Source organism: Nocardioides sp., assembly GCF_031397825.1.
GTDB lineage: Bacteria > Actinomycetota > Actinomycetes > Propionibacteriales > Nocardioidaceae > Nocardioides.
On sequence record NZ_JANNML010000107.1, the window covers coordinates 1 to 54,711 of the forward strand.

Genomic DNA, 54,711 nt, shown 5'->3' on the forward strand with positions numbered 1-54,711 from the left:
ATTACTCACGTGTTACTCACCCGTTCGCCGCTCGTGTACCCCCGAAAGGGCCTTACCGCTCGACTTGCATGTGTTAAGCACGCCGCCAGCGTTCGTCCTGAGCCAGGATCAAACTCTCCGTAGAAAATTCAAACCCGACAAAAAACAAAACTGACAATTGCCAGAATCATTAACTGCCGAAAAAACAAACCCACAAACAATAAAGATGAGGGCATACAAACTAATTCATCGACTATGACACACTGTTGAGTTCTCAAAGATCAGACGCACACCAGAGTTGACGGTTTCCCATCGCCCCTAGGACATTGGTTCCCACACGACTATTCCCCGGCGCTTCGTCTGTGGCTCGAAGGCCGGTGACGATCATCCGGTGAAGGATTCTGGTGGGTGTCTGCCGTGGGGCCGGGAGCCCGACCTCTCGGTCTTGCTCCCCGCCGCTCCCTGGCGACATGGAAAACATTAGAGGACTTCCGCGGAAGTGCCAAATCGAGTGGACGTGACGCGGGCCACAATCGCGTTTGCGCAGGTCAGAGGCGGTTTGGGGCTGATGGGGCGCTCAGGGCGGCCAGATCAGCCGGCGTGCGGCACCCGCTGAGGCGCATCGTCTCGACCACCTGGAGGCCCACTTCCCGATGCATCCGGGCCACTCCTGGTTCACCATCCGTGAGCGCGTAGAGCGGCAGCCGTCCCAGGAACACGGCGTCCGCACCCAGGGACAGGGCAGCGACGACGTCCAGTCCTGACCGCAACCCCCCGTCGACGTAGACCTGCGCCTGCTTCCCCACGGCTGCGATCACGTGACGCAGGACGGTCGCCGTCGCCACGGCACGGTCCAGCTGGCGCCCCCCGTGGTTGGACACCCACACCGCCCTGGCGCCGGCCTGGACGCAGCGCACGGCGTCGTCGGGACGCAGCACGCCCTTCACGACGACCGGCAACCCGGTGTGCTCCGCCAGCCAGTCGAGGTCGTGGGGTCCCAGGTCCAGTGCCTTGTCGGACCCCGGCTGCCCGTCGTGCCCGACATCGAAGTTGACCCGCAGCAGGGCCGGGTCCACCACGTCCCAGACGACGTCACCGGCGGGATACTTCGTGCCGACCACGGGTGTGTCCACCGTGAGGACCATTGCGGAGGCGCCAGCGGCCACCGCCCGGTCGAGCATCGGCACCGCCAACGTCCGGTCCGCCGGGAGGTAGGCCTGGAGCCACCAGTGCACGCCGGTGTCACCGATCAGCGAGAACGGGGTGCCGGCGTTCGAGGAGACCACCATGACTCCGCCGGCCTCCGCGGTCGCGCGGGCCATGGCGAGCTCTCCGTCAGGGTGCACGGCCCGTTGCAGCGTCGTGGGGGCCACTCCCCACGGGACACCCACCCGCGTCCCGAGCAGGTCCGTCCCGAGCTCCACGTCGGTGACGTCGCGCAGGACATGCGGGTGGAGCTCGACGGACGACCAGGTGTCGACCGACCGGGCGGCCGTGCGGCCCTCTCGCGCCCCCTGGGCGAGGTACTCGAAGACGGGCGCGGACAGACGGGCGCGCGCCTGCTCCTCCAGTCCGGAGAGCCAGCGCGCGTCCTCGGTCATGGCTCAGACGACCTCGACGCCGGCGAACTTCTTCTTGCCCCGGCGCAGGACCAACCAGGACCCACCGATCAGGTCGCCCTCCGTGGGCACCGCGTCGGGGTCGTCGACCCGGACGTTGTTGAGGTAGGCACCACCCTCCGCGACCGTACGACGGGCCTCGCCCTTGCTCTTGGCGAGCCCGGTCTCCACCAGCAGGTCCACCACCCCCGGGATCCCGGCTGCCCGGTCGACCTGCGCCGTGCCGGTCTCCTGCAGGGCGGCCGCCAGGGTCGCCGGGGAGAGGCCAGCCAGCTCACCGCCACCGAACAGCGCAGCGGCCGCGGCCTTGGCCTGCTCCATCTCCGGGGCTCCGTGCACGAGGGTCGTCACCTCGTCGGCCAGGGTCCTCTGCCCCTCCCGGAGGAACGGCTTCTCGGCGTGCCGGGCCTCCAGGGCCTCGATCTCCTCGCGCGGCAGGAAGGTGAAGACCCGCAGGAGCTCGCCGATCTTCTCGTCCTCGGCGTTGAGCCAGAACTGGTGGAAGGCGTAGGGCGAGAGCATGCCCGGGTCGAGCCAGAGCGCCCCACCGTCGGTCTTGCCGTACTTGGTGCCATCGGCCTTGGTCATCAGCGGTGTCGCGATCGCGTGGACCTTGTGCCCGTCGGTGCGACGGATCAGCTCGACGCCGGCGGTGAGATTGCCCCACTGGTCGGAGCCGCCGAACTGCAGGGTCACGCCGTGGTCGCGGTGCAGGTTGAGGTAGTCCATGGACTGGAGCAGCACGTAGCTGAACTCGGTGTAGCTGATGCCGGACTCGAGGCGGGTGCGGACGACGTCGCGGGCCAGCATCCGGTTGACGGGGAAGTGCTTGCCGATGTCGCGCAGGAAGTCGATCGTCGACATGGGCGCGGTCCAGTCGAGGTTGTTGACCATGGTGGCGGCGTTGTCGCCCTCGAAGGAGAGGAACGGCTCGATCTGGCTACGCACCCGTCCGACCCACTCCTGGACGGTCTCGGGGGTGTTCATCACCCGCTCGCCCGCCTCCTTGGGGTCGCCGATCATCCCGGTGGCGCCACCCACAAGAGCGAAGGGCGTGTGCCCGGCGGCCTGGAGCCGCTTGGCCGTGAGGATCTGCACCAGGTGGCCCATGTGGAGGCTCGGCGCGGTGGGGTCGAAGCCGACGTAGAACCGCACGCTCCCGCTGCTGAACGCCTCACGGAGGGCGTCCAGATCCGTCGCGTGCGCGATGAGGCCGCGCCACTCGAGGTCGTCCAGGAGGGTGGGATCGAGGGTCACGACAAGCCTTTCGGGTCCGGTGCTTCCAGGCACCAGCCTGCCGTATCGACGTACGGGGCGCCTATCGGGTATTCGACTACTAGGGTTGGGCCGGAGGAGGACGCGGTGATCGCAGGCAGGTACTCGCTCGACCGGGAGATCGGGCGAGGAGGCATGGGCGCGGTCTGGCTCGGGCGCGACGAGGTGCTCGGACGTCAGGTCGCGATCAAGCGCATCGGCATGGCGCCCGGTGGCAGCAGCCCCGACCTCCTGCGCGCCGAGCGGGAGGCGCGCCTGGCCGCGCGACTCAACCATCCGCACGTGGTCGCGGTGTTCGACCTCGTCGACGAGGACGACGCTCAGTGGCTGGTGATGGAGTACGTCGAGGGCAGCACGCTCGCCGAGCTCGTCCGGACCAGCGGCGCGCTCCCCGTGGACCAGGCCGCCGCGATCGTCGCGCAGGCCGCCGAGGCGCTGGCCGCAGCGCACGAGGCCGGGATCGTCCACCGCGACGTCAAGCCCTCCAACATCCTGGTGACGCCCGACGGCCAGGTGAAGCTCTCGGACTTCGGCATCGCCCGTGCCGAGGCCGACGCCTCGCTGACCCAGACCGGCCTCGTCACCGGCTCGCCGGCGTACATATCTCCTGAGGTGGCCTCAGGTCGGCAGGCGACCGACCTCAGCGACGTATGGTCGCTGGGCGCCACGCTCTTCCACGCGCTGGCCGGCGCACCTCCCTACGACATCGGTGACAACGTCATCGGGGGGCTCTACCGGATCGTGCACGAGGAGCCGCCGCGGCTCGACACCGCCGGCTGGCTGACTCCCGTCCTCGACTCGAGCATGACCGTCGACCCCGGGGGCCGGTGGTCGATGCGGCAGGTCGTGGACTTCCTCCGCGCCGGACCCTCGGCGACTCCCCCACGGCCGGTGCCCGACCGCCGTACCCTCGCGACCGACACCGGGTCGTCCTCGACCCAGGTCATGTCCCGGGTCCTGCCCCAGCCGACCGCCGACCCGGGCAGCCGTCGCGCCGGCCGTCCGAGCCGGCTCTTCCCCATCCTGGTCGCGATGGTGGTGATCGCGCTGCTCACCGTGATCGGCGTCCTCGTCGGCATGAACCGCGGCGACGACACGGACCGGACCGTCACCCCCAGCGGCTCGCCGACCAGCGCACCGCCCACCAGCGAGGCTCCGGCCCGGCCGACCCGCGAGGGCATGGTCGCCTTCATCGAGTCCTACCTGCAGACCGCCAGCAGCGACCCCGCCGCGGGCTTCCGGCTGCTGACGCCGACCTTCCAGTCCGAGAGCCCGCGCTACGAGCAGTTCTGGGGGTCGGTCACCAACGTCCGGCTCCTCGACATCTCGGCCGACCCTGACGCGCTCACCGTCTCCTACACCTACCGCTACGACCTCGACGGCAACGGCCCCAAGACCGAGGACATCGACCTGGCGCTGGAGTACGACAACGGGGCGTACCTCATCGCCGGCGAGGCGTGATGGACCTCCCGGAGCTCTACCGCGACATCGTGGAGACGTCCCCCGACGGGATCTGGGTCTTCGACCTCGAGGGCACCACGCTCTACGCCAACACCGAGCTCGCCCGGATGTACGGCGTGCCCCGCGACCGCTTCGCGCACGTCACCGTCTTCGACACTCTCGACGAGCCGGGACGGGCCCAGTTCTCCGAGCACCTCCGGGCAGTGCGGCGCGGCGAGCTCAACGACAGCGAGGTGGAGTGCCAGTTCGTTCGGCACGACGGCTCCACCACCTGGATCCTCGTGCGCGAGAGCGCCCTGCGCTCCCCTGCCGGATCGATCACCGCGATCCTCCACCGGATCACCGAGTTCACCGACCGCCGCGCGACGATCAACGAGCTCGAGGCGAGCCGCGAGCGCTTGGCCGAGGCACAACGGATCGCCCGCGTCGGCAGCTGGGACTGGGACGTGGTCGCCGACGAGATCACCGCGTCGGCGTGGCTCAGCGAGATCTACGGCCTCACGGACGAGACCTTCCCCCACACCTACGATCGTTTCCTCGCGATGGTGCACCCCGACGACCTGGGTCACGTCGAGCACGCGGTGGCGACCGCGGCCGAGGCGGGCGACGACTTCGTCTTCGTCGCCCGCATCAAGGGCAGGGACAGCTGGATCTGGACACGTGGGCGCGGGATCGTGCGACGCAACGAGCAGGGCGAGGTCGTCTCGATGTCCGGCACCCACCAGGACATCACCGAGGTCAAGGAAGCCGAGATCGCGCTGCTCGACCTCGTCCGCCAGAACGTGCTCATGCAGGCGGTGGCGAGTGCCGCCAACGAGGCGCACACGCTCACCGACGTGCTCGGCCAGGCCGGCAGCATGGTGGTGCTGCACGACGACTGGCGACGGGCCCGAGCCTTCACCGTGACCGACGCCGGCGGAATCGTGCCGCTCTACATCGATGAGGCCGGCCGCGAGGCCGACCTGCAGACCCCTGAGGAGTCAGCGCGTGAGCTGGCGCTGGCCACGCTGGCCCACGAGAGCCGCACCTCGGTGTGGAGCGAGGACCGGCTCACGATCGCCTTCAACGTGATGTACGACGACGTGGTGCGCGCCGTGGTCACGATCGCCTCCGACCCACCGCTCTACCGCCACCAGATGATCCAGGACATGGCCGAGTCGATCGCGCTCCAGCTGGGACGCGTCTCCGAGAGGGAGCACAACCAGCGGGTGCTCGCCGACGCCCGCGACGCAGCCATGGAGGCCTCGCGGCAGAAGTCGGAGTTCCTCGCGACGATGAGCCACGAGATCCGCACCCCGCTCAACGGCGTGATCGGCCTCAACGACCTCCTCCTGAGGACCGCCCTCGACACCGAGCAGCAGCGACTCGCAGCCGGGGTCCAGGTCGCCAGCCGGGCCCTGATGAGCGTCATCAACGACGTGCTCGACTTCTCCAAGATCGAGGCAGGAAGGCTCGAGCTGGAGCAGGTCGACTTCGAGCTCCGGCCGCTCCTTGAGCAGGTGGCCAGCGTGATGGCAGAAGCCGCCCGCAGCAAGGGCATCGAGCTCGTCGTCGAGTGTGATGACAGCGTGCCCGAGCGGCTCGGTGGCGATCCGACGCGGCTGGCCCAGGTGCTGTCCAACCTGCTGTCGAACGCGGTGAAGTTCACCGACGTGGGCGAGGTGCGGGCGTGCGCCCGCGCCGTCCCGCGAGCCGAGGGATTCCTGTTGATCGTGGAGGTGAGCGACACCGGGATCGGCATCGCCCCCGAGGAGGTGCCCGGTCTCTTCGCCCCGTTCACGCAGGCCGACTCCTCCACCACCCGCCTCTACGGTGGCACCGGCCTCGGGCTGGCCATCTCCAAGGAGATCGTCGAGGCGCTGGGGGGCACGATCTCCTACAGCCCCCACGTCCCGAGCGGCAGCACCTTCACGTTCACGGCTTCGATGGCGAGCGTGGCCGTCGGAGCTCCGCGGCCCGTGGTCGCGCCCCGGCCCACGGCACCTGCGGTCAAGCACCATCGCGGGCAGCACGTGCTCGTGGTCGAGGACAACGCGGTCAACCAGATGGTCGCGGGTGGACTGCTGGAGTCCATGGGCTACACCGTCGAGCTCGCCGATGACGGTCTCGCCGCCCTCGAGGTGCTCGCCCGGCGCTCCTTCGACGTGGTGCTGATGGACGTGCAGATGCCCCGCATGGACGGCTACGCCGCAACCCGCGCCCTGCGGGAGACCGAGGCTGGCGGGCGTCGTACGCCGGTGATCGCGATGACCGCCGCTGCCGTCGACGGGGAACGCGAGCGATGCCTCGGGGCGGGCATGGACGACTACCTCACCAAGCCGGTCGACCCGGGGGCCCTGGGCGAAGCGCTGACCCGCTGGGCCGGAAAGCCTCACGAGCACTCTCCGGTGGGCGATGATGGTCTCGTGCTCCCGTCCACCACGCCCACCCCGCCCATCGACGGCCTCGACGTCGAGCGGCTCGACATGCTGCGCGACCTCGACCCGGGCAACACCAGCTATCTGGACCGGGCGATCAGCAACTTCCGGGCCAACTCCGTGACCGCGGTCGAGACCATCCGCGAGCACGTGCTGGCCGACGACGCCGACAAGATGCGGCAGGCGGCGCACAAGCTCGCCGGCAGCGCGCTCAACCTCGGCGTCGTGGCGTCGGCTGCAGCGGCGCGCGAGCTCGAGTGGCTCGGCGACTCCGGCTCCACCGAGGGTGCCGTCGACCTCCTCGGCCCGCTCGAGACCGCCCTCGACGAGGGCCGTGCATTGCTGGGCAGCTACCAGGCGACGTACGGCGGCGGCTCCTAGGGCAGGAGCGGACCGAAGCGCACCGCGAGCAGGGCGACGTCGTCCTCGTGGTGCTCGCCACCCAGCTGCGCGAGGAGCTGGTCGAGGAAGGCGTCGAGGTCGCTCGTCGACGTCCGGGAGGCCAGCTCGCGCAGGCGGGCGAGGCCCACGTCGAGGGACTCGCTGCGGCGCTCGAGGAGACCGTCGGTGTAGAGCAGCAGCAGGGATCCCGCAAGGACCGGAGCGTCGTCGTCGTGGCGCACCGTCTCGGGCGCGACCCCGAGGAGCGGCGAGCTGCCGGACGGGCTGTCGAGGAAGCGCGCGTCGCCGTCCGGACCGACCACGAGCGGCGGCAGGTGCCCCGCGTTGCTCCAGCGCAGCCGCCAGGTCGGCTGGCCGTCCACCGCGACCTCCTCGACCCGCGCGAGCACGGCGCTCGCGATCGTCTCCAGGCCGAGGTCGCGCATGGCGAGGTCGAGACGCTGGAGGTCGTGGGACGGCGCCCCGCTCGACATCCAGGACGCCATCCGGAGCATGCTGCGCAGCTGGCCCATGACGGCCGCGGCCTCGATGTCGTGGCCGATGACGTCGCCGATCATCAGGTCGGTCCAGCCGGCACGGGTGACGACGGCGTCGTACCAGTCGCCGCCGACCTGCTCGCGGGCGCCGGCAGGGCGGTAGCGCGCGGCCAGGTCGAGGTGCGGCGGCTCCGGCAGGCTGGTCAGCATCGCGTTCTGGAGCGTCAGCGCGACGTCGGAGCGGTCCTCGAGCAGGATCGCCCGTTGCACGGCCTGGGCGGTGTAGGAGGCGAGCGCCTCGATCGTGATGCGGTCCTGCTCGGAGAAGGTTCGTTCGGTGGGCCAGACCAGCGCGAGAGCGCCGTAGGCGCGCCCGCCGGCCACGAGCGGCACAAAGGCTCGCGCCTCCCCGAGCTGTGCGGGGTTGGCCAGGTGGGGGTAGCGCTCGTTCTGTGCGGCCCGGGTGGCGAAGAAGACCGGGCACTGGTCGGCCAGGGCTGCGCCCAGGGGGTTGTCGTGGCCGAGCGGCAGCTCGGCGAAGCGGGCGGCGGAGCGCCAGCTGGAGGCGGTGTCCTCGATGAAGGTCAGGGTCTCACCGGCGGCCTTCGCCGCCGCGGAGACGCCGTGGGGGCCGCCGGTGCCGGGACCCACGACGAGCTCGGAGGCGCGCAGCCACATGCCGGCGCGCTGGCAGCCCAGCTGCTCGCGGCTGACGGTCGCCACCGACTCCGCGACGTCGGCCAACGTGTCGGTCGCGGCCAGTCCGGTGCTCAGGGCCAGGAGGGCGCGACTGCGCTCGTGCAGCTCCTCGGCAGCCGCAAGGGCCGCCGCCGTCACCTGCTGGCGCTCCCGCTCCCCCAGCTCGGCGGAGCACGCGGCGGCGAGGTCCTCGAGCGTCGCGAGGTCCTCGGGCGTCCACGTGCGGGGGGTCGAGTCGATGGCGCAGAGGGATCCGATGACCTCGCCCCGGACATCGGTGAGGGGCCAGCCGGCGTAGGCGATGACGTCGAGCTCCTCGATGGCCAGGTTGCCCGCCAGTCGCGCATCGAGGCGGGCGTCGCTGATGACCAGCGGGCTCGCGTCCTTGACGACGTACTGGCAGAAGGAGTGGGACAGGGGCGTCTCCCGGACCTCGTCGAGCGGGCCTGGCAGCCCGGCGGCCCCGCGGAAGACCTGGCGGTCCGGCTCGACGAGGGAGACCAGCCCGATCGGCACGTGGAGCAGGCGACGGACCAGGCGCGCGTAGTGGTCGAACGTCGGCGCGTTCTCGTGTGCGTCCTGCTGCATCATGCTTCCCTCCTCCGCCGGTCCCCGGAACGTGACGTGTCATCGTCTCGCGTCCGGCGCGTTTGCGACGAATTTCCCGGGCACCGACGACACCCGGGAGGATCAGTCGCACAGCGCGATGGAGCACGATAGCCAGGAGGTTGACGCCAGGCCAGGTCCGGCCCGGCGCCGCCCGAGAGCGAGACCCGGGTCAGGAGGACCAGCCGGCCCGATCAGCCGGCCCGATCAGCCTGCGCCGGTCACCTCCGCGCCGTGGTCGGTGCCGACCCCGGGAAACAACCCGACCACGGGGAGGGTGGAGCACCCGACCCCCACGGTCGTGACCGTGACCACGGCGGCCACGGCGACCGCCTGGGCGTACCTCGAGCGGGTGCGGTCCGGCGAGCGGGTGCGAAGCAGCCGCAGGGCCAGGACCAGTGCCGTGAGCTCGAGGAGGCACGCCATCGCGTCAGCGGCGCCCACCGCCTCGGGCGTCCAGGCCTCCGGACCGAATGGCAGCCCGGTCACTCGGGAGAGCATCCACGTCAGGAGGGGAACGACCGAGACCACCACAGCAGCGGGAAGGGCAGCGCGTCGCCCTCCGGGGCGTCGGGACAGCGCGAGGACCCCGACGATCACCTCGCTGAGGGACAGGAGCACGAAGAACGTGCCTGCTGGCCGCCACTGCGACAGGTGCTCCGGGGCGACCGCCGCGTGGACCGCCGCGGCTCCGAGCAAGCAGGCCGCCAGCACCACGTGGCGGTCCGAGGTGCGCGCGACAGGCCGAACATGGACGAGACCGTTGCGAAGACCACCGCCCCGCAGGGCCAGCACCAGGAGCACGAGGGCCAGATCGGTGGCGAGCATGAGGACGACGCCCACCGCGACCGCCTTCGCCTCCACGTGCCAGGTCGACCGGAAGAGCTCGGAGAGGCAGGCGTCGTCGCAGGCCGGATGCACGGTCGCCACGTGGTCCATGCGCTCGACCTGTAGGCGGTAGTCGATCATCGAGCTCACCACCAGGACGATCGTCCCCGCTGCCGTCCCGGCTGCGACGACGAGACCGATCGACCCGGTGGCGCCCCCCAGGCCACGTGGTCGGGAACCGAATCGTCGCCGGGCCAGCGCGACCGCCACGACCACGGCCATGACGTACCAGGACACCAGGACCGTGGACTCCCGTAGCCAGCTCTCGAACGGGTCCGACGTGCGTTCGATCGACCCAGCGGCGCCGCGGAGCGACACCATCCAGAATCCGTTGCCGAAAGCCAGCACCACGGCCCACGGCAGCACGGACCACCAAGGCACACGCACCTCGGTGACCAGGGAGGCGTGTGGCACCGCCGAGGTCATGGCCGGGGTGGCGATCACGGTTGGATCGACCATCCGAACATCATCGCGTGGTCCTCGTGCGCCAGGTTGTGGCAGTGGGCGACGTAAGGGCCGGTGAAGTCCCGGAAGCCTCGGTAGACGATCACCGACTCCCCCGGGTCCATGGCGACCAGGTCCTCACGGGACGCATCGTCGGGGTGAGCGGCATCCGGGGTGAGCGTCACGTCGCGACCGTCGCGCATGACAGTGCGGTGCTCCTCCATGTGCAGGTGGAACGGGTGGACCCAACCCCCTCCGCCGTTGCGGAGCTCCCACAGCCCGAACGTGCCCTTGCGCGGCTGCGCCAGCGGGGACCTGCCAGCGGGGTTCCGCAGGCTCCGGATGTCGTTCAGGGGGTCGAACTCCTCACCGTTGATGAGCCACTCGATCTCACCTCCGGCCTGTCCGCGCTTGACCTCGAAGACCATCCGGTCGGACATCAGGGTCTTCCAGTTCTTGGGCAGCGGCGGGAGGGCCCGCATCTGGGTGGTGGGGATCCGACTGTCGTCCGGGGCGACGTTCCCGATCCGGAAGGCGAGGACGGGCACCTGGTAGGCGGGATCGGGCAGGGACCTCGTCGAGTTGTCCCACATCCGCCCGGTGCTCATCTTCATCACGTTGGTGAGGTAGACGATGTCGCCCTGGGTGGTCGGCGAACCGTCGAGGAACTTCGTGAAGTCGACGATGACCTCGCGGCGCTTGGCAGGCCAGAGCTCGAAGCTGTCGCGGACGATCGGGGTCGGCAGCAGCCCCCCGTCGGTGGCGATCTGCGTGAAACGCATGCACTGCTGTCCGTCCGGGATCCGCCACTGCCCCTGGAGCTCGTCGCCCTCCAGGCCGAGCGACACGGCCGACCGGGGGCCCTGGGTCGAGCTCATCAGCTTGAACTCGTAGATCCGGGAGACGGAGGCGTCGAGGAAGCGGAAGCGGTACTTGCGTCGCTTGACGTCGAGCACCGGGTAGGCGGTGCCGTTGACGGTGAAGACGTCACCGACGAACCCGTGGTTGGGGAAGTGCCGGTAGAAGGTCTTGCCCCACCACTCGGGGTGGGTCCGCGGGTTCCCGGCCTCAGGGAACTCGCTGTCGTGCGCGTCGTGGTGCGTGGTGGTGCCGTCGTCGAGACTGACGTCGGAGAAGGCCAGGGGGATGTCGTAGTCGACGTCGAAGCTGCCGTCGACGTTGGTGCGTCGCACCCCGGGCAGCCGCAGGCCCCGGCGCTCATCGCCGACGTCCTTGCCGTTCTTCGGGTCGTAGATCGGGTAGAGGCCGACCAGGCCCTTGTAGACGTTCGACCCGGTGTGGTTCATGCGGTGGTCGTGGAACCAGAAGAAGCTCTGCTTCTCCCTCTCGTCGCCGCCTGCGGGCCAGTTGAGGTAGAGGTTGTCGACCCACAAGGTGGGCTCGTAGCCCGACGTGCTGCGAGGCCCGGCCGTATAGGCGTAGTGCGGGTTCCCGTCGCTCTCCGGCGCCGTGTGGCCGTTGTGCAGGTGGGTGAGGAACGAGCAGTCCGGAGCACCGAAGTCCTGACGGTCGAGTCCGTAGGGATTCTCGTGGAGCCGGTTGATGAAGCGCACGATCACGGGCTTGCCGTACTCGGCGTTGATCATCGGGCCGGGAAACACGCCGTTGAACGCGTACATCGTGCTGGCCGGCAGCATCCGGATCGTCCCCTCCGGCATCGCCGCACCGTTGGCGTCGTACGACACCGCGGGGCTGCCGTCCTTCTTGATCGGCAGCACCTGGGAGGAGGTGAAGTGGTGCGGGGCGACCATCAGCTCGATCTTGTAGACGATGGGGTCCGGGTAGCCCAGCTGGGAGGGCCAGATCTGGTGCCGCTCGTTGCGCAACGAGTTCTGCTGCCCGTACCCCGGACCCGGCGGGTAGTCCCACGAGGCGTAGTCGGTGGTGGGAGTGGGCGCCAGTGCCTTCGGCACGGGCAGAGGGTCGATGAAGGGCGAGAGGATCAGCGGGCTGATCGGGAAGTCCTCGGTGTAGAGGACGAGGTCGCCGATCGCGGTGGACACGGCCGCGAAGGCGCCGTCGGGTGAGAGCAGACCACGCTGGGCGAGAGACGGCACCCAGAGGTTGCGTGCGGTGAGCACGGCCGCCCCCGTGACTCCGAGGGCGCCGAGTCGCAGCACGGCCCTGCGCGCGACGAGGTCGGACGGGTTGTCGACCTCGAGCGGCCCTAGCGCGTCGGGTCGATCATTGTCGGTCTGGTCGGACATCACGGGCCTCCCTGGGGATTGCGGGCGTCCGGGCGACCGCAGTGGTGACGTCCCGAGGAGCTGGGGCCAACCCGAGAGCCGGACTTCGAGCACCGTAGGGCGACCGCCTTGCAACTACCTTGAGGGCTGTTTCCTGTCCATCACCGGTCCTGCCGCCGCCGGCAGGGCGAGCTGCAACCGTGACCCGATCCCCATCTCGCCCTCGACCCGGAGTCGGCCGATGTTGCAGCTGCACGATCGACCGCGCGATGGACAGGCCCGGCCGAGCGTGAGACGTCTTCACCCAGCGGTTGGGGCGTGAGGGGGACGCCGGAACTGCTGGGGGGACCACCTGGGGGACGCATGCCCGATCTCGCCGGGTCAGGCCGGTGGGGCGGGTGGGGCTCGAACCCACGACCCAAGGATTATGAGTCCTCTGCTCTGACCGACTGAGCTACCGCCCCGCGTCCCGGCGCCGTGACACCGCTCGGGACGACGACGACCCTAGCGGTCGGCGTCGTGGGACTCGGACCAGGATCCGGTGTCGAGCGACCGGTGCCGGCCGAGGCGAGGCGGGGCGTGGCCGCCCCAGAGGAGGACGCGCAGCAGGAAGGTCACCGCCCCCGGTGCCCGGTGCGCGGCGGCGGCACCGCCCGGCTGCCCGTGAGTCGGCTCACTCGGTCGCGCTGACGGTCTCCCCGGTCGGCGCGTAGGCGCAGGCGTCGGTGGTCTCCTCGACGTCGGTGGAGGGCCGGGGGGCACCGGGCTCGCGCTTCTTGGGCTGGATCGCCTTCTCGACGACCGAGCGCACGTAGTCGTAGTCGGGGTCGCCGGAGAAGAACTGCTCGGAGGCCTTGAAGACCACCGAGCGCACCTTGGCGCCCTTGACCTCGAGCGCGAGCTCCACGAAGGCGGGCGCCAGGTCGAGCGGGATGTCGGTGGTGACGATGTCCTTGCCGGCCTCGGCCAGGTCGAGGTAGCGCCGCAGCAGGTTGGTGGGGTTGGCGGCCTCGACGAGCGCGTCGACCATGCACCGCTGGCGGTCCATCCGGGCGTAGTCGTCGGAGCCGTAGCGACCGCGCGCGAACCACAGGGCGTGGTAGCCGTCCAGGTGCTGCGAGGGCCCGGGCTCGAGGTAGCCGACCGGCGGGATGCCCGCGTCGGTGTTGCCCTCGATGGCCACCGGCTCGTTGATGTTGACCGTCACCCCGCCCATCGCGTCGACGATCTCGCGGAAGCCGGCGAGGTTGACCAGCAGGTAGTAGTCGACCGGAATGCCGAGGCTGCCCTCCACGGCCTGCTTGATCGCGTCGGCGCCCTCGTTGTCGCTCTTGCCCAGGACGCCCGGGTGTCGCTCGGGGACCTGGCCGTAGATCGCGTTGAGCATGTAGAAGCCCGGGTCCTCGGTGCCGCCGGAGCCGTAGCCCTCGGGGTAGAGGTCGTGCAGCGGGCTCCCCTCGGGGAACTCGGCGTACATCATGTTGCGCGGCAGGCTGAACATGACCGTCTTGCCGGTCGTGGTGTTCATGCTGACCAGGATCACCGTGTCGGTGCGCACCCCGGTGCGGCCCTCTCCCCCGTCCCCGCCGAGCAGCAGGACGTTGACCCGGTCGAGCCCGCCCCACGGGTCCTCCTTGGTCACGCCCTCCGGCGTGGTGGCGCTGACGTTGTCCTGGAAGACGGTCTCGACCAGGTCGGCCTGGGCGACGGCGTAGCGGGAGGCGTAGGTGGCCGGCACGACCGCGGTGAGGCACAGGATCCCGACGACCAGGTTGCCGGCGATGGTGTGCGCTCGTGGCCGGACCCGGGGACGCACGAGCCGGTAGGAGGTGAACACCACGAAGGACCAGATCGCCACACCCACCCCGAAGAGCACGGCGGCGATCTTGAGACGGGTGGGGTCGAGCGCGAAGTCGATGGCGGTGCGCAGGTCGCGACCGAAGTACCACGCGATCCCGCCGAGCAGGGCGATCCAGGCCAGCAGGACGAGCGCTCCCAGGGCCCGACGTCCGGCGTAGAGGTAGCCCGAGCCGGGCGCCACGGCGCCGAGCAGCGTCATGCCGAGCGTGCCGGGCAGGCCGCGCACGCGACGACGGTCGCTGCGCAGTGCCCGCGAGCCGCCGCCGGGGGGCGAGCCGACGGGTCGACGCAGCGTGAACGAACGGGCCGGTCGCTGCGCGCGACGAACCCCGCGGCGCGCTGCGTTGTCAGCCTGGTCAGACATGCGACCCCGTCGAGAAGAGTGATGTGGCGGCCCGGTCCCGAGGCGAGCCGCCCAAAAATACCATCGGGTGCGCGAGATCCGTGTCACGTCACCCCTGGCCCTCCCCCATGTCGGGGGGGCATGCTCGATGGCATGGACACCCCGGCGCCCCTGGAGACCCTCGACGAGACCTGGTCCCGCATGCTGTGCGTCGTCGCCCATCCCGACGACCTCGAGTTCGGCAGCGCCGCCGCGGTGGCCCGCTGGACCGGGCAGGGCAAGACCGTCGGCTACTGCATGCTGACCAGCGGCGAGGCCGGCATCGACGGCCTGACCCCTGACGAGAGCCGCCCCGTCCGCGAGGCCGAGCAGGTCGAGTCGGCCCGCATCGTGGGGGTGCCCGAGGTGACGTTCCTCGGCTTCCCCGACGGGGTCCTCGAGTACGGCGTGGGGTTGCGGCGCGCGATCGCCCTCGAGGTGCGTCGCTTCCGTCCTGACATCGTCGTGACCGGCAACTTCCGCGACACCTTCGGGGGCCGCAACCTCAACCAGGCCGACCACATCGCCGTCGGTCGGGCGGTGCTGGACGCGGTGCGCGACGCCGGCAACCGGTGGATCTTCGCCGAGCAGCTCGTCGACGGTCTCGAGCCGTGGGGCGGGGTGCGCGAGGTGTGGGCGGCCGGCTCCCCCGACGCGACGCACGGGGTCGACACCACCGGCACCTTCGACCTGGGCGTCGCCTCGCTCGAGGCCCACAGGGCCTACATCGATGGGCTCGGCTGGGAGCACTTCGACGGCCGCGAGTTCCTCGAGGGCTTCGCCCGCCAGGCCGGCCAGCGCCTCGGCGTCGCCCTGGCCGCGTCCTTCGAGGTCTTCCCCATGGGCTGGGCCGGCGAGGAGTAGCGCGACGCTTCGGTGCTGCGGAGTCGGATCGAATTTGCCCGGCACCCGGCGCGCGGGCTTCCGGTGATGGTCTAATCACAGGAGATCACTGCCGAGCAGCCCCAGAACGGACACACGATGGACCTCGAGCCCGACGACATCAAGGCGATCATCTTGCGGATGAAGCGCGCCCACGGCCACCTGGCCAGCGTGATCCGCATGATGGAGGAGGGCTCCTCCTGCGAGACCGTGCTCACCCAGCTGGCCGCCGTCAACAAGGCATTGAGCCGCAGCGGCTACGCGATCGTCGCCACCGGCCTGCAGCAGTGCCTGGAGGCCGGCGACGGCCTGGAGGGGGTCGACATCAAGAAGATGGAGAAGCTCTTCCTGGCCCTGGCGTGAGCAGCCGCCCCAGGAGCGCATGACCTTCAGCTGGGCTGCGCGGGACCTTCGACCCTCTGCCTCGTGCTGCGGGGGTGGTCGGGTAGCAGGAGGCGCCCCCCTGCTGGGGAGTCGCCGTGACCCATCCCCCTCTGCTCGGAGATCCCATGCTGTCCACCAGGTCCACCGCCGTCGTCAAGAGCACGCTGCCGCTGATCGGCGCGGCCATCGGCGACATCACGCCGGTGTTCTACCAGCGCATGTTCGCCGCACACCCGGAGCTCGAACGAGACCTGTTCAACCGGGGCAACCAGGCTCAGGGGGACCAGCAGAGTGCGTTGGCGGGCGCGATCGCGGCGTACGCAACCCTGCTGGTGGCGGAGGACGGCCGGGACCCCGTCGAGGTGCTGGCCCGGATCGCCCACAAGCACGCCTCGCTCGGCATCACGGAGGACCAGTACCCGATCGTCCACGAGCACCTGTTCGCGGCGATCGTCGAGGTGCTCGGCGACGCCGTCACCCCCGAGGTCGCCAGTGCCTGGGACGAGGTCTACTGGCACATGGCCGGAGCACTTGTCTCGATCGAGAAGCGGTTGTACGCCGAGGCCGGTGTGGCGGACGGCGACGTGTGGCGCACCCTCGTCCTGAGACGTCGCCTCCAGGAGTCGCCGGACACGGTCTCGTTCGTGCTCGGCACCCCTGACCACAGCACGCTGCCGAACGCGCAGCCAGGTCAGTACGTGTCGGTGCAGGTGCCGCTGCCGGACGGTGCCCGCCAGATCCGTCAGTACAGCATCACGCGCTCTTCCGAGCCCAGTGAGTGGGAGATCTCCGTCAAGGCGATCCCGACCGGTCGGGCGGGCGACGGCACCACCACCCCGGCCGGCGAGGTCTCGAACTTCCTGCACGACAGCCTCTTCGAGGGAGACGAGCTCAGGACCTCGACACCCTTCGGCGAGCTGGTCCTCGACGACTCCGACCGGCCCCTGGTCCTGGTCTCCGCAGGCATCGGTGCCACCCCGATCATCGGCATCCTCCACTACCTCTCGGGCATCGGCTCGGCCCGTCAGGTGCTGGTGCTGCACGCGGACCGGTCGCCGGGCCGTCACGCTCACCGCCAGCAGCTGAAGGAGCTCGTGGCGGCGATGCCGACCGCTTCCCTGCACCGGTGGTACGAGGACCTGGGTGTTCGTCCGACCCGCGACGTCCTGCGGGCGGGACGCATCGACCTCGCATCGGTGGAGATCCCCGCCGACGCACAGGTCTACCTGTGCGGACCCTTGCCCTTCATGGAGCACGTGCGCACGAGCCTCCTCGCGCAGGACGTCCGTGCGGCCGACATCCACTACGAGGTCTTCGGGCCGGACAAGTGGCTGGCGTCCGCCTGAGCGCCCGCCTACAGCGCGCATCGGGAGAGCGCCACGCACCCACGAATGCAGAAGGCCTCTGGTCTGCGTCTCCGCAGACCAGAGGCCCTTGTCGTGCTCCCCCGGTTGGACTCGAACCAACAACCCTCCGATTAACAGTCGAATGCTCTGCCAGTTGAGCTACAGGGGATCGGGCTGACCATCTCTGGACAGCGGTAGAACATTAGCAAGGCCGGTGCCGGTGTCGAAATCGGGCTCCGCCACACCGCTCAGCCGGGCTCGACCTCGCTCTGGGCAGCCGCCAGCGCTGCCTCGGCCGATGCCCTCACGGACGGGTCCTCGGGGTCGATCCCCTCGTCGTACTCGAAGAACCAGGAGAGGTCGGCACGGCCGTGCGGTGCTCGGCGGGCGATGACGCGGACCCCGCGTCGCCCGGACACCGCCACGTGGCGCTGCAGGACGATGCTGGCCGTCACGCGCTCACGGACCAGCTCGAGCAGGCGACCAGGCTCCGCGATCGTGATCTGGTGCTCGGGACGGGTCAGGCCCCACGAGCCCACCTCGCGGACGGTCAGCGTGGACGTGTCGAGGTCCCAGTCGGCGGCCTCGACCTCTTCCCACGGGATGCGGGCGCCGTCGGCGGCCGGGAGGTAGAGCGCGTCGCGGGTGCCGCCCACGACCTCACCGGTGGCATCGGTGGCCCAGGCGAGGACCTGCTCCCCGGGACGCACCTGGAGGTGGGGGCGCTCGCGACGCCAACGCAGGGGCGGCCTCACGGGGACCCCGTCATGCGGTCACGCAGGGTGCGCCGGTGCTGCTCCAAGGCCGCCAGCTCGCCGAACATCTTGTTGTAGTCGGCCGGGTGGTCGACCGGGTTGGTGCGCTGCAGGCGCGACTTCACCTCGGCGATCCGCCGCTGAGCCGTGAGCTCGAGCAGCTTGAAGACGTAGAGGCCGACGTAGGCGGCGTCGGGCTCGCGCATCAGCGGCTCGACGCCGAGCGCGCTGATGGCCGAGGACACCGCCGGGTCGGTGGCCGCGTCGCGGAGCCTGGTCGACCAGCCCGGGTCGGACGAGCCGGCCACCAGCCCGCCCGCCGCCTCGACGAGCTCCCACACGCCGCGGTAGGTCGGGTGGGTGAAGTCGTTGGGCCCGATGTCGGTGGTGGTGCGCCCGATCGCCATCGGGTGCTGGATGACGAGCTTGAGGGTCTCCCGCTCGATCGTGAAGCGCGGGTCGCGCAGGTCGGGTACGACGGGACGCGGGGCAGCAGCCGGTGTCTCGGTCGGCGTCGCTTGCTCGGGGCGCCGCGGTCCGTTGCTCCGGTCGTCCTGGCGCGCCGGCCGGTTGGCCGCACGGCGTACCTCGGCGCGGGCCTCCTCCATGTCGATGCCGATCATCCCGGCGACCTCGCGGGCGAACGCGTCGACCTTCGACTTGTCGCGGATGCTGGAGACGAGCTTGGCGCTCTCGCGCAGCGCGTCGACCCGGCCGTCGGCGCGGTCGAGGTCGTACTTGGAGACCACGTTGGTCAGCACGAACCGGTAGAGCGGCACGCGGCGGGCGACGAGCTCACGCACCGCGGCGTCGCCCTTCTTGATGCGCACGTCGCACGGGTCGAGGCCGTCGGGCTCGACGGCGACGTAGGTCTGGGACACGAAGTTCTGGTCGCCGGCGAAGGTCTTCAACGCGGCGTTCTGACCGGCCTGGTCGCCGTCGAAGGTGAAGATGACCTCGCCGCGGAACTCCTCGTGGTCGTGGAGGAAGCGGCGCAGGACGCGGGTGTGCTCCTCGCCGAACGCCGTGCCGCAGGAGGCCACCGCGGTGCCGACCCCGGCCAGGTGGCAGGCCATGACGTCGGTGTAGCCCTCGACCACGACGGCCTGGGACGACCGGGCGATCTCGCGACGCGCGAGGTCGATGCCGTAGAGGACCTGACTCTTCTTGTAGAGCGGGGTCTCGGGGGTGTTGAGGTACTTGGCGTCGATCTTGTCGTCGTCGAAGATCCGCCGGGCGCCGAAGCCGATGGTGTCGCCGGTCGCGTCGCGGATCGGCCAGAGCAGCCGGCCACGGAAGCGGTCGTAGGCCGAGCGGCCGATCGCGACCAGTCCCACCGAGACCATCTCGTCCTGGCTGAAGCCCTTGCCCCGCAGGTGGGACAGGATCGCCTCGCCGTCGCGCGGCGCGAAGCCCATGCCGAAGCGCTCGGCGGCTGCCTGGTCGAAGCCGCGCTCGTGGAGGAACTGACGCCCGGCCGCGGAGTCGGGAGTCAGCAGCTGCTCGGCGTAGAACGCCTGGGCCACCTTGTTGGCCTCGATCAGGCGGGCCCGCGGCGGCCCCTTGGGCCGCTCCTCGCGGACGTCGCCGTCCTCGCGGCGCAGCTGGACGCCGACCTTGTCCGCCAGCCGCTCGACGGACTCGGAGAAGGTGAGGCCGTCGATCTTCATCAGGAAGGTGATGACGTCGCCGCCTTCCTGGCAGCCGAAACAGTTGCCCGTGAGGATGTTGTCCTCGAGCGTGAAGGCATGTCCGTCCTCGACCTCGGCGCAGAACACCTCCTCGACGCGATCCGTGGTCTCGACCGACTGCACCACCCACCCGAGCCGGGCGAACTTCTTTTGGGCTGCCACGAATCGCTCACGATGGGCGGACAGAAGGAAGAAGTCCTCGGTCAGGTCCTCGTTGACGAGGTGGATGCGGTGCAGCTCCGAGGGCTCGCGCCCCTCGAATCCCACGCGCATCTGCGTCGTGATCCCGTAGGTTGCGATGCCGAGCCTGGTGCAGACGAGGCGGACGAACTCGAGGGCCGTGCGATCTGCAGAGTTGAGGATCACCGTGCCGTCAGCGGCGACGCAACCGTCCGCCGCGAAGTAACCGGCGAGCCAGCCGTAGAGGTAGGAGACCGACTCGTCTACGTCCGGCAGCTCCTTGAAGAAACGGGGCAGGTGGTGCACCAGGAGGTTGCCGTCATCGCGCGCAGTCGTGTGGCTGTTGGGGAACCACTTGAGCATTGCCAGGTCCTTGGGAGGACAGAGCAGCGCCATGCTCCCCGTGCCCGACCGGGTGCCGTCACCGTAGGTGAACCCGTGAGCAATGCCGAACGGCGAGGGCGTGGTCCGTCGGATGCGCGAGCGTGGAAACTTCGGCACCAGCCTGTCGCCGGCCTTGAGGCTCTTGGTGAGGACCTCGCGGCTGCTCCTCTGGTCCTTGCCCGAGCGGATGAACCAACGGTGCTCGTCGGTCGCGAAGAGCTCCTTCACCTGTCGGTTGCGAGACAGCGTCAGCTTGAGCAGCGGCTGCACGCCGTAGGACCGGAATGGCGCCTCGATCCAGTCCCCCCGGACACCCAGGATCGTGTGAGTGCCACCCGCGAGCTCGCGGATCGGTCGCGCACCCTCCCAGGTCAGGACACGGGTCTCCCCCGCCAGGCAGTGGAAGAATCCCCGGCTCGGCGTGACGTGGAACGACGGCGACTTCTCGTCGTGGAAGGGGCACAGGCCCTTCATCGAGCCGCCGCCGGCGTTGCGGAGGGTGACGTAGGAGGACACGATGTCGTCGATGCGAGCCTTCTCGCGCACTTCTGCGATGTCGTCCTCGCGGATCCGGCCTGCCACGCGTCGATCCTACGGCGAGGTCAACGGTCGGCGGACAGGACGTTCCACAGGGGCTCCCCCGCCGCGTAGCGGTGCAGCTGGTCGCGGACCAGTCGATGGGCACGGGGCCACATCGCGCTGCTCGCGCCGCCGACGTGCGGCGACACGAGCAGGCCGGGGGCGTCCCAGAGGGGGCTGTCGGCCGGCAGCGGCTCGGGGTCGACGACGTCGACGGCGGCGGTGATGCGCCCGGAGTGGAGGGCTGCGACGAGGTCGTCGGTGACGACCACCGCGCCGCGGGCCATGTTGACCAGAAGCGCTCCGTCCTTCATCGCGTCGAGGAAGTCGGCGTCGACGAGCCCGCGGGTGCTCTCGGTGAGCGGCACGATCAGGATCACCACGTCGGCGTCCGGCAGCAGCGAGGGCAGGTCCGCTAGGGCGCGCACGTCGTCACGGGCGCTGCGGGCCACCTTGGTGACCGTGACCTCGAAGGGCAGCAGCCGCGCCTCGATGGCTCGGCCGATCGCACCGTGGCCGACCAGCAGCACGTGCCGGTCCGCGAGCGCGGGACGCCACTGAGGTGACCACGCGTGCCGGTCCTGCGCGTGCACGAAGTCGGGCACGCCCCGCAGGGACGACAGGAGCAGCGTGAGGGTGAGCTCGGCGGTGGAGGCATCGTGGATGCCGCGTCCGCTGCACAGCGTGGCCCCCGCGGGCACGTGCGCGAGGACGTTGTCGACGCCGGCGGTGAGCGTCTGCACGACCTCGAGCGAGGTCATCTGCGGCAGCACCGAGGCGACGGAGGTGTCCAGGCGGTAGGGCGGGACGTAGAACGACACCTCCCCCACCGATGCGGGGACCTCGCGGGTCGGGTCGACCACCTCGTAGCGCAGTCCCTCGGGGGGATCGCCCAGGTCGGTGGGGTCGAAGGGCAACCAGACCAGCGGCGTGCTCACGAGCGCCTCCTGCGCAGACGGGTGTGCCAGGCGACGGCGCTGGCGTCGGTCAGGGAGGCGACCTGGTCGATGACGACGCGCAGCCGGGCGGCATCGTCGGCGGCGGCCTCGAAGTCGTCGACGAAGGGACGCTCCAGCTCGAGCGGCGCGCGGTGGACCAGGATCGTGACGAGCTCCATCATCAGCTCGCGCTCCCGGGCCATCGCCGCCAACCGGTCCTCGGCCTGCATGACGTAGTGGGCCGCGACGCCCTTGAGCACGGCCATCTCGAGCAGCGTGCGCTGCGGCACCACCAGCGTGCCGTCGTAACGGACGAACGGGCCCGCACCGGCGGCGAAGGTCGCGTGCTGCGCCGCGCCGCAGAAGCGGCCGATCAGGTCGCTCGTGAGGTTCTTGAGGGCGGCCAGGCTGCGCCTGCTCCCGTCGTAGGGCGTCGTCGGCCAGCTGCCCTGCGTGCGGAGGCCGGCCAGCACGTCGTCGAGCTCGTCGTCGCGGGCGTCGGGGAGGTACCAGTCGCGAACGGTCGCCCACACGGCCGGCAGGTCCATGGCGGTCAGGTCGATGCGTCCCGCGACCGTGCCGTCCTCGACGTCGTGGACGGAGTAGGCGACGTCGTCGGCGAGGTCCATGATCTGCGCCTCGAGGCACTGCCGGACCCCTCCAGCGTCCATGGCCGCGCCGTGGCGCAGCCACGTGAAGACCGCGTCGTCGTCGGCGTAGACACCGAACTTGAGGGGATCGGGGCCGCCACCGCGGCGCCAGGGGTACTTCGTGCAGGCGTCGAGGGTGGCGCGCGTCAGGTTGAGCCCGACCGAGCGACCGTCGGTGTCGAAGGTCTTGGACTCCAGGCGGCTCAGGATGCGCAGCGTCTGGGCGTTGCCCTCGAAGCCGCCGCAGGCGTCGCTGAGGTCGGCCAGCACCCGCTCGCCGTTGTGTCCGAACGGCGGGTGGCCGAGGTCGTGGGCGAGGGCCGCGGTCTCCGCGATGTCGGGCAGGCTGCCGAGCGCGCGCGCGAGGTCGCGCGCGACCTGGGCGACCTCGAGGCTGTGGGTGAGCCGGTTGCGCGTGAAGTCGTCGGTCTGCGGGCCGACCACCTGGGTCTTCGCGGCCAGCCGTCGCGACGCGGCCGCGTGGACCACCCGGGCGCGGTCGCGCTCGAACGGTGTGCGCACCGGGGCGTCCACCCGCTTGGGCGGCTCGTCCACGACGCGCTCGCGCGCCGTCGCGTCGTAGAGCTCGAGGGGATCCATCGGCGCGAGCCTAGACCGACGCGCCCCCGGGCTCAGGCGGTGGTGCCGGGCTCGAGCCGGCTGCCGGCCGCCAGCACGGCGCCCTCGCCGACGGTCGAGCCCCGGCCGACCAGGGTGACGACGTCGGAGTCCCCCGTGCCGTCGACCCCGGGCTCGCCCACGCGGGCGTCGGAGCCGACCTCGCAGTCGCTGTCCACGATGCTCCAGTGCACCTCCGCGCCGGCCCGCACGACGGTGCGCGCGAAGACGACGCTGTCGTGCACCTGGGCCCCGGCCTCCACGACGACGTCCGGCCCCAGCACGCTGCGTCGTACGACGCCCGCGACGCTGGACCCCGCGCTCAGGAGGCTGTCGACGACGTCGGCGCCCTCGAGCAACCGAGCCGGAGCCCGGGCCGGCTGACGGGTGAGGATCGGCCAGTCGGCCCGCCCGAGCACGTCGTGGTCGTCGACCAGGAAGTCCTGGTGGGCCCGCAGGTAGAGGTGGGGCTGCCCGAGGTCGCGCCAGTAGCCGTCGAGCGGGTGGGCGACGGTGCGGCCGCGCTCGACGAGGCGTGGCAGCAGGTGGTCGCCGAAGTCCTCGAGCCCGGTGTCCCCCGCCTCGCTGTCGGCGGAGAGCTCGCGGTGCAGCTCCTCCAGGACCTCGACCAGCACCCGGGGGTCGTAGGCGAACACCTCGGTCGCGATGGTCCCGGTGGCGGGCTCCTCGGGCTTGTAGGCGAAGCCGGTCACCAGGCCGTTGCCGTCAGTCTCGACCACGGCATGGTCCCCCGCCTCGCTGACCGGCACCTCGGTGGTGACGATGGTGCACTCCGCGCCTGCCTCAAGGTGCGCGTCGACCACCTCGGTGTGGTCGAGGTGGTAGACGTGGTCGGCGCTCATCACCAGCAGGACGTCGGGCGCGAAGCTCGCGACCTGGTCACGGATGCGGAACAGCTCGTCGGCGTTGCCGCGGGCGAAGCCCTCCTCGTCGAGGCTGCCCGTGCCCTGCTCGGGCATCAGCAGGCGCAGCCCGCCACGTGTGCGGTCGAGGTCCCACGGTCGCCCGTTGGCCACCTGCTCCTCGAGCGTGGAGCCCTGGAACTGCACGGAGAGCCAGACGTCGCTGATGCCGCTGTGGGTCAGGTTGGACAGCGGGAGGTCGACCAGCTGGAACACCCCCGCGAACGGGAGCGCGGGCTTGGCCCGCTCCCGGGTCAGGACGTCCATCCGACCACCGGCACCGCCGGCCTGGATGATGGCGAGCACGCGAGGCCGAGTCATGCCGCAGTGTGGCACGGGCAGCGCAGTCGCGGCCCGCGCCGGGTCTCAGTAGGTCGTGACGTGCACGTGGTCGTAGTGGTTGGCCGTGGTCGAGCCACGGTCCTCCATGCCACGCCAGCCCTCGCCGGCACGCTCGACGGACCAGATCTGCTGGGAGTAGATGAGGTAGCTGACGCCGAGGGCCTCGTAGTTCTCACGCACGAACTCCGCGACCTCCCAGCCGCGATCTCCCGACACCATGATGTCGACGGCCAGGCCCTGGCTGTGCTCACCGTCGCTGCGGAAGGTGCCGTAGGTGGTGATCTCGGGGAAGTTGGCGCAGACCGCCGCGTGGACGGCCACGATGTTGGGGCTCACGCCGCTGGGCACGGAGGTGCCGTTGGTGCAGGCGCCGCCGAGGGTGGCGGGCTCCTCGGCCGAGAGGTAGCCGGTGGTGACCCAGCGCGACGTGCCGTCGAGGACGATCTCGTCGCGACCGTAGAGCTTGCGACCGGTCACCAGGACCTTCTCGCCGGGCTCGATCTCGCCGACCTGGCGGGCCTTCTCGCCCGGCTCGTCCCACAGGTTGAGGGTCGTGGTGGTCCACAGGCGCTGGTCGGCGTTCTTGATCGCCTTGCGCGTGGACTCCTGCGACATCACCATCTCCGACGCGGACAGGAGGCTGGTGAGCTCACCGCGCGAGGCGCCGCGGCTGACCGTGCGGCTGCGGCGATCCGCGTCGAGAGCCAGGTCGGCCGACTCCGAGGCGCTCGGCGCGCTCGAGGCGCTCGGTGCGCTCGAGGGGACGGCTGCGGCGGCCGGGAGGTCGCTGCTCGCGGGCTCGCTGGTGAGGACTCCCAGGGTCACTGCGGAGGCCGTCGCCAGGAAGGCGAGGGGGCCGGCGATGACGACGGCACGGGGCTTGCGGCGGGCATTGGTGTCCCGCTTGTGGCGATGATCTGCCACAGCGCTGATCCTTTGCTGTTGAGGACAAGACGGGTGCCCGCCGCATGGTCAACGGCAGGCACGAAGATCGAGTGAAGCACAGTCCTGGGGGCCTGTCGCCATCCCCGGCAAGGTTTTACGGGTGTTCCCAGTCACCCGGAGGTCACCCGAGGGTCATCCGCCGGTGGTCTCCGAGGCGTCCTCACGGACGTGCGAGCCGGCTCCGTCGGCGTCGTCGAGCCACCCCTCCGGCAGCACGACACGCTCGCGCGGCGAGCCCTGACGACCGCGGGGCGAACCGAGCTCCGCGACCGGGAACGCCTCGTCCGGGTCGAGCTCGACCAGGAGCGCGTCGAGGCTGGCGAGCGTGTCGACGAGTGCCAGCGAGCGCCGCATGTGACCACCTGCGGCGAAGCCCTTGAGGTACCACGAGACGTGCTTGCGGAACTCCTTGCACCCACGCTGCTCCCCCATGTGCTGGCACAGGAGCTCGGCGTGGCGACGCATCATCGCGGAGACCTCGCCGAGCGTCGGCAGGGTCGCCACCTGCTCGCCGGCGAAGGCCGCGGCCAGGTCGCGGAAGAGCCAGGGCCGCCCCAGGCAACCACGGCCGACGACCACCCCGGCGACACCGGTCTGCTCGACCATGCGCAGCGCGTCGGCGGCCTCCCAGATGTCGCCGTTGCCGAGGACCGGGATGTCGACGTGCTCCACGAGGGCCGCGATGGCCTCCCAGTCGGCCTGGCCGGAGTAGGCCTGGGCGACGGTGCGCCCGTGCAGGGCGATCGCCGCGACCCCGGTCTCCTGGGCGATCCTGCCGGCGTCGAGGTAGGTCAGGTGGTCGTCGTCGATGCCCTTGCGGGTCTTGATGGTGACCGGGACGTCGTAGGGCGTCGCGGCGGCGACCGCGGCCTCGAGGATCTGGCCGAGAAGCCCGCGCTTCCACGGCAGGGCCCCTCCCCCGCCCTTGCGGGTGACCTTGGGGACGGGGCAGCCGAAGTTGAGGTCGATGTGGGCGACCCCGAACTCGCCGCAGAGGATCTCCGCCGCCTTGCCGACGTAGACCGGGTCGGTGCCGTAGAGCTGGACCGAGCGGGTGGTCTCGAGCTCGTCGAAGACCAGCATGTCGAGGGTGTGCTCGTCGCGCTCGACGAGGCCGCGCGAGGTGATCATCTCGCAGACGTAGAGGCCGGCGCCCTGCTCGGCGCAGAGGCGCCGATAGGCGGCGTTGGTGATCCCGGCCATCGGCGCCAGGACCACCGGGGTGTCGACGGTCACGGACCCGAGGGTCAGGGACGAGGGCACGACGGGCGCTGCTGGCATGGGGTCATTCTCGCCGCCGACCCGGCGACCCTCCAAAACTCCTCGGGCCGGGCTCGCCTCAGTCGCCGAAGTAGTGGGGCTGGAACGAGACGGTGATCGGTCGCGACCCGGCCGAGAAGCCGGTGGCGCGCTTGCAGGGGCCGGTGACCTTGCAGCGGACCAGCGCCCGCCCCTGGGCGGTCTTCACGCCGAGCACGACGGAGGTGTCGCTCTCCCACAGCAGGGGGAAGCCCGACCGGTGCTGGATCGTGACGCTGCGCACGAGGAAGCCGTCGACCATGTCGCGCACCTGGATGCTCGTGCCGTTGGGGCTGAGGCCGACCACGTAGGAGCCGTCGGGCGAGACCGCGCGCGGCTGGAACGACGCCACCCACTCCGGGGCGTCGGGCAGGCCGAGCGTCGTGGGACCGACCCCGGTGCCGGCCTCGTCGGGCAGGAACAGGATGTTCTTGCGGATGTCGGCGGCGGGGGCCCGGTCGACCGAGATCGCCGACCTGGGCGAGCCGATCAACCAGTCCCAGGTCTTGTCGCCGACCACGACCGCGCGGTCGCCGGTGAAGGCGAGGAGCGTGGCGTAGCCGGGGAAGGACATCGAGGCCACCCGCCGGCCCGCGAGGTCGAAGACCACGGCCGAGGAGACGGCACTGCGGTCGGTGTAGAGCTGGAGGACGCGCTTGCCGTCGACGCCGAGGCGCCACGAGTAGGCCGACAGGTCACCGGTGCGCCAGAAGGGGGTCTTGGCGCCGTTCTTCACCTTGTAGATGCGGGCGGACCCACCGAAGCGGTCGAGCACCACCCAGCCCTGGACGCTGGGGCCCAGCAGCGAGAGCGACCCCGCGTGGGAGGCCGGGAAGGGCAGCACCTGGTTGCTGCCCGACGGGAGGTGCAGGGTGCGGCCCTCGAGGTAGGCAACGGCCGGTCGCGGCCCGGTCGGGAGGCTCCCCGCGTCGACGCTCTCGCGGGCAGCAGCGGTCGCGGTCGATGCGGCGACCAGCGCGAGCCCGGCGGCGAGGCCGGAGAGCACCGCGAGCGTCCGTCGTACGAGATCCATGCGGTGGTCCTCCTGGGAAGGCGCCGGTCAGCCGGCGCGCGTGCCGCCCTTGCTCGAGCGCTCGCCAGTCTTGCCCTCGCCGCGTCCCTTGTCACCCCTCGGCTTGTCCTGCTGGGGCGCGGTGATCTTGCCGGTCCAGGTGATCGGATTGAACTCCTGCGTCGGGCGGAAGCTGACGGCCTCGAGCGTGGTGCCCTCGGGTGCGAGGTAGACCAGGCAGGTCGACATCGTCTTGCCGGCACCGAAGACCTTCGGGAAGGGCTTGCTCGGGCAGGGCTTGAAGGTGCCCTTGAACGTCGACGACTCGACCAGGGTGTCGGCGGAGTCGACGATGTAGAGCGGCACCGGACGACCGCCGAGGTCGGTCTCGCCGTTGTTGGTGACGGTCGCCTGGACAAAGTAGGGCGTCATCGCCTTGGTCGCGGCGTCGAGCTTCCACCCCGCGAAGGACTTCGCGAACGTCGTCCTGTCGATCCGGTCGACGGTGATCTCGAGCACGCCGAGGATGTCCTGACGCGGCTCGTAGGCCACGACGGCCTCGTCACCGATGCCGAGCTCCGTGCCCTGGGCGGTGAGCTCCACCCCGTCGGGGACCGGGAGGTACGGCGTCTCGGTGGCCGAGGCGGAGCCCGGGGTCGCCGAGGTCTCGCCCGGCGCCGGAGCCGCGTCGGGCTCCGGCTCCGCGTCGTCGGAGCAGCCCGCCAGGGCAATCGTCGACAGGGCAAGGACACTCACGAAGACGCCTGCACGGCGCCGCACCCGGTTCACCCGGCCATTGTGCACCGGGCGTCGCACTAGCAACCGAGGAATCGCTCCGCGAAGAAGGACGTGATGCGATCGAGACCGATGCGCTCCTGCTCCATGGAGTCGCGGTGGCGCACGGTCACCGCCTGGTCGTCGATGGTGTCGAAGTCGACCGTGACGCAGTAGGGCGTCCCGATCTCGTCCTGGCGGCGGTAGCGCTTGCCGATCGCGCCGGCGTCGTCGAAGTCGACGTTCCAGTGCTTGCGCAGCTCGGTGGCCAGGTCGCGCGCCTTGGGCGAGAGGTCGGCGTTGCGGCTCAACGGGAGCACCGCGACCTTGACCGGCGCGAGGCGCGGGTCGAGGCGCAGCACGGTGCGGGTGTCCACGCCCCCCTTGGTGTTGGGCGCCTCGTCGACGTCGAAGGCGTCGATCAGGAAGGCCATCAGGGACCGGGTGAGGCCGGCCGCCGGCTCGATGACGTAGGGCATGTAGCGCTCACCGCTGGCCTGGTCGAAGTAGGACAGGTCCTTGCCGGAGAACGTGCTGTGCTGCTTGAGGTCGTAGTCGGTGCGGTTGGCGATGCCCTCGAGCTCCTCGAAGCCGCGCTGGGAGAAGCCGAAGCGGTACTCGATGTCCACGGTGCGCTTGGCGTAGTGGCTGAGCTTCTCGGCGGGGTGCTCGAAGTGGCGCAGGTTGTCGGGGTCGATGCCGAGGTCGACGTACCACGCGGTGCGCTGGTCGATCCAGTACTGGTGGACCTCCTCGTCCTCACCGGGCTTGACGAAGTACTCCATCTCCATCTGCTCGAACTCGCGGGTGCGGAAGATGAAGTTGCCGGGGGTGATCTCGTTGCGGAACGACTTGCCCATCTGGGCGATGCCGAACGGCGGCTTCTGCCGGCTGGTGGTGACGACGTTGGCGAAGTTGAGGAAGATGCCCTGCGCGGTCTCGGGGCGCAGGTAGTGCAGGCCCGACTCGTCCTCGATGACGCCGAGGTAGGTCTTGAGCATCATGTTGAACGGGCGCGGCTCGGTCCAGGCGCCACGGGTGCCGCAGTTGGGGCACGCGAGCTCCGCGATGTCGACCGTGTCAGGGTCCTCGATGCCCTTCTTGGAGGCGTAGTCCTCCTGCATGTGGTCGGCGCGGTAACGCTTGTGGCACGACTGGCACTCGGTCAGCGGGTCGCTGAAGGTCCCGATGTGGCCGGAGGCCTCCCAGGTGCGGGTCGGCAGGATGACGCTGGAGTCGAGGCCCACGACGTCCTGACGGGCGGTCACCATCGACTTCCACCACTGGCGCTTGATGTTCTCCTTCAGCTCCACGCCCAGCGGGCCGTAGTCCCAGGCGGACTTGGTGCCGCCGTAGATCTCGCCGCACGGGTAGACGAACCCGCGACGCTTGCAGAGGGAGACGACCTGGTCGAGTGCGGTTGCCGGCTTGGATGCCACGTTGGGGAGCTCCTGCTTCTCGGCCGGCTGGCTGCCGGTCCTGGAGCGGTCAGCCTAACGATCTCGTGGACTCGATGTTGAGCACGGTCCCCGGCTCCACGATCTCGTAGGCGCTGGGCTCCTCCACCGCTCTGCTGAGCAGAGGCACGGCGCCCATCTTGACGTCGTACGACGACAGCGCGCGGCGGTAGGCGCCGACGTTCTCCCAGGTGGTGGTGAGCACCCAGAGCGTCGGGTCGTCGAGGTTGCGACCGATGTGGCTGCCCAGGTGGCCCGGGCGTGTGGCCAGGACCTGGCGGGCCGTCTCGAGGTCCACCCGGAACACGTCGCAGTCGCTCTCGGGCACACGGAACCTGTTGACCACCAGCATGGGGCTCAGGCTAGCCGCGAACCTGAGTTGACAACGATTCTCATTCCCTTGAGAATGATTCTCATGAAGTCGCGTCGTCGTCCTGCACTCCGCACCCCCGCCCTCCTCCTCACCGGGGCGCTGGCCCTGAGCGGGTGCGGGGCCCTCACGGAGGGCGGCGCCGACGCCAGCGACGGCGTCCAGGTCGTCGCCGCGTTCTACCCCCTGCAGTACGTCGCCGGCCGGGTCGCGGGCGACCTCGCGGAGGTCACCAACCTGACCCAGCCCGGCGGCGAGCCGCACGACCTCGACATCGACCCCCGCGCCACCGGCCAGATCGTGGATGCCGACGTGGTCGTCCACGAGACCGGCTTCCAGCCGGCCGTCGACTCCTCCGTCGGGGCCAACGCCACCGGGGAGGTCGTCGACGCCGCCGAGGTCGTCGACCTGCGCTCTCTCGAGGACGAGGAGCACACCGCCGACGACGGCCACGGCCACGAGGCCAACGACCTCGACCCGCACTTCTGGCAGGACCCGCTGCGCATGGCCGACCTCGGCGACGCCGTCGCCGAGAGCCTGGCTGCGGTCGACCCGGACAACGCCGAGACCTACACCGCCCATGCCGCCGACCTGCGTGCCGACCTCGAGGCCCTCGACGCGAGCTACAGCAGGACGCTGTCCGACTGCGAGCGCCAGACCGTCGTGGTGAGCCATGACGCCTTCGGCTACCTCACCAAGTACGGTCTCGTCATGGAGCCGATCGCAGGACTCTCCCCCGAGGCCGAGCCCACTCCGGCCGACCTGGCCCGGCTCCAGGACCTGATCACCACCGACGGCATCACCACCGTCTTCGCCGAGCGCCTCGGCACCACCAAGATCGCCGACTCCCTGGCCTCCGACGTCGGGGTCGCCACCGCCGTCCTCGACCCGATCGAGGGCCTGGGCGACGAGACGGCCGACCAGGACTACCTCTCCCTCATGGAGTCCAACCTCGCCGAGCTCGCAAAGGCCAACGGGTGCTCGTGACTCCTCTGGCACTCACGGGCGGGGCGGTCGCGATCGGCGGCCGCCCGGTCCTGCGTGGCATCGACCTGAGTGTCGAGACCGGCGAGTTCGTGGCCCTGATGGGCGCCAACGGCTCCGGCAAGACCACCTTGATCCGGGCCCTGACCGGGCTCCGCCCCCTGACCGCCGGATCGTTGGAGCTCTACGGCACCCCCTTCGAGCGCTTCCACGACTGGCAGCGCATCGGCTACGTGCCGCAGCGCACGGGCGCCACCTCGGGCGTGCCGGCCTCGGTCTGGGAGGTCGTCGCCTCGGGGCGTCTCACCCACCGCCGACTCCTGCGGCCGCTGTCACGCGTGGACCGCACGGCCATCAGGGACGCCCTCGAGGTCGTCGGTCTCGCCGATGGCGCGCGCGACGGCATCTCGCACCTCTCCGGGGGCCAGCAGCAGCGGGTCCTGATCGCCCGCGCCCTGGCCGGCGAGCCCGAGCTGCTCTTCCTCGACGAGCCCACGGCGGGCGTCGACCTGCCCAACCAGCTGGCGCTCAGCGCCGCCCTCGGCGAGCTGAAGTCCCGCGGCGCCACGATCGTGCTGGTCGCCCACGAGCTCGGCCCCCTCGCCGACCTGGTGGCGCGCGCCGTGGTCATGCGCGACGGCCGCATCGCCTACGACGGCGCGCCCCTGGCCGACCACCAGGTGCACGACCCCCGCTTCGGCGAGACCCATGCCCACCACCACTGCGCCGACGACCGTGGCCGGTCGCGCCACGACCACGTCCCCCACGTCGCCAGCCCGCTGGAGGGACGCTGATGTTCGACCTGTTCTCCTACGAGTTCATGCAGAGGGCCCTCCTGGCCGCGTTGTTCACGGGCATGGCCGCCCCCGCGGTCGGCACCTACATCGTCCAGCGCCGCCTCGCCCTCCTGGGCGACGGCATCGGCCACGTGGCGGTCACCGGGGTGGCCCTCGGGATCCTCACCGGGATCGCCCCCACCTGGACCGCCGTGGTCGTCGCCGTCCTCGGGGCCATCCTCATCGAGGTCATCCGCGAGCGCGGCCACACCAACGGTGACGTCGCCCTGGCCCTGCTCTTCTACGGCGGGCTCGCCGGGGGCGTGCTGCTGACCGGGCTCGCCGGGCAGAGCGCGGCCAACCTGCAGGAGTACCTCTTCGGCTCGATCACCACCATCTCGGTCGGGGACGTCTACATCACGATGGCCCTAGCGGCCGTCGTGATCCTCGTCGGCGTCGGCCTGGCCCCCCAGCTGTTCGCCGTCTCCCAGGACCAGGACTTCGCACGGGTCGCCGGCCTGCAGGTCCGCACCTACAACCTGCTCGTGGCCGTCCTCGCGGCGGTGAGCGTCACGATCGCCATGCGCACCGTCGGGCTGCTGCTCGTCTCGGCCCTGATGGTCGTGCCCGTGGCGACCGCCCAGCAGCTGACACGCTCGTTCCGCGCGACCCTCCTCACCGCCATGGCGCTCGGTGCCCTCGCCTCGGTGGGCGGCCTCTCGCTCTCGGCGCTCGCCCCCGCCGGCACCCGGGTGGCGCCGGGGTCCACGATCGTGCTGCTGGCGCTGCTCGGCTTCGTGATCACCTGGCCGCTCGGCGCGTGGCTGCGCCACCGGCAGCTGTTGCGCACGCCCTTCCCGGCCCTGCCGCCGGACGCCGCGACGCCGACCGAGTCCCACGAGGTCGGCGAGCACCCCCACGACCACGGCCCCGAGTGCGGCCACGTGGCCGTCCCGCACGGCGATCACGTCGACTACGTCCACGGCGGCCACCGGCACGCCCCGCACGGGGAGCACTATGACGAGCACTGACGCCGACGGCGCGCCCGCCGTACGCCCGACGCGACAGCGGATCGCCGTCGCCGAGGCGATGGCCTCCTTCGACGACTTCCGCTCCGCCCAGGAGATCCACGAGCTGCTGGGCCGGCGCGGTGAGCGGGTCGGGCTCGCCACGGTCTACCGCAGCCTCCAGCGGATGGTGGAGGGCGGCGAGGTGGACCTGCTGCGCACGGAGGAGGGCGAGGCGATCTACCGACGCTGCTCCGACACGCACCACCACCACCTGGTCTGCCGCTCCTGCGGGGCCACGGTCGAGGTCGAGGGCCCGGCCGTCGAGCGCTGGACCCGGGCGATGGCCGACGAGCACGGCTTCGCCGACGTCAGCCACACGCTCGAGATCTTCGGGACCTGCCCGTCCTGCCGCTGAGCGCCCTCAGCCCTCGTCGGCGGGCCGTGCCCCGGCGCCCACGGGCAGCCGGACGCGGAAGGTGCTCCCCCGCCCGGGCTCGCTCTCGACCTCGATGCGGCCACCGTGCCCCTCGACGATGCTGCGGGTGATGTTGAGCCCGAGGCCGACGCCCTGGATCTCTCGCTCCGAGGCATGACGGGACCGGAAGAAGCGGGTGAACAGCCGGTCCCGGTCGGCGGCATCGATCCCCACGCCGGTGTCGCTGACGGAGATCTCGACCCGGGTGCCGTCCATCCCCACCCGCACGGCGATGTCGCCTCCGGACGGGGTGTACTTCACCGCGTTGGAGACCAGGTTGTCGACGACCTGGGCGATGCGCTGCGGGTCGACGCGGACGACGAGCGAGGCCGGGGCGTCGACGCTGAGCGACACCCCGTGCGCGCGCGCCGCCGGCTCGGCCGCCTGCACCGCGTCGCGGACGACCTGCGCGATGTCGGTGTCGGAGCGCTCGACGTGCAGTCCCTCCTCGTCGACCTGGGCGGTGTGCAGCAGGTCGTCGACGAGCCGCTGGAGCCGCTCGGTGTTGCGGCTGATCACCGCGAGGTGCGCCCGGGTCTGGGCGGGCAGGTCCTCCTGGTCGAGCAGGAGCAGCGAGTAGCCGTGGATCGAGGTCAGCGGCGTCCGCAGCTCGTGGGAGACCGACGCGACGAACTGGTCCTTGACCTGCAGCGCGCGCATGAAGTCGGTGACGTCCTTGTAGGCGAGCGCCGCACCTGCGAACTCGTCGTTCTCGTCCCACACCACGCGCGCCGAGACCGACAGTGCACGCCGCGTCATGTCGTCGTCGCCCACCCAGATGCGCTGGTCGTCGAACTCCTCGCCCTGGGCGGCACGGAAGGTCGGCATGTCCTCCCGCACGACCAGCGTCGTGCCGTCGGCCCCGAAGACCAGACCCAGCTGGCCGGCGAGACCGCGGTGGCCGGTCGGGTAGGCCAGCTCGATGAAGTCGAGGTGGCGACGGTTCATCGACTGGTAGACGCCGCGCGCGTCGATCAGGACCAGCCCGACATCGACGCTGTCGACGATCGCAGCCGAGACCCGGCGCTGGTGCTCCAGCCGGCTGACCGCCGACGCCATCGCGAGCGAGACCACCACCGCGACCGTCAGGCTCAGCAGGGTTCGCGACAGGTTGGGCCCGTCGTTGCCGAAGTAGAGGAAGCCGGGGACCGCCTGGAGCACCAGTCCCGCCACGACGGTGACCACCACACCGCGCCGGCCGTGGTAGCGGCCGAGGTAGATGGCCGGGAGCACCAGCAGGATCCCCGAGGCGCCGCCCTGGGCGTCGAGGCGGGTCAGCCCCATCACGGCGATGTCCGCGACGGCGACCACGATCGGGGCAGCGAGCGGCAGCTTCTCCCAGCGGGTCACGAAGGTCGCGAGCGTGACGACGGCCAGCATCCCGGCGCCCACCTGGGGCCACCGCCCGCTCGAGGCGTCACCGGCGAAGCGCAGACCCAGGTCGAGCGCGAAGAGGATCGTCAGGAGGGACTGGGCGATCCGGGGGCTGGCGAACGAGTCAGCCGTGGACGTCCCGGTCAGGTCCCCGTGGACGACCGTGCTCTCCCGACGCGACATCGACCTGCCCCTCCACTGCACGAGGCCCCAGGGTCGCAGAACAGAGGCACAATTTCACGCGGACCCTGATCTGGGCCACCTTCCCGGCGATCGGCGTAGGCTGAGGCAGAGCCGCCAAGAGGTGCCGCCAGGAGGTGTGAGCGTGACCCAGGGACCCGATCGCTTCTCGATGCTGCCCGAGCCGACCCGGCTCGAGGACACCGTCACCTCCCAGGACGTCGTCGACCATCCTGCTGAGGACACCGACGCCGTCCGCGAGACCGCCTGGCTGTTGCGCACCAGCGTCGGCTGATCCAGGAGTCGCTCAACCTTTCGCAGCGGCTCGGCGTAGGTAGGGGCATGGAGACCGTCGTGACCCCACTCCCTCGGGGGCGGAGCACCCAGGCCGACGAGGCCGTCTTCGATGCGCTCTTCCTCGGGCACGCCGCGCGTCTGACCCGGCTGGCGCACCTGCTGGGGGCGCGGGACGCCGAGGACGTGGTGCAGGAGGCCTTCGTCAAGCTGTACGCCGCGTGGTCGCGGGTCGCGGGCGAGGACGCCGTGCCCTACCTCAACCGCATCGTGGTCAACGAGGTGCGCTCGCGGGCCAGGCGTCAGCAGACCGCCGACCGCAAGCGGCACCTGGTGACCGTCACGACCGACGAGCCCGGCCCCGACGGGTCCCGACGAGCCGTCGTGGACGAGCTCGCCCGGCTGCCACGGCGCCAGCGGGAGGCGCTGGTGCTGCGCTACTGGCTGGACCTGCCCCACGAGCAGGTCGCCGAGATCATGGGTGTCCGACCCGGCACCGTGAAGTCCCAGGTGTCCCGGGGGCTCGCCGCACTGGCGACGGCCCTGGGTGAGGAGGAGTCGTGAGCCGCATCGAGGATCGCCTGACCGAGGCGCTGGGCCACGAGGCCGAGGCCCTCGACGTGGACGCCCTAGGGCTCCTCGCTGCGACCCGCGAACGGCTCCCGGTGCGTCGCGCGCGCCGTCGTACGCCGGTCGTGCTGCTGGCGAGCGCCGCAGCCCTGATGGTCGTCGCCGGCGTGGGGCTCGGCATCGACCGGCTCGGCGGGGACGACCGCGTCGCGTCGGACCGGTCGGTCGACACCGCCTTCACCTGTCCCGAGCAGCAGGCCGTCGACCTGTCGGGGGCGCAGGACGAGTTCGTCCCCGACCTCCGGGACCAGACTCCGGCCCAGGTGGCGGAGGAGAACCGCGCACCACGGTGGCGCTTCGACGAGGACGGGGACACCGCCCGTCTCTACCTCGGCAACGCCGACGGGACGCTGGGCAGCATCACCACCTACACCAAGCGCGACGGCACCTGGGTGATGGCGCGGTCCACCGTGTGCGGCAACGGCTCCCCCGCGACGCCGACGTCGGACGGCCTGCGCCTCGGGGTCCGCGACACCGAGCCGCACCCACCGCAGGACGCCCTGGCGACGGGCGACCGGGGACTCACCCCGGTCCTCGTCGACGACCGCTCGGTCTACGACTACTCCGGGCTCGTGACCCGGCACCGTTCGCTCTACGTCGCCCCGTGCGGCGCCCGCTTCTGCTGGAGCAGCGGGCAGCCGGGCTCGTCGATCACCACGCAGAGCCCCACGGGCCATGGCGACGCGCGGGCCGGCCTGCGCGACCTCAGCGACATCTTCTTCCTGGCCGACGACATGGTCGGGCGTGACCAGCCCTTCGTGTTCCTGGCGATGCCCGACCAACCCGGGGCGACGGCCTTCGAGGTGACAGCCGGCTCGGAGGACTACAGCGGCGCCCGGCTCACGGACCCGAGCTGGGGCGAGCGGGCGGTGTGGGTGGCGCTCGCGCCCTACGACGGCAGGAGCGTCCGGGCCGAGCTGCGGGGGGTCGACGGGGTCATCGTGGGCCAGGACGTCGAGGTCACGGACGACTGAGCACGGCCCGCGGGCTCACACCTGGTTGGGCTGCGCGCCGCCGTAGCGCCGGTCGCGACGCGCGTAGAGCTCGATCGCGTCCCACAGCGCGCGACGGTCGACGTCGGGCCAGAGGATGTCGGTGAACACCAGCTCGCTGTAGGCCGCCTGCCAGAGCATGAAGTTGGACAGTCGCTGCTCCCCCGACGTGCGCCACACCAGGTCGGCGTCGGACTGCTCGGGCACGTAGAGGTAGCGCGCAAAGGTCTTCTCGTCGACCTTCTCCGGGTTGAGCCGCCCCGCCGCGACGTCGCGGGCGATGGCCCGCGCGGTGTCGGCGACCTCGGCTCGGCCGCCGTAGTTGACGCACATGGTCAGCGTCAGCACGTCGTTGTCCTTCGTGAGCTCCTCGGCGACCTGGAGCTCCTTGATGACAGACCTCCACAGCCGCGGGGCGCGACCGGCCCACCGGACCCGGACCCCGAGCTCGTGCATCTCGTCGCGCCGACGCCGGATCACGTCCCGGTTGAAGCCCATGAGGAACTTCACCTCGTCGGGCGAGCGCGACCAGTTCTCCGTCGAGAACGCATAGGCGGAGACGGCCTTGACGCCGATCTCGATCGCGCCCTCGACGACGTCGAAGAGCGAGCTCTCGCCCTGCTCGTGGCCCTTGGTGCGCGGCAGCCCGCGCTCCTTGGCCCAGCGCCCGTTGCCGTCCATCACGATCGCGACGTGCTTCGGCACCAGGTCCTTCGGGATCGCCGGCGGACGCGCACCCGACGGGTGCGGGGTGGGCTGGCGGACGGCTCGCTTCACGGGGCGACGCTATCGCTCGACGTGCTCCAGCGAGCGCAGGCCTCGTTCGAGGTGCCAGTGCAGGAACGCCGACACCAGGCCGCTCGCCTCACGCAGCGGGCGCACCTCGGCGGCCTCGACCACAGGCCAGTCGCCGGCCAGCAGGGCGCCCATGACCTCGATCGCCGACGCCGACGGGCTTGCGCTGCCGGGCAGGCGACACGTCGTGCACAGCATCCCGCCCTGCGAGGGGTTGAACCAGCGGTGCGGTCCCTCGAGCCCGCAGTGCGCGCAGGCGTCGAACGACGGTGCGTAGCCCGCGACGGCGAGCGAGCGCAGGAGGTAGGAGTCGAGGATCTGGCCGGGACGGTGGTCCCCGGCCGCCATCGCCCGCAGGCCACCGACCAGGAGCAGGAACTGCTGGAGCGACGGCTGCTTCTCCTCCGAGACCAGCCGCTCGGCCGTCTCGAGCATCGCGGTGCCGGCGGTGTAGCGCTCGTAGTCGGCACCGAGGTCGGAGGAGAACGCGGACTTGGTCTCCGCCTGCGTGATCGTGTCGAGGTTGCGCCCCTCGGCCAGCTGGAGGTCGACGTGGGTGAAGGGCTCCAGCCTCGAGCCGAACCGTGACGAGGTCCGGCGTACACCCTTGGCGACGGCGCGCACCCGGCCGTGGTGGCGGGTCAGCAGGGTGATGATGCGGTCGGCCTCCCCCAGCTTGTGGGTGCGCAGCACGATCGCCTCGTCGCGGTAGAGAGGCACGGGACCAGTGTGCCTGTCAGACCCCCGTGCGGCGGCTGCGACGCGGTGACTTCCAGCACCTGCGTGCGAAGTCGGCCGCCGCGTGGTCGAGCCGCTCGGGGCGGAAGCGCCACTCCAGGATGCTCCGGGCCTGGACGAACTCGGCGTGGGGCATCTCCTCGGCGAGCATCGCCGCGTCGGCGGCGGGGTGGATCGGGTCGGCCGGGTGCCCCACCACGAGCGCCGGGGCCATGATCGCCCGACGTTGCTTGGAGGACGGCGCCACGCGCCCGAAGAACAACCCGTGCACCACTGCCGCCATGGCGTCGGCCCGCTGGTCGAGGGTGTCGAGGACGATCCCGGCCCAGAAGGGCACGATGCCGCGCGGGATGGGCCGGGTGACCCGGCGTACGCCGTTGACGGTGAAGGGCAGGAAGCGGGCGGCGAAGAGGATCGGTGCGAAGGCGAGGATCCCGGCCTCCACGGCGTTGTCGAGGACCGGCATCTCGATGATCAGGCCCTTGACCCGCTCGGGGGCGAGGACCGCGACCTCGAGGGAGACGTTGGCCCCCAGCGACGTGCCCCCGATGACCGCCTGGGGCGCCCCGAGGTGGTCCAGCAGCGCGATGACCTGCTCGCCGAAGGCGGTCATCGAGTAGGCCAGCGGGTCGGCGGGGCGGTCGGAACGGCCGTGGCCGAGCAGGTCGACGGTCACGACGTGCAGGCCGTGGGCGGCCAGCGCCCGGGCGAGCGGCTGCTGCATGCGTCGCGGCATCAGCTGTCCGTGGACCAGCACCACCCAGGCGTCCCCGGCGCCGTACTCGGTGTACTCGAGCCGGTCGCGACCGCTGTCGGTCTCGAGGAAGAACTGACCGATGCGTTCGGAGACGAGCATGGACGGCAATCTAGCCGACGGGAGACCGCCGGGGCACGGGTCTCGACGCCGGCGACCCGGCGTCGAGACCCCCGCGATCAGGCGCCGCGGTTGACGGCGCTCACGACCGCCTTGAGCGAGGCGGTGACGATGTTGGCGTCCAGCCCCACACCCCACAGCACGGTGTCCCCCACCGCGCACTCGACGTAGGCCGCCGCGATGGCGTCACCTCCCGAGGACAGCGCGTGCTCGTGGTAGTCGAGGACGCGCACGTCGAAGCTGCCGCCGTGACCGGTGCGCGGGAGCTCGTTGATCGCGGCGACGAAGGCAGCGATGGGGCCGTTGCCGGTGCCCTCGAGGGTGCGCATCTCGCCGTCGACATAGACGTTGACGGTGAGGGCGTCCTTCTCACCGGCGGCAGAGCTGGTGTGCACGGAGTTGAGGCGCAGGGGGGCCTCGCGGTCGAGGTACTCCGAGGAGAAGACCGACCAGATCTCCTCGGGCGACACCTCGCCGCCCTCGGCGTCGGTGCGTTGCTGGATGACGCGGCTGAACTCGATCTGGGCGCGGCGCGGCAGGTCGAGCTTGTGCTCGGCCTTGAGGATGTAGGCGACTCCGCCCTTGCCGGACTGGCTGTTGACGCGGATGACCGCCTCGTAGCTGCGACCCACGTCCTTGGGGTCGATCGGCAGGTAGGGGACGGCCCACGCGTGCTCGTCGACACCGACGCCGGCGGCGGCCGCGTCGCGCTCCATCGCCTCGAACCCCTTCTTGATCGCGTCCTGGTGCGATCCGGAGAAGGCCGTGTAGACCAGGTCGCCGCCGTAGGGGTGACGCTCGGCGACGGGCAGCTGGTTGCAGTACTCGACCGTGCGGCGGATCTCGTCGATGTCGGAGAAGTCGACCTGCGGGTCCACGCCCTGGCTGAACAGGTTGAGCCCCAGGGTGACCAGGCAGACGTTGCCGGTGCGCTCGCCGTTGCCGAACAGGCAGCCCTCGATGCGGTCGGCGCCGGCGAGGTAGCCCAGCTCGGCCGCGGCCACGGCGGTGCCGCGGTCGTTGTGCGGGTGCAGCGACAGCACGACGTGCTCACGGTGGGCCAGGTGCCGGTCCATCCACTCGATGGAGTCGGCGTAGACGTTGGGCGTGGCCATCTCCACGGTCGCCGGCAGGTTGATGATCACCGGCTTGGCCGCGGTCGGCTCGAAGACCTCGAGCACCTCGTTGCAGACCCGCACGGCGAACTCGAGCTCGGTGCCGGTGTAGGACTCGGGGCTGTACTCGTAGAGGACCTCCGTCTCCGGGATGCTCTCCTCGTACTTCTTGCACAGGCGTGCACCCTGGACCGCGATGTCGGCGATGCCGTCCATGTCCAGGCCGAAGACGACCCGCCGCTGGAGCGTCGAGGTCGAGTTGTAGAGATGCACGATCGCCTGCTTGGCGCCCCTGATCGACTCGTAGGTCCGCTCGATGAGCTCCTCGCGGGCCTGGGTCAGCACCTGGATGGTCACGTCGTCGGGGATCAGGTCATCGTCGATGAGCTGACGCACGAAGTCGAAGTCGGTCTGGCTCGCGCTCGGGAACCCGACCTCGATCTCCTTGTAGCCCATCTCGACGAGCAGCTTGAACATCGTCAGCTTGCGGGCCGGGGACATCGGGTCGATGAGCGCCTGGTTGCCGTCGCGCAGGTCGACCGCGCACCAGCGCGGTGCCTGGGTGATCGTCTTGTCGGGCCAGGTGCGGTCGGAGAGGACGACGGGCGTGAACGGCTCGTAGCGGCCGAAGGGCATGCCACTGGGCTGCTGCGGGCTGGTCTGGTGCGGGTGGTCTGCGGTGGTCATGAGTTCCTCGCGGGATCGGGCTGTGCCAACGGTAGGGCGAGCCGGGCGCACGCACTCACTCCGCAGCGAGGGGGTCCGGCTCTGGCTCAGGCCTCGCTGCGGCAGCGAAGGAGGAGCTGGCGCATCATGATGGTCCTGATCCTAGCCGACGGGGACGGAGCCCGCGAGCATGTGCTCGCGGGCCCCGTCTGCGGTGGCGCGCCGTTCAGGCGTGGGCGACGTCGTGGGCGACGTCGTGGGCGTGGCCCCGGCTGGGCCGGGCCAGCAACAGCAGGGCGCGCGCGATGACGAGCGTCCAGATGAGTGCCGCGACCACCTGCGTGAGGTCCATGGCAGACCTCAGCTCGGCTTCGGACCGCTGGTGCGGATCGACCCGTTGACACCCTGCGGGTAGAAGCCGCCCTTGCTCGTCTTGCCGGGGTTGAGGTAGACGATGTTGAGCACACGGTCCGCCGACCGGCTGAACACGATCCCGTTGCGGTCGGTCGGCACCAGGTTGGCCTTCTTGCGGGTGCCGATGCCCTGGTCGAGCTGGGTCTTGCCGTCCAGGCTGTCGCGGGCGTTGGAGATCTTGCGGACGGCGTTGTTGAGGTTCTTGGAGTAGGCGACCGTCCGGATGATCCCGGCGTGGTAGGCCTCCACAGCCAGGATCCCGGCAGCTGCCTCCAAGAACGTCTTGTTGTTGATCAGCGGCGCGGCACCCTTGTAGGCCGTGACGCCGACGTCCTCGAAGATGAAGGCGGCGAGCAGGAAGTTGTTCTCGTTGGCGAACGGGTCGAACTGCTGATTGGGGCCGATGAGTCCGGAAGCCCGCGCCGCCGCGGTGAAGCTGTTCTTCAGGTCGATCTTGGGCCGCGACACCTTCGCACCACCGAGCGCGGTGCGCAGGAACTTGACGTGGTCCAGCTCGTCGATGGCGATCTCACGGGCGTACTTCTCGATGACGGGAGAGTCGAACTTCACCTTGCGGCCCCCGACGACGCCCCCCTTGTCGCCCTTGCCGGACGTCAGGTTGTCGGGAAGGCTCTTGCCGAACGCGGCCTGCTGGTAGAACTCCGCCTCGAGGTACTCGAGGTTCAGTGCGAAGTTCAAGATCGCGCTGTCGCTGGGACCCGCCGCTGAGGCACTCTCCATCGACCCGACGGCTCCAGCACCGACGACGCCGAGGCCGGCCACACCGGCCGACTTCAAGAAGATGCGACGGTCCGCAGGGTTCTCGGCACTGCGATCGATCATGTCGCGAACAACGGTTTTTCCGAACATGGTGACTCCATTCGAATTGTTTGCACGCAGGCAGAAATAGCGCTCATCGATAAGCGCACAATTGCGTGATTGGAGAGACTCGGTGCAAACGTCATCGCGCGGGACAATCGCGTCGTCGTGCGTGAATCTCCAGTCCTGTGGGCGATCTGAGGCAATTTCCGATGATGACGTCTAGGTCGGAAATCGTTATGACGTCATCACGGTAGACACGTCAAAGCGGAATTGTCACGAGTGAAGACGGGATAGATTTCTGAGAATTTTTCTTACTCGGTAAATCCGGTCTAGACCTCACTACGAACCCCTTATGCCGCATTGGGTGACCGCGCAAGAACGCGCCACGACGGGAGTGTTGTGATGTATCAGGACGCCAGGAGCGACGTCCGCCCCCGAGCGTGGGTGCGGGGACCGCTGCCGCTGCTCGGGCCCGCGTTCGTCACGGCCATTGCCTACGTGGACCCCGGCAACTTCGCCACCAACATCACCGCCGGCTCGACGTTCGGCTATCTGTTGGTCTGGGTGGTCGTGGTCAGCAACCTCATGGCCATGCTGATCCAGTACCTGTCGGCGAAGGTCGGCATCGCGACGGGTGAGAGCCTCCCGGCCCTGTGCCGACGGCACTTTCCCCGGCCCGTCACCCGCGGTCTGTGGGTGCAGGGGGAGGTCGTCGCCATTGCCACGGACCTTGCCGAGGTGGTGGGTGGAGCCTTGGCGCTCAAGCTCCTCTTCGGGCTCCCCCTGGTGACGGGCGGTCTCATCACAGCCCTCGTCGCCTTCGCCCTGCTGGCCCTCCAGACCCGCGGGCACCGCCCCTTCGAGGTCGCCATCGCCGGCCTCCTGGGCGTCATCCTGGCGGGCTTCGCCTACGACGTCGCCGTCAGCGGCCTCGAGCCACTGGCAATCGCCTCCGGCACCATCCCGCAGTTCGACGGCACCGAGAGCCTCCTGCTGGCCACGGGCATGCTCGGTGCGACCGTCATGCCCCACGCCATCTACCTGCACAGCGCCCTGACCCGCGACCGCTACGTGCGCACCACCGAGGCCGAGCGTCGTTCCCTGCTGAGCAGCCAACGCAAGGACGTCGTCATCGCCATGACGGTCGCGGGCCTGATGAACCTCTCCCTCCTCGTCGTCGCGGCCAAGGTGCTCTCGGGACCAGGTCCGGCCGTCGACACCATCGAGGGCGCCCATGCTGCTCTCGGCGACGCGCTAGGACCGGGCGCCGCCCTGCTGTTCGCCCTGGCGCTGCTGGCCTCCGGCTTCGCGGCCTCGAGCGTCGGCACCTACGCGGGTCAGGTCGTGATGGAAGGGTTCCTCCGACTGAGGGTGCCGCTCGTCGTGCGCCGCCTCGTGACGCTCGCCCCGGCGCTGGTCATCCTCGCCCTCGGGGTCGACCCGACCCGGGCCTTGGTCGTGTCCCAGGTGGTGCTCTCCTTCGGCATCCCCTTCGCCCTGGTCCCCCTCGTGATCTTCACCCGACGCGCCGACGTCATGGGGACCCTGGTCAACCGCCGACTCACGACTGTCGTCGCGTCTCTCATCGCGGTGGTGATCATCGCGCTGAACGCGGTGCTCGTGCAGCAGACCGTCTGGGGCTGAGGGCGCCCACCTCACCCGAACGGGTGTTTGTCGAGCAAGCCTGTTTCACCGGCCCCCGCGGGGGGATGATCCGGACCCCAGAGCTGTCCCCGCTGACGTCCCGAGGAGAAGCCATGCTGATGATCGACTGGCCCCTGGCCATCATGGTGGGCATCGGACTTGCCGTTCTCGTCGGCGTCGTCGGCGGATACGTCTCTGCGCGCCTGGCCGTGATCGGCTCCGAGAGGCGCCTCAACCGCTCGCTCAAGCGGGGCCCCGCCGATGTCTGAGTCCGACTGGCTGGTTCTGCTCATCCTGCTCGTCGGCGTCCCGCTGGCCGTTTGGGCCGGCGTGCGGATGCTGCGCGACCGACGCTGACCTCGGCGCATGCGCTGCGGGTGATCGGGCACCGACCCCCATGACGCCAGGACCCCGGACGACCATGCAGTCACGGTGGGCAGCCGAGCTGATCCCGGATGCCCCGGTCGGCCGCGTCCTGGATCTTGCCCCGTCCACCCAGCATCTCGGGCTGGTGGCCGTCACCCTCGCCAACCGCCCGCTGCTGTGCGTCGACGACGACGCGGACGCCCGGGAGTCGACGATGCTCGACGCGGACCTGGCCGGTCTCGCCGGCGACGTCGAGGTGCGCGGCTCCGGCGCCGCCCCGCAGCAGCACCACGAGACCTTCGCGGTCGTGATCGCCGCACCCGAGGTCGCTCCGTCCGACGACTCGACCGCGACCCTCGATCTCGCACGCGCCTGCCTGGCCACTGCTGCCGACCACGTGACCGACGGCGGTCACGTGCTCATCCGGCTCGACAGCCTCGAGCGCGTGCACCACGTCTCGCAGACCACGACGCTGACCCTCGTCGAGGTGCGCGCCGGTGAGCGCGGCCTCGTGGCCCGCTTCGACCGCTGATCCCCCCTGCAGGACTCACCCCCGCGGGTGTGTCGGGCGGACCCTTCCCTCCGCGAGGCTGAGCCTGGAAAGAGGGAGGGTTCCCATGACCGTCACCACCATGCCGGGTCGTCCCGTGCCGCGGGACGTGCGCAGCAGCGAGACCGCACGGCTCTTCGCTCTCCTCTCCGAGGAGGAGGGTCCCGAGCGGACCGACGTCCTCGACCAGATCGTCGTGCTCAACATCCAGGTCGCCCACGCCATCGCGCGCCGCTACCAGAACCGCGGCATCGCCATCGAGGACCTCGAGCAGGTCGCCTGCCTCGCGCTGGTGCGCGCGGCCCAGAAGTTCGACTGCGCCCGGGAGCGGGACTTCCTGTCCTACGCCGTGCCCACGATGACCGGCGAGGTCAAGCGCTACTTCCGCGACCACGGGTGGACCATCCGCCCACCGCGACGGATCCAGGAGATCCAGTCGCGCGTGCTCGAGGCCTACAAGCAGGGCACCACGCACGGGCGACCGCCGACGCCGCTGGAGATCTCCAAGCGTCTCGACCTCAAGATCGACGACGTCGTCGAGGCACTCGGCGCCAACGTGTGCTTCCAGCCGATCTCGATCGACCAGGCCGTCGAGGCCGACAGCCTGGAGTCGCTCAGCGACTTCCTGATGACCGACGACGGCCGGGCCGTCGACGCCGTCGACGCCCGCTCGGTGCTGGCCAACCCGTTGCGCCACCTCGAGCCCGAGGACCGTCGCCTCCTCGCGATGACCTACTCCGAGGGCCTCACGCAGCAGCAGATCGGCGAGATCCTCGGCGTGACGCAGATGACGATCTCGCGCCGCCTGGCGAGGATCCTCGCCAGGCTGCGCGACGAGCTCGGGGTCGAACTCCCCTTCGTGGCCTGACGGCCAGTCGTGGCCTGACGGTCAGTCGTGGCCTGACGGCCAGTCGTCAGCCGAGGACCTCGGCCACCTTCACGTGGCCCTCGCCCTCGTCGGTGCCCTCGATGGCGTCGACCAGACGTCGTACGTCGTCGTCGGAAAGGTTCACACCGGCCTCGGTGAGGCCGTCGCGGAGCTCCTTCTCGACGGTGCCCTCGGGGGCGCTCTCCTGGTAGGAGGTCACGCGGTCGACGACCGCCTGGGCTGCTTGTGCTGTGTCGATGTCCATGCGCTTCGGTACCCGGTCGGAGCGCGGCCAAGCACGAGCTGCTCCTAGCGTGGGGCCGCGAGACCCGGTCCCGAGGCTCCTCTGCGCCGGTCCACGCGGTCGAGCCAGGGGGTGGCCGCGATCCCGTGCACGAGCACCGACGCGACGATGGTGAAGGCGACCGTGGACCAGAGCCACGGGAGGTCGTCGAACTCCGCCTCCCCAGCGGCGTAGGCGAGGTAGAACAGCGACCCGACGCCACGGACGCCGAAGAACGCCACCGCCCAGCGGTCGGACGAGGAGAGTCCGCCTGCCTTGGCGGCCGGCTTGGGCCACACGCCGAGCGCGATCACGCCCGCGGCCGGACGGATCACGAAGATCAGGGCGAGAGCGGTCACGACACCGGACAGCTCCAGCCCGTCCAGCAGGCCGTTGGTGGTCGCGATGCCGAGGAAGAGCAGTACGGCGAGGGTGAACAGCCGCTCGAGGCGCTCCACGACCTCGTGCATGGCCCGGTGGTAGTCGTGGGCGCGCTCGGAGGCGCGCATGGCCATCGCGCACGTGAAGACGGCGAGGAAGCCGTAGCCACCCACCAGCTCGGCGGCGCCGTACGACGCCAGCAGGGCCGCCAGCGCCAGGAGCGGCTCACCCTGCTCGGCGAGGCGCAGGGACGGCCGGCGCGAGCGGAAGGCCACCCGGGAGAGCGCCCAGCCGGAGGCGAGGCCGACCAGGACACCGATGACGACCTTGCCGATGAGGTACCACCCGATCCAGGTGCCGGCGTCGGCGAGCGTGAAGCTGCCGGCGGCCAGCAGGATCGCGAGGTAGACGAACGGGAAGGCAAGGCCGTCGTTGAGCCCGGCCTCGGAGGTCAGGGAGAAGCGCACCTCGTCGAGGCGCTCGGCCGTGTCACCGTCGTCGGAGTCCAACCCCGTCTCGAGCTCCTCGATCTCCTCGGCGGTCATCGGGCCACCGACCTGGACGTCGGATGCCAGGACGGGGTCAGTGGGCGCGAGCACCGCTCCGAGGAGCAGTGCGGTGGCCGGTCCCAGCCCCGCGTAGGCCCAGCCCAGCAGGGCGACCAGGCCGATGGTGATCGGCATGGCGATCGCGAGCAGGCGCCACGTGGGTGACCAGTAGCCCCAGGTGCGGCGGATGCGTGGGCGCAGGGGTCGGTCGAGTGCCAGGCCCACCCCCATCAGCGCCACGAGGACGGTGAGCTCCGTGACGTGCAGGACCAGCTCGCGGTCGGACTCGGGGTCCAGCGAGAGCGACTCGGGGATGGGGAACAGCCCGATCAGAAGCCCGATGCCGACCAGGACCATCGGCGCGGAGACGGCGACCCGGCGCAGCGCCTGGGGCAGCACGACAGCCAGCAGCAGGCACAGGCCTGCCACCAGGAACACGACGGCATCGGTCATCGACTCACCTCCTCGGAGCCGACTCAACCTAGTCCGGCCGCGACCCATTCCCCTGGTCGGGCGCGAAGCCGTGCGTCATGCCCCACACCACGGCCTGCGCGCGCCGGGTGACCCCGATCTTGCGGTAGGCGGTGCGGATGTAGGTCTTGACCGAGTTGATGCTCAGGAACACTGTCGCGGCGATCTCGTCGTTGGACAGCCCCTGCACGATCAGACCGATGACCTGGGCCTCCCGGGCGGACAGGGCGAGCGTCGACGCCGTCGACCCGTCTGTCGGGGCACCGGTCGAGGATGCCTGGGGCGTGGTCGGAGGGGCGGTCTCGGGCACGGTGCAACCCTGGCAGGAGACAGGCCCGGGTGCTGGCCTGCGGGTTCACCCGATGGGGTGAACGTGTGGACCTCGGCTCACGCCCCGCTGCCCGATGGCACAGTGGACGCATGAAGACCACCCTCGCCTGCCCTTGCGGCACCGTCATCCGCGGCACCGACGAGGACGACCTCGTCGAGCGCACCCAGGCCCACCTGGCCTCCGAGCACCCTGGGCGCGACTACGACCGGGACTCCATCCTGTTCATGGCCACCTGAGGACCGTGGTGGCTCGACTGCTGGTGGTCCACCACTCCCCCACGGACACCGTGCGGGCGCTGACCGAGGCGGTCGTCGCGGGCACCCGCGACGACGCGGTCACCGGTGTCGAGGTGGTCGTTCGCTCCGCCCTGGACGCGAGCGCCGCCGACGTGGCGGCGGCGGACGGGATCCTGCTCGGGACCCCGGCCAACTTCGGCTACATGTCCGGAGCCCTCAAGCACTTCTTCGACACCGTGTTCCTCGAGGCCGGTGGCGAGCTCGGCGAGGACGGTTCCGCGGGCGCGTCCGGTCGGGGCAAGCTGCCCTACGGGCTGTGGGTGCACGGTCGCTACGACACCACGGGGGCCGTCCGCTCGGTCCAGTCGATCGTCCAGGCCCTGCCCTGGACCCAGGCCGCGCCGGTGCTCGAGGTCCTCGGTGACGTGGGCGCCGACCAGCGGGACGCGGCGTACGAGCTCGGCGGGACCCTGGCGGCGCTGGTCGAACCCGTCTAGTCATCCCCCGGCGGAGCTCCACGCCCAGGTAACAGGATCAGGCCGTGGTTGTTACCTAGTCCACGGTCCTGCCACGGTTCGGTACGACGTCTCAGGTCCGGACACCGTGTGCCCTCATGCTTCCCCCATGTCAGCGACGAGGGGGCTCTCGGGCATGACCTGGGCCCGTGCAGTGACCATCCTCCTTCTCGTGCTCGGGGCGTTCGCCGTCCTTCCCACACCGGCGGCCACGGCCGCCGACCGGAACTTCGCGGCCCGCTTCACCACCAACGACACCGGCGACATCGACATCGTCGGCAACACGGTGATGACCTGCAACACGGCCGCGTCCGGATGCACCACCGCCACGGCCGCAGGACCGACGGCGACGGCGAACGCGGCCAACAACAATAACGCCTACTCGATGGTCTACGTCGATGTCGACAGCGACGCGACGACCTTCAACTCCAGCCGCTCGACCCTGGCGCTGCCGTCGGGGGCGACCGTGCTGTTCGCGGGTCTCTACTGGGGCGGCGAGGTGACCGCGGGGTCCGGAGGGTCGGCCGCGCCCAGCGCCGCAGCCCGTGGCACCGTCAAGCTCAGGGCTCCCGGCGACGCCGCCTACTCGACGATCACCGCGACCACCGTCGACGACGGCGCGATCATCTACCAGGGCTTCGCCGACGTGACCGCCCGTGTCGCGGCGGCCGGCAACGGGGTCTACACCGTCGCCAACCTGCAGACCGGCACCGGCGCGGACCGCCTCGGCGGCTGGTCGCTCGTCGTCGCCTACCGCGACACGAGCCAGCCCGCCCGCAACCTCACGGTCTTCGACGGCCTGAAGTCGATCAACGGCAGCGGCTCCGGGACGATCTCGGTCAGCGGCTTCCAGACCCCACCCGCCGGCACTGTCAGCACCACCGTCGGCTTCGTGACCTACGAGGGTGACCTCGGCCTGGTCGGCGACAGCGCCACGCTCAACGGCATCGCCCTGAGCGACGCCCAGCACCCGGCCACCAACTTCTTCGACTCCAAGATCAGCCGCGGCGGAGTGCTGCGCACGGGCAACAGCCCGAGCTACGCCAACAACCTCGGCTTCGACCAGTCCATGCTGACCGTCGGCAACACCTACATCTCCAACGGTGCGACCAGCGCGACGATCGGGCTCACGTCCTCCGGGGACGTCTACGCACCCGGGGTCGTGACCTTCGCGACCGACCTCTACGCACCCAAGATCGTGCAGACCAAGACCGTCACCGACGTCAACGGCGGACTGGTCGAGCAGGGCGACACGCTGCGCTACACCGTGTCGGGCGTCAACAACGGCCAGGACGGCGCGGCCGGCTTCGTGCTGCGCGACCCGGTCCCCGCCGACACGACCTACAAGCCCGGCTCCATCTCTGTCACCCAACCGGACGGCAGCGCCACGCCGCGCACCGACATCAGCGGAGACGACGTGGCGGAGTACGACGTCGCCAACGACCGTGTCGTCGCCCGGCTGGGATCCGGCGCGAGCGCGAGCGCCGGCGGGACCATCGGCGTCGGCAAGACCTACACCCTGGTCTTCGACGTGGTCGTCGACGGACCGGTGCCGGCCGTCGCCAACGGGACCACCATCGCGAACACCGCGACCGCCAGCTTCAACTCCGCCAGCCTCGGGACGGCCCTCACCGCCGCCTCGTCGGCGACCACGACGGTCGCAGGCCCGGACCTGGCTGTCACCAAGACCCACACGGGCTCGCTGGTGCTGGGGGCGGACGTCACCTACACGCTGGGCGTCAGCAACGTCGGGCCTGCTGCGTCGCAGGGCACCGCGACCGTCCAGGACACCCTGCCCGCCGGGCTGACCTTCGTCAGCGCCGTCGGCAGCGGCTGGACCTGCTCGCAGTCCGCCGGCACGATCACCTGCACCCGGGCCGATGCCCTGGCACCGGGCGCGGCCTTCCCGGGCATCGAACTCACCGCCACGGTCACCGACAGCGCCCCGGCCACGGTCGCCAACACGGTGACCGTCACCGGAGGCGGTGACGGCCTGGTCGGCAACAACAGCACGGTCGACAGCGCTCCGACGGTCGCCGTGACCGACCTGTCCCTCGCCAAGACCGCGGACGTGGCCTCGGTCGTCGTCGGCGGGTCCGTGAGCTACACGCTGAGTGTGACCAACCACGGCCCCTCGCGCTCCACCGGCTCCACCGTGGTCGACCACCTCCCGCCCGGGATGAGCTTCGTGTCGGCCGACCCGGGGTGCGTCAGCGTGCCGAGCGCGTCCACGGTCACGTGCACGGTGGGCGCCCTCGCGTCCGGCGCCAGCGCCACGATCCACATCACCACACGCCCCGACATCGGGACGGCTGGCAGCACGCTGACCAACAGCGCCACCGTGCACGCCCACGAGAACGACCCGACGACGGGCAACGACACCGCCACCTCGTCGGTCGACGTCAAGCCGGTCGACCTGCGGATCACCAACCACGTGCAGGGCGACCCCGCGACGCTCGTCCCCGGATCGACGTACACGTGGCTGCTGGACGTCCTCAACGCCGGCACCTCGCCGGCTGCCGACTCGATCGTCCGTTTCGCCGTGCCGACCGGGCTCACCGTGGTCGCCGGGACGCTCGACCCGCGTTGCTACCTCGACGGTGACGACGTGGTCTGTGACCTCGGCACCGTCGGCGCCGGCGCCGTGGTGCCCACCATCGCGATCCAGGCCACGGTCGCCTCCGGCGCCGCCGCCCCCACCTCGGTGGTCACCAACGCGGTGGTCTCCACGAGCGAGCCCGACATCGACACCGGCAACAACGCGGCCGCAACCGACACTCCCGTCGTCGCGGGCGGCTCCGACCTGTCGATCACCAAGACCACGACGACCACGACGGCCTCCCCCGGCGACCTGGTGACCTACACCCTCACCGTCGCCAACGCCGGTCCGGGCACGGCTGACGACGTGGTCGTCAGCGACGCGCTGCCGGGGGGCACGACGTATGTCTCGACCAGCGGCTCCCCGTGCACCGCCGTCGGGCAGAACGTGTCCTGCACCCTCGGCAACGTGCCTCCAGGCGGCTCCCGGGTCGTCACCGTCACCGTCCGGGTCGACCCCGTGAGCGCCACGACCACCGGAACGAGCCACCAGATCGACGTCACCAAGACCGAGACCAACCTCAGCCTCGCGGGCGGCCAGACGAGCAGCTCGACGGCGTCCTGCCCGGCCGGCTACCTCGCGACCGACGGCAGCGTCCGGCTCGACTCCGTCGACCAGGGCACCGGCGGCTTTGCCGACGCAGCCGTGCTCGCCAGCGCGGCGACCGCCGACGGTGCGGGCTGGACCGGGACCGTGCGCAACGGCGCGACCGGGCAGGTGCAGGCAAAGGTCACCGTCGTGTGCCTGAGCACGACCACCGTGACCGGCGAGGACCACACGCACGCGGTCCTCGTGTCGTCGCCCGTGACCTCGACGGCGACCTACGCCGCCGGGAGCTGGACCACCGACCTCACCTGCGGCGCCGGTCGCGTCGCCATCGCGCCGGGGTGGACCTTCACCGCAGGCGGCGGCGTCGTGCGCACGAGCCAGCGCAGCGCGACGGGCTGGCGCTTCGTGGTCGACGTGCCCACGTCGGCGGACGTGTCCTTCGGCATCCGCTGCCTCTCGACCTCGCTGGGCACCGCCGCCGGGCACGCGCACAACCTGGCGCTGCACCAGCTCGACGGCACCGTGGTGGTGCCGCCGGGAGCGACCGTGGAGCAGCAGCTGACCTGCGAGGACCTGGAGAAGGGCATCGTCGCCTCGTGGGACCTCGACGGTGGCCTCGTCTCCCTCGGCAACGATCCGCAGCCCAAGACACGGGTCTTCCGCTTCCACAACCCGACGTCGGCCCCGTTGACGGCGCGGATCGGGTTGCTGTGCATGGGCATCCAGACCGGCGCCGAGACCACGGTGCGCGACGTCGTGAACACCGCGCACGTCAGCACCAGCAGCACCGACGCGGACACCGCTGACGACGCAGGCTCGGCGACGTTCCGGGTCAGCACCAGCACCGGACCCACCAGCCCCGGCTTCGCAGCCGGCTCGACCGGCAGCGTTGCGGGCTCCGGCTCGCGGACGGTCGTGAGCATCCCGTTGCGCACCGTCAAGGCGCGCACGTTCACGGTGCGGCTCGTGGCGGCCTCGCGCGTCCCGGGCACCGGCCTGCGCAAGGGCGCGGTGCTCGCGCGGACCGTGACCCGCGTAGCGGCCGGGCGGCACGTCGTACGGCTGAGGGCCGAGGGTGCCGCTGCGGCGGCGCTGCGCTCCGGTCGGATCGACCGCGCCTCCCTGGTCGTCGTCGCAGGGGACGGGAGCAGGTCCGTCCGGGTCATCACCGTGCGCTGATCCTGCGGGGCGGAGGTACGATCAGGCTCGTCGTCAGGTCGCAGCTCCAGGGAGGGAACGCGGTGGTCCACCCATGGCTCCGACGGGCCGTGATGCCCCTGCTGGGACTCGTGTCCGTCGCGGTGCTCGCGGGCTGTGCCGAGGAGGCGCAGGGCCGCAACACCGATCCCGACCAGGTCGACTCCGTCGAGGTGCCCGAGCTCGGTGCGTGCCGCCAGCTCACCCCCGACGACGTCGCGATGCCGAGCAACGCGACGACGGTCGTCGAGTGCACCGAGCGGCACACGGCGCAGACCTATGCCGTCGGTGAGCTGCCCCCGGAGCTCGACGACGTCGACTACGACTCCGCCGAGCTCGGGTCCTTCGCCTACGACACGTGCTCCTCGAAGTTCGAGAAGTTCCTCGGTGCCGACGAGAGCCTGGTGATGCGCACGGTCGTGAGCTGGGCGTGGTTCCGCCCGTCCGAGAAGGCGTGGGACGACGGCGCCCGGTGGTACCGCTGCGACGTCGTCGGCGGCGGTGAGCAGAGCGAGAAGTACGTCGACCTGCCCGACACCGCCGAGGGCCTGCTGCTCGGGCGACCCTCGGACCGCTGGATGGTGTGTGTCGCCGGCGAGTCGGTGAGTGGCTCGCTGAAGATCCCGTGCAGCGAGAAGCACGACTGGCGTGCGGTCACCACGATCAAGCTGGGCGAGCCCTCAGACCCCTACCCCGGTGATCGCGTCGCCGAGGTCACCACCCGCGACTTCTGCTCCGACTCCGTCGGGGCGTGGCTCAACTACCCCGTCGACTACGACTTCGGCTACACCTGGTTCCACGAGGCGGAGTGGGAGGCGGGCAACCGTCGCTCGGTCTGCTGGGCGAGGACCCCCGACTGATGCTGCGTCGTCGTGCTCGCCTGCTGCTGCTGCCGGTGACGGGGCTGACGCTCCTCCTCGGCGCCTGCACGGACGGGTCCTCCTCGGAGTCGCCGGAAGCCGCACCGTCGGTGACCGCACCCGTCGAGCGCCCGTCGGCGACGCCCGTGCCCCCTCCCGAGGACCGCGCGTGCTACCGGCTGGCCTTCGACGACGCCCTCGCCCCGACCACGGCCGCCCGCACCACCGACTGTGACGGCACCCACACCTCGATGACCTTCGCGGTCGGCACCCTCGACACCGTCGTCGACGGCCACCTGCTCGCCGTCGACTCGGAGCGGGTGATGGCCCAGGTCGCCGAGGCCTGCCCCGCGGGGTTGGCCGACTTCGTGGGCGGGACGCTGCGTGACCGACGGTTGAGCATGCTGCGTGCCGTGTGGTTCACCCCGACCGTCGAGCAGTCCGACGCCGGCGCCGACTGGTTCCGCTGCGACGTCATCGCCGTCGCCGGCCAGGACGCCCTCGCCCCGCTGACCGGACGCCTCTCCGACGTGCTCTCGCAGCCCGGGGGGCGCGAGCGCTGGGCGATGTGCGGCACCGACGACCCCGACTCCCCCGACTTCGAGCGGGTCCTGTGCTCCCAGCCGCACTCGTGGCGCGCGATCGAGGTCGTGCCCTTCGAGGAGGGGCGCTACCCCGGCGTCGAGGCCGTTCGCGACGCCGGCCAGACGCCCTGCGAGGACGCCGGCCGCTCGGTCGCCGACGACGCGCTCAACTTTCAGTGGGGCTACGAGGGGCCGAGCAAGGAGCAGTGGGCCGCCGGTCAGACCTACGGCCGCTGCTGGGCGCCGGACTGAGGCCGGTCCTCGGCTCCGGGGGTTGCGGTTTTGTGACCCAACCCAGGGGCCACCGCCCCCCCCGTGGGGGTGGTGTGCAAAACCCCGGGGGCCG

The 54,711-nt window shown here is 70.7% G+C and carries 48 protein-coding genes, 2 tRNA genes, 1 rRNA gene and 1 pseudogene; 21 read left to right on the top strand and 31 right to left on the bottom strand.

The window, feature by feature from the left end:
* The 3 genes from RMN98_RS09295 to tyrS form a co-directional block, all read right to left on the bottom strand.
* Window positions 1-124: ribosomal RNA gene (locus RMN98_RS09295) — 16S ribosomal RNA — on the bottom strand; the annotation flags it as partial.
* 403 nt (window positions 125-527) lie between these two features.
* Window positions 528-1,580, bottom strand: coding sequence for an alpha-hydroxy acid oxidase (locus tag RMN98_RS09300; protein WP_309648534.1), 1,053 nt, complete (start codon window positions 1,578-1,580; stop codon window positions 528-530).
* A 3-nt stretch (window positions 1,581-1,583) separates the two neighbouring features.
* Window positions 1,584-2,855 (bottom strand): tyrosine--tRNA ligase, encoded by a 1,272-nt coding sequence (gene tyrS, locus RMN98_RS09305; RefSeq protein WP_309648535.1) that lies wholly within the window; start codon window positions 2,853-2,855, stop codon window positions 1,584-1,586.
* Between the two features lie 105 nt (window positions 2,856-2,960).
* Here tyrS and RMN98_RS09310 point away from each other — a divergent pair, with 105 nt between their 5' ends.
* On the top strand, window positions 2,961-4,334 hold the full coding sequence (locus RMN98_RS09310) for a serine/threonine-protein kinase (RefSeq protein WP_309648536.1): 1,374 nt from the start codon (window positions 2,961-2,963) through the stop codon (window positions 4,332-4,334).
* Complete coding sequence (locus RMN98_RS09315) at window positions 4,334-7,132, top strand: response regulator (RefSeq protein ID WP_309648537.1); 2,799 nt, start codon at window positions 4,334-4,336, stop codon at window positions 7,130-7,132. Before RMN98_RS09310 ends, RMN98_RS09315 begins: the two co-directional genes overlap by 1 nt.
* On the opposite strand, the gene RMN98_RS09320 is transcribed toward RMN98_RS09315, so the two are convergent.
* The 5 genes from RMN98_RS09320 to RMN98_RS09340 all read right to left on the bottom strand — a co-directional run bounded on the left by RMN98_RS09320 (window position 7,129) and on the right by RMN98_RS09340 (window position 14,697).
* Complete coding sequence (locus RMN98_RS09320) at window positions 7,129-8,919, bottom strand: SpoIIE family protein phosphatase (RefSeq protein WP_309648538.1); 1,791 nt, start codon at window positions 8,917-8,919, stop codon at window positions 7,129-7,131. The two genes, RMN98_RS09315 and RMN98_RS09320, sit on opposite strands and share 4 nt — an antisense overlap.
* Window positions 8,920-9,141: 222 nt before the next feature.
* Window positions 9,142-10,281, bottom strand: coding sequence for a hypothetical protein (locus tag RMN98_RS09325; protein ID WP_309648539.1), 1,140 nt, complete (start codon window positions 10,279-10,281; stop codon window positions 9,142-9,144).
* Window positions 10,263-12,494, bottom strand: coding sequence for a multicopper oxidase domain-containing protein (locus tag RMN98_RS09330; RefSeq protein WP_309648540.1), 2,232 nt, complete (start codon window positions 12,492-12,494; stop codon window positions 10,263-10,265). The genes RMN98_RS09325 and RMN98_RS09330 overlap by 19 nt, the downstream gene beginning before the upstream one ends.
* A 369-nt stretch (window positions 12,495-12,863) precedes the next feature.
* Window positions 12,864-12,937 (bottom strand) — tRNA-Ile (locus tag RMN98_RS09335).
* 209 nt (window positions 12,938-13,146) lie between these two features.
* On the bottom strand, window positions 13,147-14,697 hold the full coding sequence (locus tag RMN98_RS09340) for an LCP family protein (protein ID WP_309648541.1): 1,551 nt from the start codon (window positions 14,695-14,697) through the stop codon (window positions 13,147-13,149).
* Window positions 14,698-14,829: 132 nt separating this feature from the next.
* Between RMN98_RS09340 and RMN98_RS09345 the strand changes: the two genes are divergently transcribed.
* The 3 genes from RMN98_RS09345 to RMN98_RS09355 all read left to right on the top strand — a co-directional run bounded on the left by RMN98_RS09345 (window position 14,830) and on the right by RMN98_RS09355 (window position 17,327).
* Complete coding sequence (locus RMN98_RS09345) at window positions 14,830-15,579, top strand: PIG-L deacetylase family protein (RefSeq protein WP_309648542.1); 750 nt, start codon at window positions 14,830-14,832, stop codon at window positions 15,577-15,579.
* 117 nt (window positions 15,580-15,696) lie between these two features.
* Window positions 15,697-15,960, top strand: a complete 264-nt coding sequence (locus RMN98_RS09350; RefSeq protein ID WP_309648543.1) for a metal-sensitive transcriptional regulator — start codon at window positions 15,697-15,699, stop codon at window positions 15,958-15,960.
* Window positions 15,961-16,106: 146 nt separating this feature from the next.
* Window positions 16,107-17,327, top strand: a complete 1,221-nt coding sequence (locus RMN98_RS09355) for a globin domain-containing protein (RefSeq protein ID WP_309648544.1) — start codon at window positions 16,107-16,109, stop codon at window positions 17,325-17,327.
* Window positions 17,328-17,423: 96 nt separating this feature from the next.
* Here the strand turns inward: RMN98_RS09355 and RMN98_RS09360 are convergent.
* From RMN98_RS09360 to RMN98_RS09415, 13 genes and pseudogenes are all read right to left on the bottom strand, one after another.
* A tRNA-Asn gene (locus RMN98_RS09360) sits at window positions 17,424-17,496 on the bottom strand.
* Between the two features lie 79 nt (window positions 17,497-17,575).
* Window positions 17,576-18,082: a hypothetical protein gene (locus tag RMN98_RS09365; RefSeq protein WP_309648545.1), complete on the bottom strand. Its 507-nt coding sequence runs from the start codon at window positions 18,080-18,082 to the stop codon at window positions 17,576-17,578.
* Window positions 18,079-20,349, bottom strand: coding sequence for a DNA primase (gene dnaG, locus RMN98_RS09370; protein ID WP_397209253.1), 2,271 nt, complete (start codon window positions 20,347-20,349; stop codon window positions 18,079-18,081). Before dnaG ends, RMN98_RS09365 begins: the two co-directional genes overlap by 4 nt.
* 384 nt (window positions 20,350-20,733) lie before the next feature.
* Window positions 20,734-20,919: pseudogene (locus tag RMN98_RS21025) on the bottom strand (CHC2 zinc finger domain-containing protein); the annotation flags it as partial.
* 20 nt (window positions 20,920-20,939) lie between these two features.
* Window positions 20,940-21,854, bottom strand: coding sequence for a 2-hydroxyacid dehydrogenase (locus tag RMN98_RS09375; protein ID WP_309648547.1), 915 nt, complete (start codon window positions 21,852-21,854; stop codon window positions 20,940-20,942).
* Entirely contained in the window at window positions 21,851-23,104 is a 1,254-nt protein-coding gene (locus tag RMN98_RS09380) for a deoxyguanosinetriphosphate triphosphohydrolase (protein ID WP_309648548.1), read from the bottom strand. The genes RMN98_RS09375 and RMN98_RS09380 overlap by 4 nt, the downstream gene beginning before the upstream one ends.
* Window positions 23,105-23,136: 32 nt before the next feature.
* The gene (locus RMN98_RS09385; protein ID WP_309648549.1) at window positions 23,137-24,366 is read right to left on the bottom strand and encodes a sugar phosphate nucleotidyltransferase; all 1,230 of its coding nucleotides are present in this window, start codon (window positions 24,364-24,366) and stop codon (window positions 23,137-23,139) included.
* Window positions 24,367-24,411: 45 nt separating this feature from the next.
* On the bottom strand, window positions 24,412-25,311 hold the full coding sequence (locus RMN98_RS09390; protein WP_309648550.1) for a mucin-2 protein: 900 nt from the start codon (window positions 25,309-25,311) through the stop codon (window positions 24,412-24,414).
* Between the two features lie 153 nt (window positions 25,312-25,464).
* Entirely contained in the window at window positions 25,465-26,613 is a 1,149-nt protein-coding gene (gene dusB, locus RMN98_RS09395) for a tRNA dihydrouridine synthase DusB (protein WP_309648551.1), read from the bottom strand.
* Window positions 26,614-26,671: 58 nt separating this feature from the next.
* Entirely contained in the window at window positions 26,672-27,664 is a 993-nt protein-coding gene (locus tag RMN98_RS09400; RefSeq protein ID WP_309648552.1) for a hypothetical protein, read from the bottom strand.
* A gap of 27 nt (window positions 27,665-27,691) precedes the next feature.
* Window positions 27,692-28,399, bottom strand: coding sequence for a hypothetical protein (locus tag RMN98_RS09405; protein ID WP_309648553.1), 708 nt, complete (start codon window positions 28,397-28,399; stop codon window positions 27,692-27,694).
* A gap of 59 nt (window positions 28,400-28,458) precedes the next feature.
* Window positions 28,459-29,856, bottom strand: a complete 1,398-nt coding sequence (locus RMN98_RS09410) for a glycine--tRNA ligase (RefSeq protein ID WP_309648554.1) — start codon at window positions 29,854-29,856, stop codon at window positions 28,459-28,461.
* Between the two features lie 49 nt (window positions 29,857-29,905).
* Window positions 29,906-30,226: an antibiotic biosynthesis monooxygenase family protein gene (locus tag RMN98_RS09415; RefSeq protein ID WP_309648555.1), complete on the bottom strand. Its 321-nt coding sequence runs from the start codon at window positions 30,224-30,226 to the stop codon at window positions 29,906-29,908.
* 63 nt (window positions 30,227-30,289) lie between these two features.
* Between RMN98_RS09415 and RMN98_RS09420 the strand changes: the two genes are divergently transcribed.
* Genes RMN98_RS09420 through RMN98_RS09435 form a run of 4 tightly spaced genes read left to right on the top strand, consistent with a single transcriptional unit; the run spans window position 30,290 to window position 33,429 of the window.
* On the top strand, window positions 30,290-31,231 hold the full coding sequence (locus RMN98_RS09420) for a metal ABC transporter solute-binding protein, Zn/Mn family (RefSeq protein ID WP_309648556.1): 942 nt from the start codon (window positions 30,290-30,292) through the stop codon (window positions 31,229-31,231).
* Window positions 31,228-32,022, top strand: a complete 795-nt coding sequence (locus RMN98_RS09425) for a metal ABC transporter ATP-binding protein (protein ID WP_309648557.1) — start codon at window positions 31,228-31,230, stop codon at window positions 32,020-32,022. Before RMN98_RS09420 ends, RMN98_RS09425 begins: the two co-directional genes overlap by 4 nt.
* Window positions 32,022-33,035, top strand: coding sequence for a metal ABC transporter permease (locus RMN98_RS09430; protein ID WP_309648558.1), 1,014 nt, complete (start codon window positions 32,022-32,024; stop codon window positions 33,033-33,035). The genes RMN98_RS09425 and RMN98_RS09430 overlap by 1 nt, the downstream gene beginning before the upstream one ends.
* Entirely contained in the window at window positions 33,022-33,429 is a 408-nt protein-coding gene (locus RMN98_RS09435) for a Fur family transcriptional regulator (protein ID WP_309648559.1), read from the top strand. Before RMN98_RS09430 ends, RMN98_RS09435 begins: the two co-directional genes overlap by 14 nt.
* Window positions 33,430-33,435: 6 nt before the next feature.
* Here RMN98_RS09435 and RMN98_RS09440 read toward each other — a convergent pair whose 3' ends face one another.
* Window positions 33,436-35,046 (bottom strand): ATP-binding protein, encoded by a 1,611-nt coding sequence (locus tag RMN98_RS09440; RefSeq protein WP_309648560.1) that lies wholly within the window; start codon window positions 35,044-35,046, stop codon window positions 33,436-33,438.
* A gap of 142 nt (window positions 35,047-35,188) precedes the next feature.
* On the opposite strand from RMN98_RS09440, the gene RMN98_RS09445 reads away from it, so the two are divergent.
* Genes RMN98_RS09445 through RMN98_RS09455 form a run of 3 tightly spaced genes read left to right on the top strand, consistent with a single transcriptional unit; the run spans window position 35,189 to window position 36,941 of the window.
* The gene (locus RMN98_RS09445; protein ID WP_309648561.1) at window positions 35,189-35,338 is read left to right on the top strand and encodes a hypothetical protein; all 150 of its coding nucleotides are present in this window, start codon (window positions 35,189-35,191) and stop codon (window positions 35,336-35,338) included.
* Window positions 35,339-35,397: 59 nt separating this feature from the next.
* Window positions 35,398-35,901 carry a SigE family RNA polymerase sigma factor gene (locus RMN98_RS09450; protein ID WP_309648562.1) on the top strand — a complete coding sequence of 168 codons (504 nt, stop codon included), beginning with the start codon at window positions 35,398-35,400 and terminating at the stop codon, window positions 35,899-35,901.
* A complete protein-coding gene (locus RMN98_RS09455) occupies window positions 35,898-36,941 on the top strand; it encodes a hypothetical protein (protein WP_309648563.1) in 1,044 nt (347 codons plus the stop codon). The genes RMN98_RS09450 and RMN98_RS09455 overlap by 4 nt, the downstream gene beginning before the upstream one ends.
* Window positions 36,942-36,956: 15 nt before the next feature.
* Here the strand turns inward: RMN98_RS09455 and RMN98_RS09460 are convergent, their stop codons facing one another.
* The 6 genes from RMN98_RS09460 to RMN98_RS09485 all read right to left on the bottom strand — a co-directional run bounded on the left by RMN98_RS09460 (window position 36,957) and on the right by RMN98_RS09485 (window position 42,404).
* Complete coding sequence (locus RMN98_RS09460) at window positions 36,957-37,736, bottom strand: isoprenyl transferase (protein WP_309648564.1); 780 nt, start codon at window positions 37,734-37,736, stop codon at window positions 36,957-36,959.
* A gap of 9 nt (window positions 37,737-37,745) precedes the next feature.
* Window positions 37,746-38,474: a DNA repair protein RecO gene (gene recO, locus RMN98_RS09465; RefSeq protein WP_309648565.1), complete on the bottom strand. Its 729-nt coding sequence runs from the start codon at window positions 38,472-38,474 to the stop codon at window positions 37,746-37,748.
* A 16-nt stretch (window positions 38,475-38,490) separates the two neighbouring features.
* On the bottom strand, window positions 38,491-39,348 hold the full coding sequence (locus RMN98_RS09470) for an alpha/beta fold hydrolase (protein ID WP_309648566.1): 858 nt from the start codon (window positions 39,346-39,348) through the stop codon (window positions 38,491-38,493).
* A 77-nt stretch (window positions 39,349-39,425) separates the two neighbouring features.
* Window positions 39,426-41,168: a 2-isopropylmalate synthase gene (leuA, locus tag RMN98_RS09475; RefSeq protein ID WP_309648567.1), complete on the bottom strand. Its 1,743-nt coding sequence runs from the start codon at window positions 41,166-41,168 to the stop codon at window positions 39,426-39,428.
* A 205-nt stretch (window positions 41,169-41,373) separates the two neighbouring features.
* Window positions 41,374-41,499, bottom strand: a complete 126-nt coding sequence (locus tag RMN98_RS09480; protein ID WP_309648568.1) for a hypothetical protein — start codon at window positions 41,497-41,499, stop codon at window positions 41,374-41,376.
* Window positions 41,500-41,507: 8 nt separating this feature from the next.
* Complete coding sequence (locus tag RMN98_RS09485; protein ID WP_309648569.1) at window positions 41,508-42,404, bottom strand: ferritin-like domain-containing protein; 897 nt, start codon at window positions 42,402-42,404, stop codon at window positions 41,508-41,510.
* A gap of 381 nt (window positions 42,405-42,785) precedes the next feature.
* Between RMN98_RS09485 and RMN98_RS09490 the strand changes: the two genes are divergently transcribed.
* From RMN98_RS09490 to RMN98_RS09505, 4 genes are all read left to right on the top strand, one after another.
* The gene (locus RMN98_RS09490) at window positions 42,786-44,027 is read left to right on the top strand and encodes an Nramp family divalent metal transporter (protein WP_309648570.1); all 1,242 of its coding nucleotides are present in this window, start codon (window positions 42,786-42,788) and stop codon (window positions 44,025-44,027) included.
* Between the two features lie 113 nt (window positions 44,028-44,140).
* Window positions 44,141-44,296: a hypothetical protein gene (locus RMN98_RS09495; protein ID WP_309648571.1), complete on the top strand. Its 156-nt coding sequence runs from the start codon at window positions 44,141-44,143 to the stop codon at window positions 44,294-44,296.
* Window positions 44,297-44,448: 152 nt separating this feature from the next.
* Entirely contained in the window at window positions 44,449-44,925 is a 477-nt protein-coding gene (locus RMN98_RS09500; RefSeq protein WP_309648572.1) for a hypothetical protein, read from the top strand.
* Window positions 44,926-45,010: 85 nt separating this feature from the next.
* Window positions 45,011-45,811: a sigma-70 family RNA polymerase sigma factor gene (locus tag RMN98_RS09505; protein ID WP_309648573.1), complete on the top strand. Its 801-nt coding sequence runs from the start codon at window positions 45,011-45,013 to the stop codon at window positions 45,809-45,811.
* A gap of 46 nt (window positions 45,812-45,857) precedes the next feature.
* Here the strand turns inward: RMN98_RS09505 and RMN98_RS09510 are convergent, their stop codons facing one another.
* From RMN98_RS09510 to RMN98_RS09520, 3 genes are read right to left on the bottom strand one after another with little or no spacing between them, the layout of a single operon-like run.
* Window positions 45,858-46,076: a hypothetical protein gene (locus tag RMN98_RS09510; protein ID WP_309648574.1), complete on the bottom strand. Its 219-nt coding sequence runs from the start codon at window positions 46,074-46,076 to the stop codon at window positions 45,858-45,860.
* Between the two features lie 44 nt (window positions 46,077-46,120).
* Window positions 46,121-47,476: a cation:proton antiporter gene (locus RMN98_RS09515; RefSeq protein WP_309648575.1), complete on the bottom strand. Its 1,356-nt coding sequence runs from the start codon at window positions 47,474-47,476 to the stop codon at window positions 46,121-46,123.
* A 28-nt stretch (window positions 47,477-47,504) separates the two neighbouring features.
* Window positions 47,505-47,804, bottom strand: a complete 300-nt coding sequence (locus RMN98_RS09520; RefSeq protein WP_309648576.1) for a helix-turn-helix transcriptional regulator — start codon at window positions 47,802-47,804, stop codon at window positions 47,505-47,507.
* 110 nt (window positions 47,805-47,914) lie between these two features.
* Between RMN98_RS09520 and RMN98_RS09525 the strand changes: the two genes are divergently transcribed.
* The 5 genes from RMN98_RS09525 to RMN98_RS09545 all read left to right on the top strand — a co-directional run bounded on the left by RMN98_RS09525 (window position 47,915) and on the right by RMN98_RS09545 (window position 54,617).
* Window positions 47,915-48,061, top strand: a complete 147-nt coding sequence (locus tag RMN98_RS09525) for a DUF1059 domain-containing protein (RefSeq protein WP_309648577.1) — start codon at window positions 47,915-47,917, stop codon at window positions 48,059-48,061.
* Between the two features lie 8 nt (window positions 48,062-48,069).
* Window positions 48,070-48,558 carry an NAD(P)H-dependent oxidoreductase gene (locus RMN98_RS09530; protein ID WP_309648578.1) on the top strand — a complete coding sequence of 163 codons (489 nt, stop codon included), beginning with the start codon at window positions 48,070-48,072 and terminating at the stop codon, window positions 48,556-48,558.
* Window positions 48,559-48,685: 127 nt separating this feature from the next.
* Window positions 48,686-52,903 carry a hypothetical protein gene (locus RMN98_RS09535; RefSeq protein WP_309648579.1) on the top strand — a complete coding sequence of 1,406 codons (4,218 nt, stop codon included), beginning with the start codon at window positions 48,686-48,688 and terminating at the stop codon, window positions 52,901-52,903.
* A gap of 92 nt (window positions 52,904-52,995) precedes the next feature.
* Window positions 52,996-53,781, top strand: coding sequence for a septum formation family protein (locus RMN98_RS09540; RefSeq protein ID WP_309648580.1), 786 nt, complete (start codon window positions 52,996-52,998; stop codon window positions 53,779-53,781).
* Complete coding sequence (locus tag RMN98_RS09545) at window positions 53,781-54,617, top strand: septum formation family protein (protein WP_309648581.1); 837 nt, start codon at window positions 53,781-53,783, stop codon at window positions 54,615-54,617. The genes RMN98_RS09540 and RMN98_RS09545 overlap by 1 nt, the downstream gene beginning before the upstream one ends.
* The last annotated feature ends 94 nt before the right edge of the window (window positions 54,618-54,711 follow it).

Excerpts from the sequence above, each read along its gene's own strand:
- RMN98_RS09385 (WP_309648549.1), bottom strand. The coding sequence starts at position 24,366 with ATGACTCGGCCTCGCGTGCTCGCCATCATCCAGGCCGGCGGTGCCGGT.
- RMN98_RS09535 (WP_309648579.1), top strand. The coding sequence starts at position 48,686 with ATGTCAGCGACGAGGGGGCTCTCGGGCATGACCTGGGCCCGTGCAGTG.
- RMN98_RS09340 (WP_309648541.1), bottom strand. The coding sequence starts at position 14,697 with ATGTCTGACCAGGCTGACAACGCAGCGCGCCGCGGGGTTCGTCGCGCG.
- RMN98_RS09330 (WP_309648540.1), bottom strand. The coding sequence starts at position 12,494 with ATGTCCGACCAGACCGACAATGATCGACCCGACGCGCTAGGGCCGCTC.
- RMN98_RS09540 (WP_309648580.1), top strand. The coding sequence starts at position 52,996 with ATGCCCCTGCTGGGACTCGTGTCCGTCGCGGTGCTCGCGGGCTGTGCC.
- RMN98_RS09300 (WP_309648534.1), bottom strand. The coding sequence starts at position 1,580 with ATGACCGAGGACGCGCGCTGGCTCTCCGGACTGGAGGAGCAGGCGCGC.
- RMN98_RS09495 (WP_309648571.1), top strand. The coding sequence starts at position 44,141 with ATGCTGATGATCGACTGGCCCCTGGCCATCATGGTGGGCATCGGACTT.
- RMN98_RS09505 (WP_309648573.1), top strand. The coding sequence starts at position 45,011 with ATGACCGTCACCACCATGCCGGGTCGTCCCGTGCCGCGGGACGTGCGC.
- dnaG (WP_397209253.1), bottom strand. The coding sequence starts at position 20,349 with ATGGCGCTGCTCTGTCCTCCCAAGGACCTGGCAATGCTCAAGTGGTTC.
- RMN98_RS09320 (WP_309648538.1), bottom strand. The coding sequence starts at position 8,919 with ATGATGCAGCAGGACGCACACGAGAACGCGCCGACGTTCGACCACTAC.
- RMN98_RS09345 (WP_309648542.1), top strand. The coding sequence starts at position 14,830 with ATGGACACCCCGGCGCCCCTGGAGACCCTCGACGAGACCTGGTCCCGC.
- RMN98_RS09485 (WP_309648569.1), bottom strand. The coding sequence starts at position 42,404 with ATGATCGATCGCAGTGCCGAGAACCCTGCGGACCGTCGCATCTTCTTG.
- RMN98_RS09435 (WP_309648559.1), top strand. The coding sequence starts at position 33,022 with ATGACGAGCACTGACGCCGACGGCGCGCCCGCCGTACGCCCGACGCGA.
- RMN98_RS09380 (WP_309648548.1), bottom strand. The coding sequence starts at position 23,104 with ATGGATCCCCTCGAGCTCTACGACGCGACGGCGCGCGAGCGCGTCGTG.
- RMN98_RS09510 (WP_309648574.1), bottom strand. The coding sequence starts at position 46,076 with ATGGACATCGACACAGCACAAGCAGCCCAGGCGGTCGTCGACCGCGTG.
- RMN98_RS09400 (WP_309648552.1), bottom strand. The coding sequence starts at position 27,664 with ATGGATCTCGTACGACGGACGCTCGCGGTGCTCTCCGGCCTCGCCGCC.
- RMN98_RS09355 (WP_309648544.1), top strand. The coding sequence starts at position 16,107 with ATGCTGTCCACCAGGTCCACCGCCGTCGTCAAGAGCACGCTGCCGCTG.
- dusB (WP_309648551.1), bottom strand. The coding sequence starts at position 26,613 with ATGCCAGCAGCGCCCGTCGTGCCCTCGTCCCTGACCCTCGGGTCCGTG.
- RMN98_RS09545 (WP_309648581.1), top strand. The coding sequence starts at position 53,781 with ATGCTGCGTCGTCGTGCTCGCCTGCTGCTGCTGCCGGTGACGGGGCTG.
- leuA (WP_309648567.1), bottom strand. The coding sequence starts at position 41,168 with ATGACCACCGCAGACCACCCGCACCAGACCAGCCCGCAGCAGCCCAGT.
- RMN98_RS09350 (WP_309648543.1), top strand. The coding sequence starts at position 15,697 with ATGGACCTCGAGCCCGACGACATCAAGGCGATCATCTTGCGGATGAAG.
- RMN98_RS09515 (WP_309648575.1), bottom strand. The coding sequence starts at position 47,476 with ATGACCGATGCCGTCGTGTTCCTGGTGGCAGGCCTGTGCCTGCTGCTG.
- RMN98_RS09500 (WP_309648572.1), top strand. The coding sequence starts at position 44,449 with ATGCAGTCACGGTGGGCAGCCGAGCTGATCCCGGATGCCCCGGTCGGC.
- RMN98_RS09420 (WP_309648556.1), top strand. The coding sequence starts at position 30,290 with ATGAAGTCGCGTCGTCGTCCTGCACTCCGCACCCCCGCCCTCCTCCTC.
- RMN98_RS09325 (WP_309648539.1), bottom strand. The coding sequence starts at position 10,281 with ATGGTCGATCCAACCGTGATCGCCACCCCGGCCATGACCTCGGCGGTG.
- RMN98_RS09315 (WP_309648537.1), top strand. The coding sequence starts at position 4,334 with ATGGACCTCCCGGAGCTCTACCGCGACATCGTGGAGACGTCCCCCGAC.
- RMN98_RS09430 (WP_309648558.1), top strand. The coding sequence starts at position 32,022 with ATGTTCGACCTGTTCTCCTACGAGTTCATGCAGAGGGCCCTCCTGGCC.
- RMN98_RS09480 (WP_309648568.1), bottom strand. The coding sequence starts at position 41,499 with ATGGACCTCACGCAGGTGGTCGCGGCACTCATCTGGACGCTCGTCATC.
- RMN98_RS09470 (WP_309648566.1), bottom strand. The coding sequence starts at position 39,348 with ATGCTCGTCTCCGAACGCATCGGTCAGTTCTTCCTCGAGACCGACAGC.
- RMN98_RS09415 (WP_309648555.1), bottom strand. The coding sequence starts at position 30,226 with ATGCTGGTGGTCAACAGGTTCCGTGTGCCCGAGAGCGACTGCGACGTG.
- RMN98_RS09490 (WP_309648570.1), top strand. The coding sequence starts at position 42,786 with ATGTATCAGGACGCCAGGAGCGACGTCCGCCCCCGAGCGTGGGTGCGG.
- RMN98_RS09440 (WP_309648560.1), bottom strand. The coding sequence starts at position 35,046 with ATGTCGCGTCGGGAGAGCACGGTCGTCCACGGGGACCTGACCGGGACG.
- RMN98_RS09525 (WP_309648577.1), top strand. The coding sequence starts at position 47,915 with ATGAAGACCACCCTCGCCTGCCCTTGCGGCACCGTCATCCGCGGCACC.